Origin of the sequence: Schaalia radingae, assembly GCF_900106055.1 — a bacterium.
Lineage (GTDB): Bacteria > Actinomycetota > Actinomycetes > Actinomycetales > Actinomycetaceae > Pauljensenia > Pauljensenia radingae_A.
Genome location: NZ_LT629792.1, coordinates 2,191,517 through 2,248,717 on the forward strand (window position 1 = coordinate 2,191,517; position 57,201 = coordinate 2,248,717).

Consider the following 57,201-nt stretch of genomic DNA (forward strand, 5'->3'; position numbering starts at 1 on the left):
TCCAGGTCCCACACCAGTGAGCCGTCACGTCGGATCGCTTCATGTGAGAACCGATGCACCTCGTGGATCTCAATATGGTCGCCTTCCAAGCGTCCTGCAACAACGCGGCCTGACGACGACCCTAAATCGACAGCAAGCGCAGTGGTCATGAAACGTCCTTCTTTTCTCAGTATTTTCAGTGTGATGTCAGTGGTAATTGTCCGAGGGTGACAGTGCATTCGCCCAGTGGGTGCAGTGATGGGTGGGGCGCCTTGACGCCCCACCCATCGGGCATCCTGATGTCAGCGGCGAGAGCCGGATGACTCAGCGGTACAGCGGTCCGAAGTTCTTGCAGGCACGGTAGTCCGCGCCTTCAACGTCGGCTGTTCCGAACAGTGTCCATGCGCGCGGACGGAAGATATCATCTTCCGGCACGTTATGCATGTTAACCGGGATACGGAGCATGGAGGCCAGCGTGATGAGCTGAGCGCCAATATGTCCGTATGAGATTGCACCGTGGTTGGCGCCCCAGTTATTCATCACGTCGTAGACGGAGGCAAAGGCCCCCTCGCCGGTCAGACGCGGTGCGAACCAGGTGGTCGGCCATGCCGGGTCGGTGCGCTGCTCAATGGTTGTGGCGACTTCGTCGGGCAGATCAATGGTCCAGCCTTCAGCGATCTGCAGAACCGGGCCCTGTCCGTAGACAAGGTTGATACGGCACATCGTCACGGGCATTTCGCCGCTGGTGCGGAAGTGGGTTGACCACCCACCACCGGGGAAGTATTCGTACCCTGAGGGGTGGAAGGTTGTTGCCTCAAGGGCTGCCTTCTGGTCCTCTTCGGTTACTTCCCACCACGGCTTGATGACAGGCTTGCCGTCACGGGTGGCCTTGCCGGCACCATCCAGTGTGGTCGAGCCGGAGTTGCGCAGATCCAGGAAGCCGTCCTTTGCGTGTCCTTCCAGCTCATAGCCGGTGACTCGCTTGACCGATTCCGGGCTCCAGTAGGTGCGCACGTCGGAGAAGATCTGCGGGGTGTTGGTCAGCAGATATCCGAACAGCATGGATGCACCGTTCAGGGAGTCATTTTCGGTTGCGACAACTCCGACTGGCTGACGTGCGCCGTTCCAGTCAAAGTTGGTGTTGAGGACAGTTTCCATGACGTCGCCGTTGGGCATGCCGTCTGTCCACTGACGCTGTCCCTGGAATCCGGCTGCGATTGCACCATGGCCGCCGGCTTCTTCGGCCCATCCCTTTTCTGCCAGCTTGGGGTTGCCTTTCATCAGGTCGTGGCCGATCAGCACCATCTTGGCACAGGTTTCCCACCAATCTTCATGGCGCTCGGGATGCTGGTTCTTTTCCGGGTTGTAGTCCTTTCCGATGGTGAAGTTTTCCTTCATCCACTTCAGGGCCTTTTCGTACTCTTCTTCGTCGTAGATCTTCTCGTTGATACGGCGGTAGAACTCGGACATATCGATGTACTCATTGCGCATGCCAAGGTAGGGGCCGAAGAATTCGTCCTTGACCGTTGATCCGGCAATGCCCATGGCAACCGAGCCCATCGACAGGTATGCTTCACCGCGCATCTGTGCCACAGCCAGACCTGCCTTCGCAAAGTCGAGCAGACGGCCACGCACGTCATCGGGGATGGTCTCGTCGTCAGCATCCTGGACCTGCTTACCGTAGATGCCGAATGCCGGGAAGCCGAGTTGTGCGTGTCCTGCCAGTGCAGCGGCAAGGTAGACGGCGCCTGGACGCTCTGTGCCGTTGAAGCCCCAGATTGCGTGCGGGGTACGGGTGTCCATCTGCAGGGTTTCTGTGCCGTAGCACCAGCACGGGGTCACCGAGACAGTCAGACCAACGTTTTCAGTGTCGAATTTCTTCTGGCATGCGATGGCTTCGGAAACGCCACCAATGGTGGTGTCAGCGATGATGCATTTCACAGGTTCACCATCGATGTAGTGTAGTTCGTCCGTGTACAGCTTCGCCAGACGCTGAGCCATGCCCATTGTCTGATCTTCGAGGCTTTCACGCACTCCCCTGCGACGTCCATCGATAATTGGTCGGATGCCGATCTTGGGGTGTTCAGCCATGTTTCCTCATTCCTTCATTGGTTTCGTTTGTCTTAGTTGGTCCCCTGCGTGGCAGTAAGGACGGTGACGTTCGGCCGAAGCGTCACGTCACTATTATGTCCCGTTGGTCAGGAGGTGGTGGAGGGGGATCAACGGGTTCTCCCCCTCCACCTGGGCTATTATCCGGTGGGATGTGAAATCACTCGTAGAGGTTGGCCTTAATGTCAGGATCGTCCATATTGGTCTTGTCATACCAGGCGAAACCGGAGTCAATGATCTTGGGCAGTTCTTCACCCTTGATGGCTGCAATTGCAGCCTTGACAGTTTCGTATCCCATCTTGACTGGAGCCTGAGTCACAGCGCCGGCCTGCACGCCGCTGCGAACGGATTCGAGCTGTGCCTTACCGGAGTCGATACCAACCATCTGAACCTTGCCGGCGTTGCCGGATTCGGTCACACCCTGCATCGTGCCGATGGCTGATGCTTCGTTCGTTGCGCCAATACCTACAACATCCGGGTTGGCAGTCAGAATGCTCTTGGCAACGTCAGCTGCCACACCGACCTCGCCGCCGATCTGGGGATCGAGCAGTTCGATGTCAGGTTCATTCTCAGCCATGTATTCCTGGTATCCGGCGCAGCGGTCCTTACCGGTCTGGGAGGTGTCATCGTGGCAGACCAGAGCAACCTTGCCCTTGTGGCCCACGAGTTCCGCCAGGTGCTTGGCGGCTTCAGCGGCAGCGGCCTTGTTGTCCGTCTGAACGGTTGTCACCGGAATGTCGGACTCAACGCCGGAGTCGAATGCGACCACCGGAATGTTGGCGGCCTTGATCTGCTCGAGGATCGGGGCGGCAGCTTCTGAATCCAGTGCTGCAAATCCGATTGCAGCAGGCTTGGTGTCCAGTGCGGTCTGGAGCTGCTGGAGCTGCTCAGTGATGGCTTGCTCGTTGGCGGGTCCGATGAATTCAACCTTGTAGCCGAATTCTTCACCTGCCTGCATTGCGCCTTCCTTCACTGCCTGCCAGAAGCGGTGCTGGAAGCCTTTCGAGACGAGGTAGATGGTTTCACCGCTGGCAGCACCGCCGGCGCTTTCACCGCTCTGTGTTGCACCGGCGTCGCCGGAAGCGGCGTTTGTGTCGCCGCCGCCTGATGAGCAAGCGGTCATTCCCAATGCCATTGCCCCAGCGGCAATGAGGCTCACGATACGTCCAATTGGGCGCATTGCTGTTCCTTTCTTTCGGGCGAAGGTCTTTCTTCGCCGTTGTGGTGGTTGGACGGTTGTCCGATTCAAGTAATGCTTACACTGCCTGAGCACGGGCTCGGCGGACGTTATCGATAAAGACTGCCAGCAGGATGACCAGGCCGGTCACCACGAGCTGCCATTCCTTTGCAACACCCATCATCTGCAGACCTGTCGTCAGAGTGTTCATCAGCAGCGCACCAATGAACGTACCGATGATTGTGGCGCGACCACCGGCAAGTGAGGTACCGCCGATGACGACCGCTGCGATTGCCTGCAACTCGAGTCCGAGACCTTCAGCAGGTTGTGCGAATCCGAATCGTGCTGAGTACAGAATGCCGCCGATGGCCGTGAAGATACCGGCTGCGATGTACACCATCAAGGTCCAGAAGCGCACGTTCACGCCTGACAGGCGTGTGGCTTCGATGTTCGATCCCATCGACAGCGCGTAGCGGCCCAGGACCGTGCGCGTCAGCAGGATCGATGCGATGACAGTCAAGATAATGAAGATCAACGCTGCGTTGGGCAGGGAGCCGATCAGTTTGCCGTTCGACAGGTTGTAGTAGAACGGCGAGGGGATCTTGATCGAGCTCTTACCCGACAGAATCAGTGACAGACCGTTGGCTGCCATCATCATGGCCAGTGTGGCGATGAAGGGAGGAATACCCAGGAACGCCACGTTAAACCCGTTGACCAGTCCGATCACTGCGCCGACCACCAGGACGAGCAGCAAGCCGATACCGACGGGCAGCCCGAGGTATCCGGATTCGGGTGAGCCCATCAGCAGACCTGCCGACACTGCTGTCAGCGTCATGCCGGTGCCCACTGACAGGTCGATGCCGCCGGTGGCGATGATGAACGTTGCACCCAGCGCCATGACGCCGATTGCAGAAGCTGCCATCAGGACGTTCATGAACACGCCAATGGATGCGAAGTTCGGGGCTGCGAACAGGAAGTAAATGTAAATCAGGATCAGTGCAGCGAATGCGAAAAGCTGCTGAATTGATGACTTCAGGAAAGTCACGACTTTGCTGTTGGACTTTTCTGACGCTTGGTCTTTCGTTTCAACCTCGGTGCTCACGCGTCCACTCCCATTGCTTGCTCTTGGCCAACGGTGGCCAGTTCCATGATCTTTTCTTGGGTGGCTTCCTCGTTATCGAGGATGCCGATAATGCGGCCCTGTGCCATCACTGCGATGCGGTTCGACAGGCGCAGTACTTCGGGCAGTTCCGATGAAATCACAACGATTGCCTTGCCTTGCGCCGCGAGGTTTTCCAGCAGTTGATAGATCTCTTCTTTTGCGCCCACGTCGATACCGCGTGTTGGCTCATCGAAGATCAAGACATCACTGTCTCGAACCAACCACTTGGCAATAACAACTTTCTGCTGGTTACCACCAGACAGGTTCAACAGGGTCTGATTGATTGAAGGGGTGCGAATCCGCAATTTGTCCACATAGTCGAGTGCGGTCCTGCGGATCTTGCGATCGTCGACAAAGCCCGCTTTCGCATAGTCCTTCATGTCGGCCAGCGTGACGTTGGCTTTCACGTCAGCATCCAGCAGGATTCCGAAGCGTTTACGGTCTTCGGACAGGTAGCCGATACCGTTCGTCACCCCGTCTTTGGCGTTCGTAATCCTGACCTTCTTGCCGTGCACGTAAATGTCACCTTCGGTGCGCGGATCAGCACCGAAGACGCATCGCGCCACTTCGGTGCGACCTGCACCCATCAGACCGGCGAATCCGAAAATCTCACCCTTCTTCACGTCGAAGCTCACGTTCTTGATGAGATTCTTCGTGGACAGGTTCTTGACTTCCAGAACAGTTTCGTCTGTCTGCGGCTTCGTGACGGGACGGACGTCAGACTTCAGTTTGCGTCCCACCATCATGGAGATGATTTCCTGCATCTCCACTTCAGCCGTGTTCACCGTGCCGACGTATTCACCGTCGCGCAGAACGACCACGCGGTCCGTAATCTGCTTGATTTCAGGCATACGGTGCGAGATGTATATCAGACCGGTTGACGGCGTGACGAAGTCGTGGATCAGGTCAAACAGTGCGTCCGTTTCTTCGATCGTCAACGCCGCAGTCGGCTCATCCATAATGAGAATGTCTGCGTTATACGACAGCGCTCGGGCGATTTCCACCATCTGGAGGCGCGCCACTGACAGGTCGCGACAGTAAGCCTTGGGGTTGATATCCATCTTCAGATGATCGAAAAGCTCCTGAGCATCCTTGTTCAGTTTCTTGTCATTGACGATCCCGGCTCTAGTGGAGCCTGGGCGCCCCAGGTACAGATTCTGGGCAACCGTCAGGTCGGGAACGATGTTGAGTTCCTGGTGAATGATGGCCAGGCCAAGGTCACGTGCGTGGTTGATGCCCGTCACGTGGACCTTTTCGCCCTTGATCCAAATCTCGCCGCCTGGATCAGGCTGATAAATACCGGTCAGGACCTTCATCAGCGTCGACTTTCCGGCACCGTTTTCACCGCAAAGCCCCAGCACTTCTCCTGCTCGAAGATCCAAATTGACATTCGATAGTGCTTTGACGCCCGGAAAGGTCTTCGACATACCTTTCAAGTCGAGCAAATGTGTCACGTCTCACCCCTTCGTGCGTGGTACATAACGCCTGCGACAAATAAGACCTAGACCGTTAGCGCTAACGACTCCAGTGTCACATTTGTACGACAACGTGCTTGACAGTGTAGCTTGGTTCGTGCAAAACGACAAATAAAGTGTTAAATCTGCCAAAAACGATATAAAAACGTAATTTTTCGTCCTCGTATCAGCACGACCGCTGCGCGACGCCGACCGTTTACGTGATCGTTAACGATTGAAGGGTCACAGCGTGCCTTTGTCGTGATTCATCAGGCAAAACCAGGATTGAGCGACGCTCTGCCGCCTCGGGTTAAACGTTTTTCACCGTGAATCTTCCCGGATTAGGGGACTTCCTCGTGTTAGTCGTCTCGCTCACTGTTTCAGCGTGTCACGCCTGACCGGCCCTGCGCGTGCCCTCGCGCGAATATCCACACTGATCCCCGCAACAAGCACTCTCTGGCTCACCGTCACATAGGTGTCATCTCCGCGCACCTCGCAGCCGGCGTGAGCCCCATTGCGCTCGACGACCTCACTGGCCACCGTGCAGGCATTCATCCCACCTCCGGTCCACTGTGCAACCGCCGACCGATGCCCACCGGCCAGGGCTGCAACGTCAGCCACTGCCTGAAGACGGGTCTGATGCCCGTACACACTCCCTGCACCAGCAATCACCACACACATCATCACGGTGCATGCGATGACCGCCAGCGCGGAGATGGTGCCTGATCCTTCCTCGTTCCCCCTGTCGCCGTATACCATCAGGGCACCAGCTCGGAAATGGTGGTGATCGTGCACGATGCTGTAGCACCGACCCATCCTGCCGGCGCAGCCACACTGGCGTGCCCGGTGACCGTCATCCATCGCCCTGATTTGTTCGTTGTGACAGTAACGGGCCTGCCGTACGCCTGGGAAACACTGAGAGCTGGATCCTGGCCACCTATGGCTGCTTCATGTGCACCTTGACGAACCGCCGAACACAGTTCAATGCGCGTGTGAGCAATGCTGACGACGCCAAGAACGAACGCCACCACGATCATCACGGCGAAAAGTGAGAGCGCATGTTCGACTGTCACCATGCCGTCCTCGCTATGCCCGCCCGTTTCGCTGCCACCAGCGGGGTGGTCCCGTAAGCACTCCCTGGCACTTACGGGACCACGTGTCGCATGCCTGTTCACAGTGAAAGCGCCTGCTGGATAATGCCCTGAAGCAGGGATTTCACTGCGCCTGACTTGAGAACGACGAGCAGAAGTCCGGCGAAGCCGGCTGCTGCGACCGCCCCGATCGCGTATTCCACGGTTGTGGATCCTTCTTCCGGATCGGCATCATGATCCTCGACATGGTGAGCACGTTGGATCATTGCGTCGTATTGACACCACGTGTCACACGCTGCCTTCGTCGCTGCATCTTCGATGCGTTGGGTGATTGCCATGTTTGTCCTTTCGATCAATAGTGACTGTCCGCCGTTTGACGGTGTGACCACCTTCCGTGACACGCACTGCGATCTCCATCGACTGTGCGCAAATTGTGGAGCAAGAAGCACCTGGAAGGGCAGCTGTGGATTCAACGCATCTGTAGATGCGCGGTGTGGATAACCAGGGGCTGTCAGGTGCCGACCCGTCAGCTACCACAACCCGCCAAAAGTGTTCGTGCCAATATGCAGCAGGATTGGCACGACGCCCAGGGCGATGAAGGACGGCAGCAGTAACGCCCCCAGCGGGATGACAAGGCGCACCGCCAGGCGTTCAGCCTCACTTTTTGCATGTGCGATGCGCCGTGCCCTGACCTGGCGCGCAGCACGCGTGAGCAACGGCACCGGCGACGTGCCATCGCTCCATGCCGGCTCGAGGACATCAGCCAGCAGCGCGGCGTTGGCTGGATGGGGATTCCACGCATCACCCCACCGTGCCCCCAGGACCAGTTCGCTACCGATCCGTTCCAGTTCCGCGTCATTACCGACGCGGCCCAGCGTGCGCACAATGGAGGGCACTGAGGCACCCGCATTCATTCCCGCGATCGTCAGATCGCACATAGTGGCCGGATCGACGCTCTCGCTTATGTCAATGGTTCGGGTGATCATGCGAGTGGAGACGAGCCGACCAACGATCAGGCACACCGTTCCGATGATGGCGCTGATGGTGCCGATCCCACCGTCACAGAAGCGCTCAAGAGGGTTCGCCCCAATCAGCTGGCCCAGCGCAATACCCGCCACAGGCAATGCGGTGAGAATACGTGCCGAGGTCAAGGGGCCAGACCGTGCGATGGCGCGCGCATCTTCGGCGGCTGCAGCTTCATCGATACTGTCAGCCACAATATCCAGTACCTCAGCAAGCGGCGTTCCCAGTTCCTGCGTCAGGCGGCATGCGACACTCAAGGTATGAGCTGAGCGCCGACTGACCCGTTCGCTCACTGTGCTGCGTCGCCGCAGCCGCCCACACGAGGACACTAGGTGGCGCCACGACAACGCGTCTCGCTGCCGCACCAAACCCAGCACATCACGCCGCACATCGCGCCACGAGGGAGCGCGCGCCAGCCTCGCCACGGATCGGGGAACACCGTCCTCGGCAATCCCCTCCCATGAACCCAGGTGCGCAGAGCCAACTCTGTCCCACGCACGCATCCACGCCTCGGCAGTCGGCATACCGGCACGCAGCCGGGCTGCCACCTCGGCCACCAACATCGACAACTGGGAGCTGCTGTCCTGCCCGGCCGGCACGACATTTGACGAGGGAGGCACTGGCTTCTGTGCGCGAACTGCCTTCAATGATTCGTCGAATCTCCAGGCCACGATCACAGCCTGAGCGCGCCAATGTTTGGCGGCCGATATGCCAATCGCCGCGACCAAACAGGCACTCATCAAGCACAGTAGCGCCATCATGGAGCAGCACTTTTCGCGTCCAGATCGATGTGCAGCCGTTCAGCCAGCAGTGGCCAGGCGCGATCAGGGTAGAGCCGGCCATCACGCTCTCTCAGCGCGCATTCACATTCACAGGCAACGCCACCTGCTGTCCGGGTCAGAACACCAATCTGGCTGACCTGCCTTCCATGCGCATCGCGCCTCATCTGAATCACCGCGTCAAATGCGGCCACCGCCTGCGCTGACAGCGCGGCATCCGACAGGCCGGCCAGCGATCCGAGGGCAGCCAGACGTGCCGGGACATCTTCCACCGCGTTGGCGTGGATGGTAGCCATTCCCCCGTCGTGTCCGGTGTTGAGCGCCGTCAACACGTCACGCACTTCGGCGCCTCGACACTCACCGAGAATCAGTCGGTCGGGCCGCATTCGCATCGCAGCGCGCACCAGATCCGACAGGCTCACCGCTCCCGCGCCCTGAACATTGGCCTGCCTTTCCTGCAAGTGGATAACATGCGGGTGACAGGGACGCAATTCCCGTACCTCCTCGATACACACGATCCGTTCGTCATGCGGCACGCTGGACAGCATGGTCGACAGCAATGTGGTCTTACCCGACCCGGTCGCCCCGGATATCAAAATGTTGGCCCGCAGTGCCACCAACTGGGCCATCACGCTCGCGATGGAACCGTCCATCAAAGACTTGCGCACCATCTGCTCCAGCGTCATGGAGTGAGCGCGCGAGGTCCGCAGGGAAATCACCGTTCCTTCATCAGAAACTGGTGAGAGCACCGCGTGCAGGCGCACGCCGCCGGGCAGCGTTCCATCCACAATCGGACTGGCCTCATCCAGTCGTCGTCCGCACGCAGCTGCCATGTGGACCGCGAGCGCCCGAACCTGACTTTCCGACCCCAGCTGCACGTCAACACGCTCCACCCCCTGCCCGCGATCGATCCAGACACTGGTGGAGTTGACGAGCACATCTGTCACATCGGGGTCCGCCACAAGAGGAGCAAGGTCCGGTCCGAGTCCGCCGGCGCGCGCCACCAGATCGTCAAAATCGGTGGCCAGTTCTCTCACTCCTGCACCCTCGCGAGCATTGTCACGCACCGCCCGGACAGCTGAGTGCCCCTGAGCGAGCGCGCGCCTCATGGTGTGACGGCTCATCGCGCACGCTCCATGCCCGACCTGAGCGCGGCATACATTCGCTTGACGGCAAAACCCCTGGGCATCCCACCTCGAAAAGGACACTGCATGGCCTGAATCGACTGGAAGCCGCACTCGCGGATACTGCCCAACAGTTGCGTCGTCGTCCCGTGCGTCGTGGCAATCACGACGGGCACAGCAGGTGGCGCATAGCGGGATATGCCGGCCATCAGCGTACACACCCCGTCCAGGTCGGCGCGTCCGACCAGGCACAGCGCATCGATTCCACATTGGGAGGCGGTGCGCATTGCGTATTCATCCCACCGTCCCAGATCGACCACAACATGCGCGCGGGAGCTCACGCTGGTGAGCACCCGCACCAGCCTCGTATCTGAACGTGCCGGCCCACCACGGCAGTCAGCCGCGAGGATTTTCACGCCGTCATGCACGGGCAGAGCGTCAATGAGCGTGCCAGTCCATCCGGTCTCGTCTGCGCTCAGGTCACCCCAGTGGATACCGTCAGCGGCCACGTCCTGCGCCGCGCCCACGCCTGGCCCATACTCGGCGGTGTCCACGATGATCACGGGCGGAGGGGGAGCCTGAGGCAGAACCGGCAGCGGGTGCGACCGGATCTGCTGAGCCAGCGCCCGCGCGATTGCCGTCACCCCCACCCCACCTTGCCATCCGGCGCAACCGATGCGTATCAGGTCAGGGGAAAATACCGGTGACGGTTCACATGAGGCGACAATGTCGGCCAGCATCATCTCATCGCCGGGCAGGCGCAGCGATCCGGCAGGACCGACAACAATGACCGGCACCTGTGCAGACGCACGGACTGACGAGGGTGGCCCATCCGGATCCGAGGTCAGCCACATGTCGCAGGGCAGTCCGTCGCTGGCAACCGTTCCGCCTGCAAGCTCGATGATTTCACATGCGCTGCGCCTGGCACCCTCGTCCAGTCGATCCAGTCCGACGCGCACGTTCCACTGTGTACTCATGCCGTCACTTCATCTCACGTGGCTTCCCTCGTCCACCTCGCTCAGTCAACCTGTGGAAGACTGGAGAGAGACACCACCCTGTGGATAACGCGCGCAGTTTTTCGACTCGACGATCAGGAGACCCGCATGAAGCGATCACAGCCACGCTCAAGGTCCGCTGCCTTTTTCGACCTCGACAAGACAATCCTGGCCACGTCAACCTCCGTGGCGCTGCGCGCTCCCCTGCGTGAGGCCGGCCTTCTGACCCGGCGCGGCGCACTGCTGGGTCTGCTCATCCAACTGCCCTACCTGATCAAGGGCGCTGACGAGCAGGCGACAGAGAAAATGCGCGAATCACTGGGTGAAATCGCTGCCGGATGGGACGGAGTCTACCTGGAGTCCACCGTGAAGGATGCGTTGAGCAGGTCAATTGACCCGGTGTGCTTCGTGGAGGCGCTGGAAGAAATCGCCATTCACCGCGCGGCTGGTCGGCGCATTGTCATCGCCTCAGCCTCGATTGAAGAAATGGTGCGCCCGGTTGCTCACATGCTGGGTGCTGACGCGTCGATCGGTTCCTACGCGCAGCGCAATGAGGACGGGACGTTCACCGGCGTGATTTCGCGTTTCAACTACGCCGATGAGAAGGCGCGCGCCTGCATCGACATGGCACAGCGCAACGGGTGGGATCTGAGGGAGTGCTTCGCGTATTCAGATTCCATCACTGATGTGCCGTTACTGGAGGCAGTGGGGCACCCCGTCGTCATCAACCCTGACCGTCAGCTGCGTGAAATCGCTCAGGAACGCGACTGGCCGATTCGCAGTTTCACGCACACGGTTCAGGTCCGCACCTCGCCGGCTCGACTCATTGTGCCGGGCATGATTGCCGCTTGCTCTGCTGCAGGCGCGGCGTGGTCGTTTTACCGCGCGTATACCAGTTTGCGCGGCAAGTAGCCCGCCCTCATTCCCTATTGCCGAGGGTGGCCCGCCTGAACACTGAGCGCAATATCCAGGGCATCGTCGACACCGGCGATCAGTGATGACAGGAAGAATGCGAGCACGTCGTGCGCGTAGGAGTGATCGGGCGCTGCCCAGCCGGACACAATGCGCGCAACGCGCTGAGGGTCTGTGGCGCTCAGCTTGCTCACAGTCACGACCCCTGTCGGGTCCGTGCCGCGCACGGTCAGAATCCATCGCGCCACAGCCGCCCCCACGGAGCGTGAACCTGGTTCGAACAGTGGATGAGCTGCACAGTCGGCCCATACTGCGGCTGCACTCACCACAGCAGGCACATCACAGGTGACATGCGACAAAACGTGAGCGAGACGCCGAGGCGAGGCAGGAACGGCAATTCGGGAACGTTCAACGTGGCCTGAGGTAGCAAGAAGTGACGTGATGTCGCGGTGCAGTCCGGCGACCAGGTTCGGCAAAGCGGGCTGCGATGCAGGCCTGGTGGTGGGCGTGCGGTTCAGGGGCGGCATGAGCGTCATGACGTGCCATTGGCTGCGCCAGATCCCCAGCGCGAACTGTTCACCTGTGGTCAGGGTGCCGGCTTCGTGTGGCCCCTCGCGCATCGTGAGGTCACGCAGATCGCTGGTGCTGATCGGTGAGCCTTCCCAGCGAGAAAGATAGGCAGCTTCATAGATGTTGGTCAGGGCGCGTACTTCCTGCCACCGGCGGCGCAAACTATGATGGAAACGGACGCGCGTCAATGCGCTGTCACATTGTTCGCGCAGCGCGCAGATATCTGGGGTCTGCCACGCTTGAAGCAGGAGGCGCATGCGCACAATGTGATCGGATTCTTCCACGTGGTGAGCTTATCGGGTGAGGTGAACGTGAGCGAGACGAAAGTGGCACAGACTGGGGTCAGGTCGATCCCTCGGGCCACGCTGTCACAGCACCTGCGTTCAGCGGTTTTCTCAGCGGTTTTTTCACCTGTCGCGCTGATCATCATGGGATTTGCGGTCGCTGACACTCAGGCCGCCACCGCGCAGGGACAGCCATTGTCATCGTCCGAGGGCACCGTCGGTATCGTCATTACGACCCTGTTGCTGGCACTCGTGGCTGCCAACTCTGATGAGTCCTCAGCCGGCCTTGCCGTCACCACTGTCAGTGCGGTAATTGTCGGAGTGGGCCAGCTGACCGGCGCGTTGCGCGCTCCCCTGTGGATGGGAATCGCTATGAGCGAGGCGGACTCACTGACATCGATGCGGTGGAGTCTGTATCCAATATGCGTGGTCTTCATCTGCCTGGGGGCGACGGTGGCAACCATTGCCACGCGGCGGTGGACGGTTCACGCCACGCTGAGGGAACTGGAGCAGGCCAGTGCCGAGAGTTCTCAGGGAGGGTCCTCCCGCGTGCGTCCCTTCAACGGGCAATTCCACAATGCGCGCAACCGGACGTGGGTCGCGGTCTTTTCCTGTGTTGCCCTGATTCTCGGGTGCATCATGATGATGGTTGCCGCGCCCGAGGAATCACTGCGCGTAGCGTCACAGGGGTTGGAGGGGCTGATGGCAGAAAACACGTTCCGACCAGTTCCGGCGCTGATCTGCGCCTTGTGTTTCGGCCTGGTGGCGTGGATTTCGCAGTGGTCAACGTCCGGACCCATTGTGGCGTCCTCAGTTCTGGTGGTCATACCGTTTTCGTTCCTCATCCCATTGTGGTCAAGCCTTACCGGCGCGGTGGTCACACCGCATTCCCCCGCCACGACGCAGATTTCTCTGGCTGCGCCGGTGCTGTCCGCGCTGGGGTTACTGCTTCCCGCACTGGTCATGGGTCCGCTGCTGACGCGCCGCCATGTTCGCGCACAGGTGTTGCGGGCAACCGGGCACCGCCACGGTTTTGTGGATGAGATGTAACACGATCAGAATCGGCCGTTTCGGCACGCCCATCGCAAGATCGGGCAGTTCTCACGCTACATTAAAGGTCTAAGGAGGTAGCACCATGTCTGATCAGGAACTCCACGACCGCCGCCCGGAAGGTGAAGTGGGAGACGATGAACTCATCGTCGATGAGAGCCCGACTTTCGAGGGCGCAAGCGGATCAACGGCTGCGCCGATGGCACCGCGCCCCGAAGAAACTGACGAAATCGCTGAATCAGCTGCCAGCGATGAGATTCTCACGGGCGAAGAAGTGACCTTGAGCAGGCATGAGGGCGACACGGAAAACATCATTGGAGCGCCTGGCAGTGCTGCCGATGACACCTCGGCCGTCGATCCTGTGCCCTCCACTTCCGAACCACGCATCCCTTCCCCCGTCGATCCTGTTGATGACGAGGGCGACGCACCTGACCTGGATGAGGATGAACCTCGCGATCGCATCTCCCCGCCTGAGCGTGATGATTTGCCGGCACCAGCTCCGCGCGACGTCCTCGAGAATCGCCATGACCGCGATGAGGACGAAACAGCCACAGATGAAGATGAGCTGGAGCGCACCGCAGTGCACCGCCGTTCCCTCGTCTCTCCGCCGGAGGAAGCAGATCCGGCAGATGAGAACGAGGCAAACTGGCATCCTCGCGCTGAACCGGTTCCGGTGCACGTGGAAGGCACCCCGAGTTCCCTCGATGACGCCATCTTTGAAGGCACGACACTGTCGCCCGAGATTCCGTCTCGCGCTGGATCGCACTGGTGGAGCTTCTTCGCATTCTTGATCTTCCTGCCCATCGCATGGTTCCTCGCAGCTGATGCCGGGGCGCGCATGACACTTGCTGACGGGTCTGCGTTCTCGACGGGGGCAGTGAACCTGGCAGCTATTGCCGAACTGGTGGGCGCTCTGGTGATTGTTGTCCTGCTGGGGGTGACGGTTGCGCGCTCCTCGCTGGGTGGCTTCGTCATGGGTATCCTCACCTTCCTGTCCGGACTTGTTCCGATCGTCATTCCGGGGATTTTCTCGCAGCTCATTCAGCCTGCTGTTCAGTGGCTGAACTCGTGGAACGCATTCGGCATGAATCTTGCTCACCACTTCCAGGCCTCCGCATTTTCCGGACGCTTCGCACTCCTGGGCCTGATCGTGCTGGTAGGCGCGTGGGTCTCTCACTGGGTACGTCGCCGTGGCCGCTCGGAGGAAGCTCTGCGCGCTGAGGTGGAAAAGATCAATCCTGAAGGTGCCTTCTTCTCATGGCGAGCCCGCCGCCGCGCGGCCAAGGCTCGCGATGAGGGCCGCTGAATCACATGGATGCAGATCTTTCTCTTCGGGAGGTTCTGGAAGAGCCCGGTCCGTGGCAGCATCGCCACGTCAACGCTGGCGGCGCGACCTTCCACGTTGTCGATGCCGGCCCGTTGGAATGTGACCACGCCGTTGTTCTGCTGCACGAATTTCCTTTGTTCTGGCGTTCCTGGCGGCATGTTATTCCCTCCCTGGCTGAGCAGGGGCATCGTGTGATCGCAGTTGATCAGCGCGGTTTCGGCGCCTCCGACCTGCAGGCCGACAAGGTGGATCTGCTGCAACTGTCCCATGACGTCACCGCCATCATGTCAGCAATGGGTATTTCCCACTTCACAGTGGTCGGCGCAGGCATGGGCGGTGCTGTTGCATGGATGCTGGGAGCTACCAATCCGGTTGCGTTGCGCGCGGTGATGACGCTGGCGGCGCCGCACCCACTGGAACGTACCCTGTGGCCCACACTGCTTCCTCTGTGGCGCGGGCGTCTGCTCGCCCTGCGCATGGATATTCCCTGGCGGCGCGTCACCTTGCTCAAATCCGGCAAACTCATCGATTCAATGATCCGTTCGTGGGCGGCGCCCTCACATCGCGAACAGATGCTGGCCGACGCACAACCCTATCGACGCGCAATGGCTCGCGCGTTCGCCGCCTCCGCGACCACTGACTCATTTTCCAGCACGCGATTCCTGTCCATCGCCTCGCGCAAGGCGCTGGCCGACCCCGTGCAGGTTCCGACTCTGAGCGTGCACTGCGCAGAAGATTCATCACTGTCGGCTACAGATTTTGCGCGCGATTCACACCATGTGACCTATCCGCTGCACACCACAATGCTGCCCGCAGTGGGGCACTTCGCCCCCGAAGAAGCACCCGAGCGTGTCACGACCCTGATCAGCGATTTCCTGGCTTCACTGCCCACCACCTGATCAGGGCACTACACCGACTTTCGGGCAGCGATCCACCACCGGACACTCATCGCATCGGGGCCCCTGGGCAGTGCACACTGAGCGACCATGTGCGATCAGAACATGTGACAGTTTCGTCCAGTTCACGCCTGCCAGCAGTGTTGTCACGTCCTTTTCGACGCGCGTCACGCTGGTCGCTCTCGTCCATCCCAAACGGCGAGACAGGCGGCCGACATGTGTATCAACTGTCAGTGCGCGCGCTCCGAAACACACTCCCATCACGACGTTGGCCGTCTTATGCCCGACCCCGGGGAGTTTTTCCAACTCCTTGTTGGACTGCGGAACCTCACCACCGAATTCAGTGCACAGTGCCTGAGCGGTCGCAATGATCTGCCCGGATCGTCGGTGCTGGAAACCCAACGGCCGCACGATCTGCTCGACCGTATCGCGCCGCGCCTGAGCAAGGTCCAGAGCTGTTGGAAATTCCCCGAAGAGCGCCGGCGTGATGCGGTTGACCCGCTCATCGGTTGTCTGCGCCGACAGCATTGTCGCAATGAGCAGCTGGAACGGCGTCGAACAATCTAATGTGCATGTGGCGTCCGGATAGGCGTTCATCAGCTGACGCGCAAGTGCCTCGGCAGCTTCAGAACCCGCATCGACAAGCCCAGATGTGTCGTGTTCTGTTGGAATCGTCACGTATGAATAATAATATTGACTGTTGTTGCCATACACTCCGGCCAAAACGCCGTGGTGATTGTCACGATTACGACACAATGGAAGATGAAACGCTGCGAGCAGCCTCGCGCGATTCGACATAGACGACAGGAACGGAGTTTGGTCTCACATGTTTGTTGATGACATTATCAATCAGGTTCCCCTCTTCGACGGGCTCGACGAGGCGCAGAAGAACTTCTTGCAGTCCAAGATGGGACGCACCGCATTGCGTCGCGGCGAAACTCTCTTTGACGAGGGCGACCTTGGCGATCGCCTCTACATCATCACCGAAGGCAAGATCAAGCTGGGTCACACCAGCAACGACGGGCGCGAATCACTGCTCGCCGTGCTCGGACCGGGCGAAATTATCGGTGAACTGACGCTCTTCGATCCAGGCCCGCGCTCCACGGACGCTACCGCAGTATCCCCGGCGACCCTGCTCTACCTTGAGCACGAAGACCTCATGGAAATCCTTGACACGAACCCGACGCTGGCCAAGCACATGCTCAAGGCACTTGCCCAGCGTCTGCGCCGCACGAACGAGTCCATGTCTGACCTGGTCTTCTCAGATGTTCCAGGCCGTGTCGCCAAGGCGCTGCTTGACCTGGCCGACCGTTTCGGCGCGCCCACCGACGAAGGCGTTCACGTGCCTCATGACCTGACTCAGGAAGAGCTTGCTCAGCTGGTTGGCGCGTCGCGCGAAACCGTCAACAAGTCACTGGCTGACTTCGTCTCCCGCGGCTGGATCCGCCTTGAGGGTCGCGCAGTGACGCTGCTGGATGTTGACCGTCTGGCTCGTCGCGCACGCTGAAGACGTCAAAAAAGTGGGGCGGTCGCTGACCGCCCCACTTTTTTATGCCTGTTTTTCTATCGGCCGCTTCAGGTAGGCGACCAGATTATCGGAACCCGTCGGCCCGGGGATGACGGTGACAAGTTCCCACCCGTCAGCACCCCATTGATCCAGGATTGCTTTTGTGGCATGTGTAAGCAACGGAATCGTTGCGTATTCCCATGTGGTCATGTCACTAGCCTAACTGTTTGATACCGATGCTTCCTAGCGGCGCACGTGGGCCAGAACTTTCGGGATCCGCGGTGTACGTAGTTCACACGCCAACGCGTCCTGAGATTCGTTGAGCCACTGCCACCAATCCTCCACGTCGTCGTAGTGACGCAGCATGGCTCGCCGTTCACGTTCAGTCAGTCCACCCCACACGCCGAAGTTAGCTTCCGACTGCAACGCATCTGCCAGACATTCCAGGCGCACTTCGCATGCCATGCATTTGACTCGTACCTGGCGTTGGGAAGCTCCCTGCACAAACAGTGCGTCCGGTTCTTCCGTCGCACACAGCGCGCGGGCGGCCCATGTCTGATCCTGATCGATACTGCTCATTCCTTGTTCTCCAGTCCATGATCATCCTTGACCATCACTACTGTGACCATACACACATCTGACTCATTCAAGCAACACGAGATCATCAATAGTGTGAAATATACTCCTCACAGGATGCATAACAGGCGCCCGCGGCCTCCCTCGTCAATCATCGACGAGGGTGACGCCAGCAGCCTCAATTTGACGAATTCCTCATACCTCAGGCACTTCCCCTCCCCTAATGCACGTGGACACACGTATCCTTAACCTATGTCGAAGCCACAGACTCGAACTCGTTCAGTCACGCCAGTCCAGCTGGTGGCGCTCCTGCTCGCCTTCATCTGCATCTCTGCACTGCTGGGCGTCCTGGGTGCCGGTATCGCGGTGCCTGCCGTGGGATCACTGGGGGTGGCCGCCAAAGCCTCACCATCGATTCTCGAGGGGCTGCCCGAAGATATCGAGATCGTTGCACCGGCTGAAGAGTCGACGATGCTCGACGCCAACAATCAGACGATCGCCAAGTTCTACGACAAGCGCCGTATCGTCGTGCCGTCCGACAAGATTTCCGAAGAGATGAAGCAGGCGATTGTCGCTATTGAGGACAAGCGATTCTTCACCCATCACGGCGTGGACCCGGACGGCATTATGCGCGCCGTTGTGCGTAACTTCTCCGACGATGACGGCATGCAGGGTGCATCGACCATCACGCAGCAGTACGTGCGTAACTCGCTGGTGGAGAAAGGCCTTCTGGAAGGCGACCCTGAACAGATTCACGATGCGACGGTGAGTACACCTGAGCGCAAGCTGCGTGAAATGAAGTACGCGATGAGTCTGGAGCGCCAGATGTCCAAGGATGACATCCTGACCGGCTACCTGAATATCGCACCATTCGGCCCCACCACCTATGGCGTTGAAGCCGCTGCTGACCTGTACTTTTCCTCCCACGCATCCGAGTTGACCATGCCGCAGTCGGCGTTGCTGGCGGGCCTGGTGCAGTCCCCGGTCTCCTACAATCCGCTGGTTCACCCCGATGCCGCTCAGGAACGACGTGACATCGTCCTTTCCGTCATGCTCGATCAGGGCATCATTACTCAGCAGGAACACGACGAGGCGGTGGCCACACCTGTTCCCGACATGCTCAACCCGAACGAGCGCCCCCAGGGCTGTGCCGGCGCGGCGACGGGTATGGAGTACTTCTGCGAGTTCGCCAAGCAGCAGTTCCTCGACGATGCAATATTCGGTGAGACCCGCATCGAACGTGAACGCCTGCTGAAGACCGGCGGTATCACGATTCGCACCACGATTGACGCGAATAAGCAGAAAGCTGCGCTGGACGTTGTCAACGGAGCATTGCCACCGGGTAACGGAGTCGACGCCGCGATCGCGTCGGTGGAGCCGTCCAACGGCCACATCGTCGCGATGGCTCAAAATACGCACTTCGGCGCACCCAACGAATCTGATCCAGCAATGACGCAGGTGAACTATTCGGCGGACTCAAACTTTGACGTCGGATCAACCTTCAAGGTATTCACTCTGATTCAGTGGTTCAAGGAAGGTCACGGCGCTTATGAAAGTGTTGGCCGGGGTAACCGCACTTACACGCCGGGTGATTTCCATTGCAACGGCGCCGCGATCGGTGGCTTCGAGCCGTGGACGGTGGGCGACCTGCCCGGCAAGGACGGCTCCCACACGGTCTTGCGCGCCACAGAGATGTCTGTCAACCAGGCATTTGTTAACATGGCGAGCCGCCTCGATTTGTGTGAGATTTTCCAGCGCGCAGCTGACCTGGGCATTAAGGACCCCAATACGGGTGAAGCGCCGGCCGCCCTCCCGTCCAACATCATTGGTTCGACCGGCGCATCGCCACTCGCGATGGCTTCGGCGTACGGCACGCTGGCCAACGGTGGCTCGCAGTGCCCACCGACGGCGCTCCTGTCCGTTTCTGACCGCTCAGAGAATGTCCTGAAGGAATTCAAGCCGTCGTGTCATCAGGTCTTGGATCAGGAAGTGGCTGATAAGGTTGCGACGCTTCTGGGCAAGTCAGCTGCTGAATGGTACGGCCCGCAGGAAGGTATTTACCTGGAGGGTGGCCGCCCGTTTGCCGCAAAGACCGGTACGACTGACTCGAACTCGAACACATGGACCGTTGGCTTCACACCGCAGCTCGCCACCGCCGCGTGGATGGGTCATGCGAACGCATCATCCCAGCAGGTCTCCGATGTGACGGTGGCCGGACGCTACTACTCGGTTCCTTATGGTTCCACGGTTGGCCTGCACCTGTGGATGCCGTACATGAACCTTGCTCTTCAGGGTGCGGAAGTCCAGCCCCTGCCGAACGCCAACCTGAATGGCACACGTCAGGTTCAGAACAACGCCAACTCGAACAACCAGAACCAGAATCGCGACAGGAACGCAGGTAACAACGCGAACTCCTCGTCCACTAGTTTGTCCACCGACGGCCAGGTTGACCTCAGTAATATTGATCTTGACAGTTTGAATCTGAAGCCCGGCGAAAGCATCGAGCTTCCTGACGGCACGATTATTGAGCGAGAGAGATAACGATGAGTGAGTTCAACGCGCGCCAGTCGTTGGCTGCGACGGATCCTCGCATCTTGCTCAATGCGTCCCGTCAGCCATCGGTTCTGCCACCCCGCCTGATCGCAGCGGGCCGCGCGTTGGGCCTGGCCACTGCGACGGTGGCGGGTCTGGGGGTCGCTTCGCTTGCCTGGGGTCAGTGCGAGCGACGATGCCCGACGGTGCGGCACTTCTCGATTCCAGTGCCTGCACTGCGCCAGGGCGAAGAGCTGCGCATCCTGCACATCTCCGACCTCCACCTGTATTCCGGTCAGGACTTCCTCGTCGATTTTCTTGACCACGTGGCCCGAACCGAGGATTTCGACATGGTGATGTCGACGGGCGACAACTTCGGCAATGCGACGGGAGCTTCGCTTCTGCGTGAGGCCTACCGGCCGCTGTTGGCTTACCCCGGAGTGTTCGTGCTGGGTTCCAATGACTATTACACGTCGTCGACGTTCCGCCCCTGGACGCACTATCTGCGCCGCGATGCGCACGCCACTCGCGACACGTCTCACCTGGCGCGTCTGCCGTGGCGCGATTTCGTTCAGGGATTGACGAGGGCGTCCTGGGTTGACCTGTCGAATCGGTGCGATCAGCTGACGGTGCGCCTGTCGCACGGCGACCGGTCGGTGGCGGTCAATCTGGCAGGTGTTGACGATCCGCACCTTGAGCGCGACCGCATGCCGGAGCTGCCGGAGAATTGGGATGATTCGGACACCATCCGCATCGGTGTCACTCACGCGCCGTATCGCAGGGTCCTCGATGCGTTCGTTGATCGAGGTGTGGATCTGATCTGCGCGGGACATACTCACGGCGGACAGATCGGGCTGCCCGTGTGGGGGGCGTTGGTGACGAACTGCGACCTGCCGCCGCGCTACGCCAAGGGTGTGCACACGTGGAGGCATGAGGGCGCGTCTGCTCCCCTGCATGTCAGTGCCGGACTGGGTACCTCACCATGGGCGCCGGTTCGTATCGCCACGCGCCCCGAGGTGTCGATTCTGCGTCTGGTCAGCGCAAACTGAGATCGTTTGACATCACCTTGAGCCGCATTATGTGTGGGGGGGACTTAGATCCTTATTCCTTTTGTTTTAATTTTGTTTCTTGCAATAAATTAACTCTTTATTTTGGTTAATACCGAAACAGTAGAAGAAAAGTAATTCTTTCGAGTAGCGTAGTCGGCGACAATGTTGTCACACTATTAGGAGATCACGTGAGAAAGCTACATTTTCTTGCATCTTCAGCGTTAACTCTGGGCCTCATAACTTCTATGACAGGTCTAGCCTTCGCTGAACCGTCTGCCGATCTGGCACCCGCGAACCCATCCCCCGTGGTAGGCGTGGATGCAGCAATTCCCTACACTGAATCGGAGCGCGCCCAAAACTGGGAAAAGCTGAAGTTCGGAATGTTTATCCACTGGGGCGTTTATTCGAACTTCGGTGGATATTACAAAGGTCAACGCCAGCCCCTAGGGTATCCGGAACAGATTAAAGCCTGGTCGAAAATCAGCGACGAAGATTATCTTGCTGAAGCAGCACAAATGAATGCGCCTGAATTTGATGCCCATGAATGGTGTCAAAATGCTAAAGACGCTGGAATGAAATATCTGGTTATCACATCAAAGCACCATGATGGTTTTGCAATGTGGGATACCGCAACAACTGACTATAACGTCATTGATAAGACCGATATGGGTCTCGACCCTCTGGAAGAACTGTCGACTGCTTGCGCCGATGTCGGTTTGAAGTTCGGCGTGTACTTCTCCATTATCGACTGGACTAAGCACGAAGCTGAGCCCTACTCGAACATGAACAAGATCCCCGAAAGCATGATGCCCTACATCAAGTCTCAGCTCACTGAGCTGATGACGAAGTACGGCGAAATCGCAGAGGTCTGGTTCGATATGGGCGCTCCCACTGCCGACCAGTCAGAGCGAATGGCCAACTGGGTGCATGAACTGCAGCCTAACGCCATGGTCAGCTCACGCGTGTGGAACAACAAGGGTGACTTCGAAGTCGGTGGCGATAACGCGGTCTTCAGCCAGAAACGCCAGGCACCGTGGGAAGCTGCCCGTTCAACGTTCCCCACGTGCTGGGGATACTGCAAGTGGCCTGAAATAGAAAACAAGCGGCAGAATCCCGCTCAGCTGACCTACCAGATTCAGCACGAAGTCAACAACCTGTTCACAACAGTCGCCAACGGTGGCCAGTACCTTCTGAATATTGGCCCCAAGGGCACCGGCGAAATGGATCCATTCGAGGTCAACATCCTCAAGGGTGTGGGCGAATGGAACAAGGCTCACCCCGCCATTCTCAACGGCTCACGCTACGCCCGTTTCCCACAGGAAAACTGGGGATATGCGGTCGTCAACGACAATGCGGTGTACCTGGGTGTCACCGACGGCTGGGCTCCTGACAAGACCATCCAGTTGCGCGGCCTTTCCTCCACGGTCAAGTCTGTGACAATTGACGGAACGGATACGGAACTTCCGTTCACGCATGAGGGAACCACACTGACAGTCACACTCAAGGGCAATTCCCCTGACGCGAACCTGCCGGTGATCAAGGTTGAAACAGAAGGCAAGCCACTGTACCTGTCGGAGAAGACTGTCACGTCAGATAACGGCACCTTCACCGCAACCGAAGAGAACGCAGAAAGCATGCCGAGCACCCTTGGATACTCAGGGGACGTGTCCCACACCGTGTACCTGACTGCCAAGGACAATGCGGTGATGGATGCCACGGCAACTGTCACGTCCAATGCCCTGAAAGACCAGACGATGTACGCCCTCACTGTCGGGGACACGCGGATGGAAGTGACAGGCGCGCAGCTCAAAGCTGGCGTGGAGATTGGAGCTCTGGCGGCCAATACCGCAACGCCGGTCATGCTGTCACTTGCCAATCCTCCTTACTACGCCACACCGCTGGGAATCGACACATTCCAGATGGACGTGAAAGGCACTGTCACCAAAGTCGTGACCCCCGAGGCGCCAACAGTGGTTCCCGCCGACAAGTGCGGCGTTGAGCAAACGGTGAAGCTTCCAACCCAGGAAGGCGTCACCTACACCACGGAAAAGACCAACTCAACGGTTCACGTCACAGCTTCAGTGGCCAAGGACTACATGGTTAAAGACGGCGCAACCGTGGAATGGGACCTGTCGGTGGCTGCGCAGCCATGCCCTGTCACCCCAGCCAAGCCGGTCACTCCAGGCAAAGTCGAACAGTCCAAGAAGAGCGCGGACGGTAAGTACATCGTCGCCAAGGGAATTGCTCGCACCGGCGCGAACAACCTGACTGGCCTCATTGCGCTCAGCTTCATCGTCGGCGCAACCGCACTCACGGTTGTGTCCCGGAAACGGAGGTGACCTGAACTAACTGCCATCCCTCGCGGGTGAGGTTTCCAGCCGTGTCAACAGCCAGAAGCCTCACCCGCTTCTCCCTTTCATCAGCGCCACGCAACGGGTGTGACCGAAACTGCAGCGTATTTGCTCTCTTATTTTTGTGTACTCAGCATCGGCATCGCTATACTTGAACGGTCGCACGGGGTGTGGCGCAGCTTGGTAGCGCGCTTCGTTCGGGACGAAGAGGTCGTGGGTTCAAATCCCGCCACCCCGACCATTGTGATGTGTCGGGACATCGTTGACATTGTGTTGGCGGTGTCCCGATCTTTCTGTATACGGCCGCCTTTCAGTACACTGCCGGCGTTTCCACATCTTGCTGGCCTTTCTGCATCTCACCGCCTTTTTGGGGTTAATGCCCGAAATGTGTGTATGGGGTGGGCGTGTCGCGGGGTGTTTAGTGTCCGGCCCAGCCTTTTTGGGTGTGTCCTGACCGCAAATCCTTCGGGCGGGGATGCCACTGCTGTCCTGCCGCGCGCACCAACACGTGCACATACCCCTAGATTTAAACCCTCCACGTGCACATACCCCTAAAAAGTCTTGTAAAAATGCACAATCCCCTAGATTTAACGCGTGAGGCTCGAGGCCGCAGGAAGCTACTGACGGCTGACCTGCGGAAATAGGTTTTGTCCTTTTGGGGTGCCGACTTTAGCTAGGGGTATGTGCAATTCGAGCGTTAAATCTAGGGGAATGTGCACCAAAGCAGGGAAGATTTAGGGGTATGCGCAACGCAGGTAGCCAGCACGTATTTCAATCAAGTCGGCGCTTTGTTCCGCGACGAGGCATCAACGAAACAGAGGAGGAAGCCTCTGGCACGTGGAGGTGAGTGAGCACCGCGGCGTGGCACAATGGAGCTTTCAGAACTTCTGTTCACTGATCGGAGTGTTATGGACGGCATCACCCAGTATCTTGACTATGTTTTTGATCAGGTTGCCGACAGGGACACCCCTCAGGTCCAGGCTACCCGCACACAGATCCACGATCAGATGAGCGAACGGGTACAGGCACTGGTTGACTCCGGCGTTGACGAGGATTCCGCACTGTCAACTGTGATCAGCCAGTTCGGCACGCCAGATGAGCTCGCAGCCTCATTCGGGCTTGAAGCGCTGTCACCCTCGACACCGAAACGCGACGTGGTTCCCGAAGAATTCACCGTGGTGGATCTGCAGTGTGCCCAGCGTGTGCTGGACTATCGCCGCGAACGAGGCCAGCGCATTGCCCTGGCGTCAGCTCTGTGTGTCATCGCATTCATCCCGATCATCGTGCTTGAACTGCTCGCAGGCCAGGACGGTGCCGTGACCGTGACACTCGCGTTGAGCATCGGCGGTGCCGTCGTGCTTGTGTGCTTCGCCGTTGCGGCATACCTGTTCATTGCGGATCCGCATCGCCGTGAGTTCTCAGAGTGGAAACGGACCCGCTGGATCGCTGATGCCGAGGCTCGTGCGCATGTTCGTGAGCAGCGCGACCGCTTCACCCCTTCTTTCAGCACGATGACAGTCAGTGGAGCAACGGGGTGTGTCATCGCCACAGTCCTCATCGTATTGACAGGGTTCATTGACCCCGCCCGACTGCCCTACGCTCTGCCGATCTGTTTTGGCGTGGCAGGTGTGATCCTGACGGTTTCCATCTACGTTCTGGTGCGGGCGCAGTCATTCAGGAATGCGCTCAACCTGATCGTCCCGGACGAAACCTAGACGTCAGAGCGCGTATGCGGCAGGTACTCCCACTGCACGTCGATCACGTCCGCAAACCTTTCAATCATCGCCCAGATCGCGTCGGTGCACATTTCGACCGAATCGATCGCATCCTGACCACCTGAACAGATCGCGATCTGAACAGGCTCGTCAGCGCTTCCTGCACCGAAACGCAGCATGGAGGCTCCGCCTCCGTAGGCACCGAACCCCTCGGGCACGCCCTCAGCGGGAGTTTTGTGCGCGAATCCCTCTCTCAATGCGCGCCGCAGGTCGGCGCACACCGTCTCATCACCGTCCGTGACGGTAATGCGGACAAGCATGTTGAGCAGCTGGTTTTCATTTTCCCGGCCATAACCCCAGTCATAGTCGGGTGTCCACGGTTGAGCTGTCATGACGTGTCCTTTCCGGATGGGGTCGCCCTCGTCGATGCTTGTCTAGTCTACGTCGCCAAGGCTGCGGCGGCGGAAGAAAGCGGCGAGGATTCCGCCGGACAGATTGTGCCATACGGAGAAGACGGCTGCCGGCAAAGCGGATTCGGGAGTGAAGAACTGGGAAGCGAGGCCTGCGGCCAGACCGGAATTCTGCATGCCCACCTCAATGCAGGTGGTGCGGGCAACACGCTCTCCGCCTCCGGTGGCTCGTCCAGCGAAATATCCCAGCAGGTGTCCGAGGACGTTATGCAGCATCACGACGAACAGCACAAACAGGCCAGCGTGCACAATGCGATCAGCTGACTTGCCGACAACAGCAATCAGCACGTAGGAAATACCGAGGACAGACACCCACGGCAGGAACGGCAGCACTTTCTGCACGGAGCTTTCTGCCAGGCGTCGAATAATCAGGCCGGCCAGAATCGGCACAAGGACGATCTGCACAATCGTCTTCGCCATCGACCACGCGTCAACAGGCAGGTATTGGCCGGCCAGCCACTGCGTGAGCAGCGGAGTCATGATCGGGGCAAGCAGAGTCGACACGGATGTCATGGCGACGGACAATGCAACATCACCTTTGGCCAGATAGGAAATCACGTTCGACGCAGTGCCGCCCGGCGCGCATCCCACCAGGATGACGCCCACGGCAAGTTCGGGCGGAAGGCTGAATACCTTCGTCAAGACGACGGCCAGTGTGGGCATAATGACGAACTGTGCAATCACACCGACGATGATGGGGAGCGGACGCTTGACGACCAGGACAAAATCGGATGCCGTCAGCGTCAGGCCCATGCCGAACATGATGACGGCGAGCGCAATGTTGACGCCTCCTGCCAGGCGCGCCGCTGGCCCGGGAATCAGCAGTCCCACGATGAAGGCGATAATGATGATGAGCGGGAAAACGGTCGCTGCGCGGCGAGCCGAGCGGTCCTCCGGATTCAGACGTGCCGATGAGTGATCCTGCTGGGAGTCGAGCACGTTGGTCGTGCTCTCATTATTGTGTTCATGGGACATAGATGTACAGTGCTCCACCGCATGCCACAGATGATTCGGCATCTCACCTTTTGGCCGAAGTGTCCATATGGCGACCACGTGCGCCACTTCCGTACACTGATCGTCATGACGAGCCGCCCGACTGACCATCCGCGCATCCGACGCCCGCGTTCTTCTTCGCGCGTGCGCGCACTCATGCGCACCGGCTGGCTGCCTGACCAGCATGGCTCGTGGATGATGGCGCTGCTGCCTTTCCTGGTCGGTGCCACGCGCGGAGGCTGGCGCCCTCTTCACCTGCTGGTTCTGGCTGCGTGGATGGTGGCGTTCATGTTGTTTTCTGCGGGAAGCTGGTGGATCCGCTCCCCCAAGCGTCAGCGTTTCGCAGCGGCCACAGGCACGTGGGCCGTAAGCACCGTCCTCCTGGGCGGAGCGTCGGTCCTGTGCGCCCCGAAACTGCTGTCGTGGGCACCGATTTTCGCACCCCTCATCGCGATCGCGCTGGTGCAGAGTCTGCGGCGGCGCCAACGGTCCATACTCGCGCGACTGTCGCAGGTATTTGCTTCTGTGTTCATGTGTCCTGTTGCGGTGGATATCTCGACCGCTTTCCGGCGCACACACTGGTTCCCCTGGCAAGGCGGCGAGCTGTGGCCTCAGGCCTGGTGCGCGTGGGCAGCGTTGGCCGGAGTGCTGGTCGGGTCCGTTCTGCATGTGCGCTGCCTGATCCGCGAGCGCGGAAACCCCACTTGGATTGTCGCCTCAGTGATCTGGCATGCTCTGACTGTCATCGGGACTGCGTGGGCAGCTGAGGCCGGGCAGCTTCATTGGCTCGTACCCTGTGCCTTCGCGCTCGCATTCACGAGGGCGACTTTCATGCCGTGGAAGCATCAGCGCACCACGATCGCCGTGAAATACATCGGGCTGGCCGAACTGGTCGTCATGGTGGCTGTGGGAGCTTCCCTCATGGTGGCGCCTTAGCGGTGGTCTGGCGGCAGGCATCATGAGACCATGTACCTATGAGGTTTCTTGTACGTTCCCTTGCCAATCTGGTCGGAATCTGGGTGTCCACCCTGATCATCAGCTCCGTGAATTTTGCTCCCGAAGCGTCGGTGTGGAAATCTCTGGGCACGATGATTCTGGTGGCTTTGATTTTCACGGCGGTGAACTCACTGGTTCGCCCACTGGTCAAGGTTGTCACCTTCCCGCTGTATATCCTCACCTTCGGCTTGTTCGCACTGGTCACAAACGCGTTGATGTTCATGCTGACAGGATGGCTCAGTGAGCAGGCGAATCTTGGTTTCACGGTTGGAGGCTTCTGGCCGGCAGTGGGTGCGGGTCTGATCACGGCTGTTATTTCCGCTCTTGTTGTCGCCGCGCTGCCACGCAGGTCAGAGTCGTAGCTATTCATCTGCAAAGATGCGGCGAGTGTTGAACAGCTGCGAGGTTGTCACAGTCTGATCGCTCAGGTGCAGTGACTGTTCGCGATGCCTGGACCATTCGCGTACTTCCGGGGGCGCCGCATACGCTGACGGATCATTCAAGGCGTCGAAGGCTTTGGTATACGGTTCCAGGCCGTGCGGCGTGATGTCCAGCCCCTCCCCGTCCAGCGGTCCGACCAGGTCGCCGTCAAAGGAAACAGTCACCGCATCGTTGACATCCATGTTGGGGGAGCCGTCAAGAGGCGGGACGATGTCGCGCGTATTCTCCATGAACAGGGTGTGGACGCCCTCGGGCATGACGTAATTTCCTGTCGGAGACCCGGCGGTCAGACTGGAGACGACGGTGTACTTGCGCGTCGTGTCCGGGTCGGCAATGAGCTGCGTATTTGTGATACCCGACTGGGAGTGTCCGACGAATTCAACGGGCTCGTCGGGTGCGATCCCCGCCATGTCCATCGCTTCGAGGGTTGCAGCACTCAGGTCGTTATTATCATGGCCGACCGCCTGCAAGTTGCTGAGCATGTCCTGCGGGTTGGTCTGCCCGGGTGTCCACTTTTGCGTACCGCGCACGACGACTGACCATGATCGCTTTGTCGACCCGTCGGGCTGCGGCGTTTCATGTTTGAGGATCTCAAGCTGGCCGAACGTGTCGCTGCCGCTTTCAAGCTGACTGACGCGGTCCAACAGTTCACTACCACTGCGAGGCGTCGGTACGGTGCGGGGCAGGCGGGGAGTTGGCGCATACCTGTTGGATACGCTCACGCCGCTGGCTCGACTCGACGCATTCACCGCACTTCGCGCCGTCAACCACAGCGGCGGCACACCCGCCAATGCAGCCACACCTGTTTTCGGGATGCTCGGATCAACGACACGGATCTGCGAGGATCGCTGGGGACGCCCCGATCCTCCCGCGTCACTGATTTGCGAGGTGGTGATTTGCAGGCCTGCCAGCGGTCCCGTCGCGCGCTGCCCGACCGTGAAGAAGAGCTGACTGGCAACGCGTGCGGCGTCAACGGTTTGAGTGCGCGGACTGCCCCACCATGCCTGCTGACCGGCATCGGGACGGAAACCGTACAGATCCCTTCTGGTGGACAGGGAATTCACTGTCGTCCCCAACGTCGCAATGTCGAATTCGACACGGTATCCCAAGGTAGGGTCGCTGTGCATCTTGCCGCTGAATTCATTCGCATACCCGTAGACTTGCCCCGCTGTCAGCCCTGTTGTCAGTGGCGAAAGCGGTGTCCACGACACTCGTCCGTCCACCAGCAGCATGCGTGCGGTGACAAAACGCTGGGCATCGCCTTCTGCACTGAGATACTTCATTGCCGCTGCGGTCAGGCGGTTACTCAAAGATTCCAGACGCACAACGAGCGCACTCACAGCAGTCATCGCATCCTCCACCGCGCCGATGAGGCGGCCGGAGTCGACCCCCAGCATGGCGGCCGAGGACGCCATGAGCTGAATAACCATCAGACTCGCATAACAGTTCTGCGCCGTCTCTTTCGCCATCATCACGCCGAGTGCCGCCCCGATCAGCTCATCTGTGTCAACACTGGTGTGTGCGCTGGTGGTGACAACGGAGTCATAGAAACCTGGGTCTACGCTCTGCTCACTCACGCGTTCCTCCTATCCCCCAACCGGACACATCAATACGGAGTTGCGTGCCGCATCGCCCACAACCTGCTGCGCCCACATCGCATCCGTCACAACGGCGTTGAATTCCCGGCGCGCCAGGTCCGCAGTGGGTCCTTGCCAACTGGGGCATTCGATGGCGCTGAGAGTTGCAACCAGCCCATCCATGTCCTCGCTCACGCTCCACAAGCTCCTCAGTACCGCGTCGATTTCGCCGCTCATATGCTGCCTCCTTCACATCAATGACGGTGTCACGGTAGCCAGCCTCATCGCCTCGCGCGCATGCCGTGCGGCCGCCTGTGGATTGGCGAGGGGAGGCGCGCGAACCTGTGGAAAACCTCTCCGCTCCACCATTCGCACTTGACCGAGTGATTGAATACAGTGTGATCACCCCACGCGCATGACTTTTCTTCGGGAGATGACCGGATGTACGTCGATCCCACATCCAACACCAAGGCTTCGAACCTCAGGTGGATTGTGCCCTACTGCCGCCCCGACGTTCCGCGCGTCTTTGCCGCACTGGTGCTGTTCGTCGTCGACAAGATCCTGATCATGCTGGTCCCGATCCTTGCGGGAATGATCGTGGATCTCGTCATCGTTGACCGCCACCTCGATCAGCTCCTGCCCCTGTGCGGCGCGATGGTGGGTGCGACGCTTGTACGCACCTGCGCCCGCTACGGCTACCAGATGCTGATGGAACGCTTCGGACAGAACTCGATTTACCGCCTGGTGTCCGACCAGTACGAAAAACTGCATTCGCTGGATTTCACGTACTTCAACCACACGCGCACCGGCGACATCATGAACCGCCTGACCGCAGACACCGACGCGATCCGGCACTTCCTGTCGTGGGTGACCTACAACGTGGTCGACTGCGTGTGCCTGTTCATCGGCTCACTGGCCGTCATGTTCACGATCGAATGGCGCCTCGCGCTGGCCCTGCTGGCCATCACCCCGTTCCTGGCCTATTGTGCCCGCCAGCTGGCCAAACATGCACGCCCCCTCTTCCTGTCGATGCGTGAATCCCTGGCTCGTCTCAATTCGATGGTGGAGGAAAACATCGAAGGCAACCGCGTGGTCCAAGCCTTCGTGCGGGAACCTTACGAGATCCGCAAACTCGATGAGCACAACGCTGCCGTCGACCCACATGTGTGCCTGGTAGTCGACTGCTCCACAGTTGAGGATCACACGCTGCCCGGACCCGCGCACCGCGCTGATCTCAGCGTCCGTCAGCGCGCGGTAGTACCAGCAGATCGGGTGAAATGACGGGTCATTGATGCCGGAGGCTTCAGATTCGGGCGGGTACGGCACGGTGATTGTGCGATCGAAGATCTCAGCCGGATTGTCACGAGGGCGCTCTCAATGCTCGCTCAGGCCGCGATCCTCATCATCGTATGCGAAGAGCCACTGACCGGTGAGGTCGAGCCACTCCTGGCGGCATAGCTGTGGGTGCTGTTGCGCCACAGTGCGCTCCTCGAAAAACAGATGAACCGAGTCTCGTTCTGATTGTACGGTAAGGATATGGGTACTTTTCGCAAGAGTGATCAGCGACCAGGCAGGATCCTGTACGAGGTGGCCGGTCTCAAGTGGCTTGCTGACACGCCACCCCAGGCTGCGCCCGTTGTGCCGGTGAGCGATTACGGCACGACATGGCTGGAGGAACCCGACCTGGAAACGACGCGACCAACCAGGCAGACTGCCGAGGATTTTGGTCGCGCACTGGCCCACACACATGCGGCTGGCGCACCGAATCTGGGTGCGCCGCCCCCGGCTGACGAGGACGCTCAGGGGTGGATGGGGCTGACTCGCCTGCCGCTCCTGTCCGAAGTCGAAGCACCCACGTCATGGGGCAAGTTTTACGCCGAATATCGAATCCGCCCGTACCTCAAAGCCAAAGCCTTCACCGCAGATGAGCGCGCCACACTCGAAGCTTTGTGCACCAGGCTTGAAAGCGGCGCCCTCGACCATGATCAACCGCGACTGGTCACAACGCCTGCGGCCCGCACGCACGGGGACCTGTGGTCGGGCAACGTGATGTGGACCCCGAACGGTGCGACGCTGATCGACCCGGCTGCTCAGGGCGGTCATGCGGAGGAAGACTTGGCGGCACTTGCCGTATTCGGCGCGCCCTTCGTGGAGCGGATCTGGGCGGCTTACGACGAGGAATCGCCCCTTGCTGACGGCTGGCGCGAACGCATTTCACTGCATCAGCTACATATGCTCGTCGTACACTGCGAGCTGTTCGGGCGCTCCTACGTGCCTGAAACCCTCGCGATCGCGCGGCACTGGGTGGGTTAAGCCGTCAATCCGTCCAGAGCGGCATCAAACTCGGCGTCGATCTCATCGTTGCGCCGATAGGTTGCCATCGACACTGCGACGCTGACCAGAAGGTTGAACACGAATCCGGGGACGATTTCGTACAGGTCGAAGATGCCGCCTGACAGGTTGCCCCACACGGCCACGGTCACGGCTCCGACGATGATGCCGGCGCATGCGCCTTGCCAGGTGAGTTTGCGCCAGTACAGGCACAGAATCACGATCGGTCCGAATGATGCACCGAAACCTGCCCACGCGAAGGCCACCAGGCCGAGGATCGTGTCCGAGGGACTCCACGCCAGCACCGCTGCCAGTACGGACACGGCGGCCACGGCCAGGCGTCCCAGTAGTACGCCGTTGGTTTCCGACAGGTCTCGTTTGGACAATGCTTTGTAGATATCCTCCACGATTGCCGAGGATGTGACCAGCAGCTGCGATGAAATCGTTGACATGATTGCCGCCAGAATGGCGGCCAGCATGAACCCGGCGATCAGGGGGTGGAACATCAGCTGTCCCAGCGTGATGAAGACGGATTCGGGATTCGGCAGCTGTGATTCGTCGTGCTGGTAGTAGGCGACGCCTGCCAGAGCAGTCATACCTGCGCCGATGACTGCCAGAGCCATCCAGCCGATGCCGATGCGACGCGCAGCCTTTGCTTGCGCGGCTGAGCGCAGCGCCATGAAACGCACGATGATGTGGGGTTGACCGAAGTAGCCCAACCCCCATGCCAGTGCGGAGATAATGCCTATCGCGGCCGTCGCGCTCAGCGTCCCGCCCGATGGATGCAAAATGGTGGGATCCACGCGCTTGATGGTCTGCACCATCGGACTGAAGCCGCCGACGTGAATAATCGCCACGGTCGGCACCAGAATGAGCGCACCCACCATCATGAGGCCCTGAACAACGTCCGTCCACGATACTGCAAGGAAGCCGCCCACCAGGGTGTAGAGCACGACGATCCCGGCCACCAGTGTCATGCCCAGGCGGTAATCCATACCGAAGGATGATTCAAAAAACGAGCCGCCGGCTACCATGCCTGATGACACGTAGAAGGTGAAGAACACCATGATGACCAGGCCGGCGACGATGCGGATCACGTTGTGAGGGTCTTTGAGGCGCGAGGACACGAACGACGGCACAGTGATCGAGTTGGAGGAAACCTGACTGTATGACCTGAGCCGAGGAGCTGTGTACTTCCAGTTCAGCCATGCGCCGATAGTCAGGCCAACCGCGATCCAGCCGTTGATCAGACCTGTCGCGTAGATTGCGCCGGGCAAACCCATCAGCAGCCAGCCCGACATGTCGGATGCGCCGGCCGACAACGCTGCCACACCTGGGGACAGCGACCTGCCACCCAGTATGTAGTCGTCAAGATTGCTCGTCCGGTTGTAGGCCAGCAGGCCGAGCATAATCATGGCGACGAAATACACAATCATCGCGATAGCCTGATACGTCATTTCACTCATTATGGCCCCCTTCGGTCTCGAGGGAAAAGAACAGGATCAGGCTACGTGATGATGTGAGGTAGTCGTCTCCTAGAAGGCTCCCAGTGGGATGGCGATAACGATGACGCACAGCAGCGCGACCACCGACAGGATCGTTTCCATCAGCGACCACGTTTTGAACGTCTCACCCACCGTCATGCCGAAGTATTCCTTGACCAGCCAGAACCCAGCGTCGTTGACGTGTGAGAGGAACACGGATCCGGCGCCGATGGCGAGCACCAGCAGTGCAGCGGCAACGGGTGAAATGTCGGCTGCCATAGGTGCCATGATGCCGCCAGCGGTGATCGTGGCAACTGTGGCCGAACCCGTAGCCAGACGCACGGCGACTGCCACCAGCCAGCCGGCGATCAGGATCGGCATTCCCATCTGCTCAATCCACTGGGCGATGACCTCGGCAATACCGGATTCGACCAGCGTTTCCTTGAAACCGCCGCCGGCACCGACAATGAGGAGGATGGATGCGACCGGGGCCAGCGAGGAGCCCACGATGTTGGTGACTTCCTGTGTGGTGCGGCCGCTCATGCGCCCCAGAACGACAATCGCATACAGCACGGTCAGCAGCAGCGCCACGATCGGTTCACCGACGAATGTCAGCAGTTTGAAGATGATGGAGTCCTCGTGCCCCATCATCACCATTTCGACCACGGTGCGCAGCAGCATCAAGATCACGGGCATCAAAACTACGGAGATTGCCACACCGAATGATGGGCGGTGCCCTTCGCGCTTTTCGGTTTCAGAGGCATCGCCCAGGACACTGGTGGCTTCGCGCGGCACCCACTTGACCATCACCTTCGCCGCCAGCGGGCCGGAAATGATGACTGTGGGCACAGCGACGAGGAGGCCCAGGCCGAGTGTGATGCCGATATTCGCATTCAGTGCGTCAATCGCGATGAGTGGCCCGGGGTGCGGAGGCACGAGTCCGTGCAGTGCCGACAAGCCAGCCAGTGCAGGAATCCCGACCGCTACGACCGGCAGTTTGGCGCGGCGCGCAACGAGCATGACCACTGGGATCAGCAGCACGATGCCGACTTCAAAGAACAGCGGGATACCGACGACGAAGGCGACCAGTGCCATAGCCCACGGCAAGCGGTGCGGAGCTGTCTTTTCAAGGACAGTGTCAACGATCTGGTCAGCGCCGCCTGAGTCGATCAGGAGCTTGCCGATGATGGCGCCGAATGCGATCAGGACGCCCACGCCACCGACGGTGGATCCGACGCCCTTGGTAAATGCGGTGAACGTGTCGGTCAGCGGGATGCCTGCAATCAATGCGAGGACAGCGGATCCGAGTGTCAGCGCGAGGAATGGGTGCATTTTGCGCCAGACGATCAGCACGATGATCGTGGCGATACCGGCCAGTGCCGCTACCAGCAGCTGCGCCACACTGTCCGTGTGTTGCACACCGTCCGCGGCTCCTGCCATGGGGATGAGAATCTGATTCATCGGTTTGGCCCCTTAATCAATCAGACCCTGCTCACGCAGGGCATTCACTGTGGCATTGAAAGTCTCGTCGATATCTCCCAGCGCTGAGATCACTACGCCGTCCTCGTCACTTTCGAGGTCTTCGAGCGTGGCAAACTGTGAAGGCAGCATATTGGGCTTCATGAAGTGGTCACGGGTCGCCATGCGCTCTCGGATGACATCTTCCGGCACGGTCAGATGCACGAAAAAAACGCGTCCTTGCGATTCGCGCAGCAGGTCACGATAGCTGCGTTTCAACGCGGAGCAGGTGACGATCGTTGATTGGCCATTTCTGGCGTGATCGCTCATCCAGTCGCGTATCGAACGCAGCCACGGCCAACGGTCCTCATCGGTGAGCGGTGTGCCCGCACTCATCTTGTCGATATTCGCCTGGGGGTGGAAATCATCCGCCTCGGCTGCTGGCCATTTCAGGAAGTCGGCCATCTGCTGAGCTGCAGTGGTCTTTCCGCATCCGGCAACTCCCATGAACACCAGGTGCACTGCCTCGTTACTCATCTTCCTCCACCCCATTGTCTGTGAACAATCGTTCAGAACTAGCCTACTGATTCTACTGTTCTTGCAACGATTAAACGTGTGAATTGCGGGCAATACGTCGATTCGGTGCGATTGCGTAGAATAAGGCCATGAGCGATACGTGGTCAACTCTTTTCAATCCGGAATCCGGCTATACCGACCTTGCGATGGACACACCCCTGTCCCCTCTGGATGGGCGCTACCGCGCAGCCGTCGCCCCTCTGGCAAACACGCTGTCTGAGGCAGCGTTGAACCGTGCGCGCGTCCATGTGGAAGTTGAATGGCTCATCTACCTGATGGACCACGAGGTTCTGCCCGGCGCTCCCACACTGACCGATGCGGAACGCGCCTATCTGCGCCGCCTGGCCGTCGATTTTGGACCGGAAGACATTCATCGTCTCGCCCGCATCGAAGCTGAAACGCGCCACGATGTCAAAGCGGTCGAATACCTGATCAAAGAGCACTTGGATCAGGCGCCAGACGAGCTGGGAGATTCCACCTGCCTGCCGGACCTGCACGAAGTGGTCCACATTTTCTGCACCTCCGAAGACATCAACAACCTCGCGTACGCGCTGACTGTCGCCGCGGCTGTCACACACACGTGGCTACCGGCAGCCCGCCAGCTCATTGAGTCACTGCGTGCCATTGCGCGCGACGGTGCCGACGCGCCGATGCTGGCACACACCCACGGTCAGCCCGCCACTCCCGTGACAATGGGCAAGGAAATGGCGGTCTTCATTCACCGCCTGAACCGTCAGATCGACCGCATTGAGAAAGCCGAATACCTCGGGAAGATCAATGGTGCGACCGGCACGTGGGCGGCACACATGGTGGCCGTTCCCGGTGCCGACTGGCCGGCGCTCGCTCAGGGATTCGTCGAGTTCCTCGGCTTGACATGGAACCCGCTGACCACGCAGATCGAATCACACGACTGGCAGGCCGAGCTGTACTCGGACGTCGCCCGTTTCAACCGCATCGCGCACAACCTGGCGACGGATTGCTGGTCGTACATTTCGATGGGCTACTTCCACCAGAACCTTGCTGCCCAGGGGTCTACCGGCTCGTCCACCATGCCCCACAAGGTCAACCCGATCCGATTTGAAAACGCCGAAGCGAACCTGGAAATTTCGTGCGCGCTCTTCGACACGTTGGCGGCCACACTGGTGACATCGCGCATGCAGCGCGACCTGACGGATTCAACCACGCAGCGCAATATCGGTGTCGCTTTCGGACATTCGCTGCTGGCACTGGATAATCTGGTGCGCGGCCTGGCCGGACTGGACATCAACCGTGAGCGCATGGCTGCTGACCTGGATCAGAACTGGGCTGTGCTGGGTGAAGCCGTCCAGCAGGCGATGCGCGCTGCTTCCATTGCGGGCGCAACCGGCATGGCCAACCCGTATGAGCGCCTCAAGGAGCTCACCCGCGGGCACACAGTCGGCGCCGACGAAATGCGCACATTCATCGCCGGCCTGGGATTGCCGGGTGAGGTCGAACATCGCCTCCTGGACCTGACCCCCGCCACCTACATTGGCCAGTCCGAAAAGATGGCGGGCTGGGAGTAGTCCGTCCACGGTTTACGGCCGCCAGGCCGGGTCAGCGTCGGGTGCGCCGAAACGCGCATACAGAGCCGAGGGTGTCGCGGTTTCCTCGCTGAATCCAACACTGGTGACGTCGCATCGCACTTCGCCTGCTGAATCCGTGACGCAGGCGCGCACCGCCACGGGAGCCAGCTCCGGGTTGTCCCATGCGCACCGCACCGCATCCTCGAGCTGTTGGCGTGCCTGATCTTCACTGTCGTCATCACACACGATGCGCATGTCAATCAGAGGTGAACGGCCAAACCCTTCGTGCACACGCACATCCAACGACAGGTGCGCTCCCATCATGTCCGGCATGCGCTCAGTCAGCCACTGCTGCACGCGGTGCCCGCGACCCGCCCGTTTCGGCGGTTTAAGAACATCCAGCGCGGCGCTGACCCCCCGCGCTCCGGCGGTGAGCACACTGATCAGCACGGGGTTGTCGATCTGTGGCAGACGGCCGCGTCGCCCTCGTCCATGCCCCTTATTGACGGGGGTGGGTGAGCCTTTTCCCTTACGCCTGCGCATGTGTCCTCCTCAACGCTGAAAAGTCGATCAATGGGTTGGGCTGCCACTGCCAGTCACTGCCCACCAGGTCAGATTCGGGTGCGTCGAGCACGACGTACTGGTCCCACGTCGGCTCTTCGACGGTTTCGAGTACGTCCTGCCACACCTCATGGAATGTGGTGTGCACGGATTCCCCCTCGCGCGGCAGGAATTCCTGCAGGCGGTCCACGCATTCCGAGGGGTATCCGTGTCGGACGACGCTGGCTCGCCGCTCCAGCAGACGCACCGTGTCGGTGTAGATCGTCGATGAATGCGCGTAGTACAGCGGCGACTGACGCGGCCGCACCAGGTTTCGGTGGATCGTCACCCGCTGGTCGGGGGTCAGTGCGGGTGTGCCGTCCAGGGCTGGAATCACGTCCTGGTCGTGAGCAATCGACACCATCGTCACATCGGGGCGAATTTTGATGCGCCGGCATGGTGATCCCATCGTCATCACGCCGCTCACGCGCATACCCGCCTCATCCGGGTCCATCGACGCCAGGGCTGCTGCCACCATGCCGCCCTGAGAGTGGCCGCAGATCAAGACGCGTTCGGCCGGCCAGTCATCCTGGTCCACACCGCTGCGTCGCATCGCTTCATGCACCGCCTTGACCGCTCCGATCCGCACGGCTGAAGGCAGGAAGAGGACTTCGCGGATATTCGATTCCGTGTCGGCAGGGTTCGGAGTCGATGTCGGGTCAAGGTGCATGGTGCCGGGGATGGCCACGATCCAGCGTCGCGCGTCGCTCTCGCCCACGCGCACCACCTTGACCATCTGCCCCATCGATCCGCAGTAGTACATGTCGTCGATGTCGGCGGCGATGTCACCCAGTGACGAGGGTGGCTGCGTTCTACGCAGTTGCGGTGTGGGGTGGCCGGGCGGAACGGTCGGCGTACCGTCGTCACTATCGAGGATCACCGCAGTGTGAACCGCTCCGCCACGAAAATATCCGGTCGCTGTGCCAACAGTCAGTGCGATCACCATCAACGCTTCATATCCGCGACGCGGAACCAATGGCAGCATGGCGCGCGCTCGGCCGTCGCAGTCGGTGTGCGTGGCGATCCGCGCCTTCAGATACAGTCGGCCAGCGTCGGCCACGCGGCGCGCAGCAGCGGCTCCTGCCCGCACCAAAAGCGTGTCCAGGCCCGGTTCATCGAAGAAGATCCGCTGGAAGCGTTCAAGTATTTCCGACCCCATGCGCTCGGAGGCGACCCTCAGCACTTTCTGTGCATCCTTCGGCACGAAGCGCGCATCGGAGAGCAAGTCGGCACCGGCTGCCAGAGCAATGGCCGGAATCATCGGCACGAGTTTCATGCGCACGTAGGTCGGCGGATAAGACTGCGGCACACGTTTGAGTGGATACCACCTGTCTTCGCTGCGACCCATATGTGTAGTCTGGCACGTCCCATTTATTGATGCCTGCCGAATCGTACAATGGGGTCAGGCTACGAATTCAAGGAGAATCATGCTCATTCTGATCGATCACGCCAATATTGACCTCATTCGTGAGACTCTCGATTACCTTCCCATCGACGGCGTGACTACGAACCCCACCATTCTGGCGAACGAGGGAGGCGACCCGCTGGAGGTTCTCCGTAAAATCCACTCGGTTTTGCCGGAAGGCTCGCAACTGCACGTGCAGGTCGTGTCCCATGATCGCGAATCCATGGTGGCCGAGGGGCGCGCGCTGCGTGCGGAGTTCGGCAAGCACCTGCATGTCAAGATTCCGGTCACCCATGAAGGCTTCGCCGCGATCAACATGCTGGCCTCGGAGGGTATCCCGGTCACGGCAACGGGCGTCCACTCCACCCTGCAGGGCTTCATGGCCGCTCAGGCCGGTGCGCGCTATGTTGCGCCGTATGTGAACAGGATGGATAACTTCGGTATCAACGGTGTGCGTGTAGCAACCGAAATTCATCAGATCCTGCGCACCCATCACCTGCATGCGGATGTGCTGGCCGCTTCCTTCAAGAACTCCGATCAGGTGCTGCGCCTGGTTGAGGCCGGTATCGGCGCGATCACTGCCGCTCCGTCCGTGCTGGCTGCGTTGGTGGCCAACCCGATCACGGATGTGGCGATCGCCGCTCAGGATGCTGATTTTGCCCGCCAGGTCGGCGGCGAGGAGACCTTCAGTGATCTGATTGCTCTGGCTCACCAGCGTGACCAGCAGTCGCTCAAGGTCGCGCAGCCTGAGCTGTAACCTTTTTCCTTCACGCGCGCCGTGACCGTCAGTGGTCGTGGCGCGCGTTTTACTATCGGCGCACCCCTTGACACTAATACCCCCTAGGGGTATTGTCGTGCTGGTAGACCTGAGAGGAGACCTCAATGCGCGGATACTCAGCATCAACCCAGCAGTACCTCACCCGGCTTCGCCGTATCGAAGGTCAGGTGCGCGGCGTCCAGCGCATGGTCGAGGAGCAGGACTACTGCATTGACGTACTCACGCAGATATCTGCCATTCAAAGCGCCCTTGATTCAGTCGCCCTCGGCCTCGTTCACGACCATCTGGGCCACTGTGTCCTCGACGCCGCCAAGCACTCTCACGAAGCTGGCGAAGAAAAAATCACCGAAGCGATCAACGCGATCGCACGGCTCGTCAAATCCTGAAAGGACTCATCATGGCACTCGATCGAACTGTTGAACTCTATGTCGACGGCATGACCTGTTCCCACTGCGTCGCATCCGTCACCGAAGAACTCAAAGAGGTCGAAGGCGTATCCAACGTGGAGGTCATTCTCAAGGCCAACAAGACCTCACTGGTCACCGTCCACACGCAGACCGGCGTAGATGACGACGCCCTCAAAGATGCCATCAGCGAGGCCGGATACACACTGACTGAAATCAAGCGAGACTTCTAAGGAGCTATATGCACAGCGCGCTGGATCGCGCACAAGACCTCAGGCGCCGCCTCATCGTCACCGCGCCGCCCACACTGGTCGTTGCCACCGTTTCGATGTTCCACAGCCTGCATTTTCCGGGCTGGCAATGGGTGGTGGCCATCCTGTCACTACCTGTCGTCACATGGGGCGCGTGGCCCTTCCACCGCTCAGCCATCCAGGGTCTACGCCACGGCACAACAACAATGGACACACTGGTGTCCCTGGGCGTGACCGCTTCAACTGCGTGGAGCCTGTGGGCACTGCTGTGGGGCGGCGAATCCGCGATGCTCTATTTCGAGGGCGCCTGCGTGATCGTCCTGTTCCTGCTGATCGGGCGCTATGCGGAGGCGCGCACCAAGCATCGGGCCGGCGACGCGCTGCGCTCACTGCTCTCAATGGGCACCACCACAGCGCACCGCATTCTGCCTGACGGGACGCGCGAGGACGTCGACAGCGCTGACCTGCAGGTCGGAGACATGTTCGAGGTTCGTCCCGGCGAATCCATCGCAACAGATGGGCGCATCATCTCAGGCGAATCCGCCATTGACACGTCGATGCTGACCGGCGAGTCCGTTCCACGCGATGTTGCTCCCGGTGACGATGTAGCAGGTGCCACGATCAACACGTGGGGCGCTCTGGAAGTGGAAGCCCGCCGAGTTGGATCCGACACCGCGTTGGCCAAGATCGGCCGCATGGTCAGCGAAGCTCAGGCCACGAAGGCACCGATCCAGCGCCTGGCCGACACGATCAGTTCGGTTTTCGTGCCGGTCGTGCTTGCGATTTCCGCGGCAACACTGATCGGCTGGCTCATCTTTTCTGGCGACGTTCAGGCCGCGGCCACCGCCGCCGTTGCCGTGCTCGTGGTGGCCTGCCCGTGTGCGCTGGGACTGGCCACACCCACCGCCCTGCTGGTCGGCTCAGGGCGCGCCTCCCAGCTGGGCATCGTGATCCGCTCAGCTGAAATCCTCGAAGAAACCCGCAAGATCGACACGATTGTGCTGGACAAGACCGGCACGGTCACAACCGGCAACCTGGCCGTCGAACACGTCGAGTCAAGCGATCCCGACGTCACGCTCGCCCTCGCAGCCGGTATCGAGGCACGCTCTGAACACCCGATGGCGCGCTCAATTGTGCGCGCCACACAGTCCCGCTCACTCACGCCCGTTGCGACTCGCCGCTTCGTCAACCATTCCGGCATGGGTGTCTCAGCTCTGATCGACGGCGGTTTGGCTCTGGTGGGCAGGCCCGAGTGGTTCACGGGGCTGGGTATCAGTATTCCCGAGGACATCGTGCGCACTGCCCGATCGCGTTGCGCAACGCCCATCGTGGTGGCCAGCGTTCCAGGGTGGGATGAGTCGCCCTCGACAATCCACGCCGACGAAAGCGACGCTGAGAGCCCGGTCCGTGTTGACATGGCGGTGGGCGGAATGACGTGCGCGTCGTGTGTGAATCGTGTGGAACGCAAGCTGGGCAAACTTGATGGAGTCGAGGCGCACGTCAACCTGGCGACCGAAAGCGCATCGATTCTGCTCACCCGCGACCACGGTGACGATGAGTTGGTGCACGTTGTGGAAGCTGCCGGGTACCAGGCGCGTGTGCGCTCGCGCACCAGTGAGACTGCCGAGCCGTCTGCACCAAGTATTGGCCGCCAGCTGGACGCACCACTGACCGGGGCGCAGGTGCATGGTGTGATCGTATTGCGCGACCAGGTGAAGGACTCGTCAGCTGAGGCAATCGGCCTGTTCCGCAACTTGGATATTGAGCCGATCCTGCTGACCGGCGACAATCAGGGTGCTGCTGACGTGGTAGCCGACCAGGTCGGCATTTCCCACGTGATCGCTGATGTGTTGCCGGATGACAAGCGCGATGTCGTGAAGCGCCTGCAGGATGAGGGACGCGTTGTGGCGATGGTGGGTGATGGCGTCAACGACGCTGCGGCGCTCGCTCAGGCGGGACATCGCGGGCTGGGTATGGCGATGGGATCCGGAACGGATGTGGCGATCCAGGTTGCTGACATCACGTTGGTGTCCTCGGATCTGCGCGCAGCCGCCACCGCAATCGACCTGTCACGGCGGACACTGCGCGTCATCCGGCAGAACCTGGTGTGGGCGTTCGGCTATAACGTGGCTGCCATTCCGCTGGCTGTCGCAGGACTGCTCAACCCGATGATCGCAGCCGGCGCGATGGCGTTGTCATCGGTGTGCGTGGTGACTAATTCTCTTCGTCTGCGTCGGATTCGCGCCCTGGGGTCTCGTCAGCCCGATGCGGATACGGGTCACCCAGCTTAAACGCGCGGCTCTCGGAGCGCCTCAAAGGCGAACGCGTCAGCACGCGTGGCCCGCGTTCGGTCAGCGCCACCAGCGTATCGATCAGCTGCTGTGGTTTGTTGAGTTCACCGAGGGTGCGATCTCCACCCAAGTGGACGAATGCGCACGGCAGCTCCACCATGGTGAACCCTTGCATCAGCAGGTCGATCGTCATCGCGGGTTCCAGCCCGTACCCGTTGGCGAAAGGCATGATGGCTGTCAGCGCTTCGCGCGTGATGCAGCGATTTTCGGACATGGGCGATTCAGGTGCCCACCCTGTTGCGCGCCGGATGGCTCGACGCGCTATCCGTGCGGCGGGCAGGCGGCGACTGGATTTCTCACTGGCGCAGGCACAGTCCGCCATCCCGGTCATCACTGCTTCGACCAGCACGGCGGCTTCGACGGCTGATTCGCCCAGGTCGGATGAGAGGAAGAGCAGGAGGCGTGGTGGCCAGTCGGCGCGGTCACGCATCGCTGCGACTTTCACGCCTGTCTCCATCGCGGATGCGCGTCCACGCGGCACTGAGTGTCGAACAACGACGGCACCTGCCATTCGCGCGTGCGCGCCTGTTTCGTCAGTGGAGCCGTCATCGACGACTATGAGCAAATCGACTGCGGGAATGGCGCGGCAGGATCGGACTGTGGAGGCAATGTCATGAGCATCGTCGTGCGCCCAGATGATCGCGGCAACGCGTTGGGGTCCCGAATCGTTCACGCCCACAACTTTACTCCGACTTTGCCTCTTCTTGTACCTCTACCGGATGGTGACTTGTCGAGAAACAAGCCCCTGTTTGGCTCGACGCTCGTCATGTGTCAGAGCTTCGGTCGCATTGAGCGCGTCCTCAAGCTTGCTGATGAAGTTCTGCGCAGGCTTGGACACGTCATCAGAGCTGACTCCTTCTGCCAGTTCGAACACGGGGATGGCCAGCCCGCAGGCGCGGAAGGCTCCGACAAAGCGGGAACCCTCCCCCACGTGGGCATCTCCGGCCACCTGCATACGTGCCAGCGCGGTAAAGAGCTTGTTTTCGTCCTCATCGGTCACGTAGCGCACGAAGTTGCGGTTCATTTCGCACCAATACATGCCGGGCGCTCCCGGGACTTCCTGCGTGGGGATCAGTTCGTTGCGTGTCTGCTCCATCGTGGAGCGGATGTCCTCGGACATTTCTTCGGTCGGGTCGAACCAGAATGAGAAATCGTCGCACAGTTCCATCGGTTCGGCGCTTTCCAGCAGTTCCTGCAACCTGGGTGCGGGGTCACGCACGTCAAAGGCAACGATACCTTCGTCTTTCGCGTCGAGGGCGGCTTGCAACGCGCCACCCACATCGTGAGACAGGTCGCCGGAATGGAATCGCGTTTGCATGCCCACCATGATTCGGCCGTCACCGCGCACCATGGCACCCTGCCCGTCTGGCAGCAGTGAGACTATGTCGAATTCGACGCCGTCCGTCGTGCGGGCACTCATGCGCGCACACGGAATGATTTCCCTCATGGCGACCAGGTCGCTTTCGCATGGAAGCCCGTCAAAGGGTCGTTCCACGAAGCGGATCGGCGGACGGTACGTGCTGCGTCCGGGTTGTACTTTTTTACGACGGCTTGCTTTACCCATACGCACAACAATACTGGCTAACAGTGTGCGAGCGCATGTGCCATTGCATCGTGTTCCGCTCTGGTCACCGTGAGTTTCCACTTGGCTTTCACCGCGATCTGCCGCGTCACGTATTCGCAGCGGAAACTGCGGTCAGGTGGCAGCCACTGATCAGCTGAAGCAGCCATCTTGTCCTGGTTGGCCTGTCCGTCAACTGCCAGGAGATTGTCCGGGTCGTTGGCGAAGGCCTGCCTGCGGGCTGTGTCCCATTGCCAGGCTCCCGATCTCCATGCGTCGGCAAGCGCCACGACGTGATCGATCTGCACCAGTGTCGACGTGTCCTGACCTCGCTGAAATTCGATGACCTTGCCCGTGTAGGGTTCTGCCAGTGTTCCGCTGAGCACCACACAGTCGCGAGTATTCGGCTTGAACGTTGGCCGCGCGAGGTCACGGGCCAGAATGTCGTTACGAGTGTCGCACCCGTTATGGTCCTCATCGGCCCACTTCTGACCAAACTGGTCCCGGTTGTAGTCAGGGGCGCCCTCGTCACTGCGTACGATCAGTGTGCGAAGCTGGTCACCGGCGGGACCGGCGGGAGCTTCGACTCGTGGGGCGGGTATGAACAGCCACAACACCCACGCCAGCAGCACAATGACTGCCAGCGCGATGATGAAATCGCCGATGCTGAATCGCCCACGCACCTACTCATTATGAGCATCACGTCGGCACCTGCCCGACTTATCCACAGGGCTAGCGCCGCGCCAGTTTTTCGCGGATCCAGTAGATCCCCATGATGATCAGCATCAAGCCGAGCATCGAGATCAGCTGCGGGCGCGCAGAGGGGCTCAGAGCCATGAGCACACCCATCACGGCCAGGCCAGCCAGAGCCAGATACCCCGTCCACGGCCAGCCGGGCATGCGGATCGGCAGGTCATGATTTTCACGCAGGATTGGGCGCAGACGAATCTGCGAAATGATGATGAAGACCCACGCAATGAGCAGCACCATGCCGATCGCGTTGATCAGGATCCCCAGAATCGCCTCCGGCAGCCACCAGTTCAGACCGACCGACACCAGGGCGAGGATGACTGACAGGCTGACGGCTCGGCGCGGGGTTCGCCCTCGTGCAATATCACCGACTGCAGTCTCTTCCGCCATGACGGCCTCAAGATCACGCTTTGAATCGCCGGTGACCACATGGGCGAGTGCGTCCGGCGAATCCGATGCAGTTGCCGACCCGCCCAGCAGCCACGGTGAGCCCATGCCGCGAGCGCACAGCGAGTAGGCCATACGCGACGACGAGTAGACGTTGGCTGAAAAAGCGCTGACGAGGGCCACGAACACGATGATTTCCATGATGCGGCCGACAGCTGGGATACCCGCCATGTTCAGCACCGTTGCGAACGGGTTGAGCACCATGTCAGGCGAGTTCCACGGCAGCAGGCAGATCAGCAGTATCACCGAGCCGACGTAGAACACCAGGATGCGCCACAGTACTGAGCGAATCGCCTTGCTCATGGCGCGCTGCGGGTCTTCCGCTTCGGCGGCCGCAATCGTCACAATCTCAATGCCGCCGAACGATGTGATGATGGCGAGCAGGCCGGTTGCGATGCCCGCCATGCCCAACGGTGCGAACCCACCGTTGCCAAGGACGGTTTCCATCACCGGGGCGGTCTTGCCGGGAATGAAGCCGATCAGCAAACCGACGCCGATCAGCAGGAACATAATGATGGCTGCGACTTTGATTCCGGCCAGCCACGCTTCGACCTCACCGAAGTCACCGGCTGCCATCAGGTTGACTCCGCCGAGCACCACCACAATGACGAGGGCGACGATCCACTGCGGGACCGCAGGGAACCACTGCACGAAGATCTGTGCGGCACCTGTGATTTCCATGCCGAGCACCATGATCAGCATGAACCAGTACATCCATCCGACCGTGAACCCGGCCCACCGTCCGATGCCGGCTTCGGCATATGTGGAGAACGATCCGGTCGACGGCAGCGCGGCTGACAGTTCCGCCAGCGAGTACATCACAGTGATCGCGATGAGCGCTGCAATCAGGTACGACACAAGAACGGCCGGTCCGGCCGATGCAATGGCCTGCCCGGTCCCCAGAAAGAACCCAGCACCGATCGCTGAGCCAAGAGCAATCATTGACAGGTGGCGCGTTTTGAACCGGCGCGGTTTTCTGGTTTCAGTCATAGTCATGATTCTCACACTTTCCGTTCGTGCGCTGTCATGCGCGCTCAAGTGGTGAGATCAGCGACGGGTCGTTATTCTTCACCGACCCGACTTCCCGGCCCACGCGGCGCGGCAACAGGTGTGGCTCGGGAACAGCGTCAATCAGTGAGCGCACCTCATCCGGACGGTCCAGGTGCGGGTCGAGCCATGCTCCCCACAATTCCCTGGGCACGATCAGCGGCGTGCGGTCATGAATAGTGCCGAGGGCGTCCGGCGCGCTGCGTGTCAGGATCGCACATGTCCAGCTGTCGCAGATGCCTGCAAAGGCCATGAGGGGGTCGCCCTCGTCGGCGGACAAAAACCAGGGCTGCTTGCCTTGCCACTCGTAGTATCCGTTCGCGGGAACGAGGCAGCGGTGGTGCCGGACGGGGCCGCGGAAGGACGGCTTTTCCGTGACTGTTTCGGCGCGCGCGTTGATCATGGGGCGAAAACCGGGTTTGGCCCAACTTGGCACAAGCCCCCATGTCGCATCGGTCATCACGCGGACAAGGCGGTCGGCGTAGTGTTCCATGATGACGCGGATTGGCTGAGTGGGCGCAATGTTGTAGGACGGAACGGTAAGCCCCAGCAGCTGGTCGAGTTCGAAGAGGTCCTGCATGTCGTCGTCGTTACCGAACAGGACGAACCGTCCGCACATTATTGCTCCTTATCGAGTTCTTCACGGATCTGGTTGAGCGCGTCGGTCGCTGCCTGAGCTGCAGCTTCAGCGGTCACAGCGGCGGTTTCCACGCGGTTACGGCCCCACAGGTGTGCAAGTGACCATTCCGAGTTGCGCGGCAGCTGCCAGGAGCGCTGGAAAGCAAGGAATGTGAATGCTGACCCGACTATGATTGCGGTCGCCATTCCGATGGTGTCGAGGTGCCAGTTCCAGAAGGCCACCATGATCGCGGAGGACACCAGTGCAGGCGTGGCGTACAGGTTGTTTCCTCCGAACACCATCGGCGTGTTTCCCGCTGCGATGTCCCGGATCATGCCGCCGCCGATTGCGGTGGTCATCCCGAGGATCAGTGCCGGCATGATGCCGAACCCTGCTTCGAGTGTTTTCGCGGCTCCGGTTGCTGCCCAGCAGCCCAGTACCGTCCCGTCAGCAAAGGCGAGGGCGATCTGCCAGCGCCGTGAATCAAACGTGAACATGTAGGCGATGATGGCTCCGACCAGCGCCGCTGCCAGGTAGAACGGATCGGTGAGTGCTGCCGGCGGGCCAACCTGCAGCATGACGTCACGCAGAATACCGCCGGCCAGCGCAGACATCACGGCGAGGACGCCGAATCCGACGATGTCGAACCTTTTCATGCGTGCCAGGCGGCCACCCAGAACGCCGTTGAGCACCACGCCGATCAGGTCGATGGCGCGAAAAATGTCGGGAAGCGCATCGTTGAGCGAATGGAGCACAGAAGTCACATCGTCGATTTTAAAGTGCTGTTGTACCGAACAACCAGCCCAGAGCGTATGTCACGGCGGCTGCTCCAAATCCGATTGCCAACTGTCTGAATGCGCGAGGCATGGGGTCCTGACCAGAAAGCACACCCACCATTCCGCCGGTCAGCAGCAGCGAAATTCCCACCAGCACGGCGGCAATAACGACGGCGAGCAGGCCATCGGCCGCGAAAATATACGGAATCAGCGGGATGAACGCGCCAGCGGCAAAGAAGATGAAAGAGCTGATTGCCGCGCGCCACGGGGTCCCCACTTCTTCACCGGCACCGCCAGAGTCGTTGCCACTGAGCGCTGTGCGCACGGCGATCGGTCCGGATTGGCCTGATGGATGGGCGGCGACTTGCTGGAAGACGCGGTGCGCGTGTTCGGCTGCATCTTCAGGCGTTTCGCCGCGAGCGCGGAACACCAGCGCCAGTTCGTTCGCATCCACGTCGAGGGCGGGCACTGACTGGTGGGCCTGTGAGTCGGGCCGGGATGCGTCGAGCAGTTCACGCTGACTGGACACGCTGACCCATTCCCCTGCTGCCATTGAGAGGGCGCCGGCGAGCAGGCCGGAGATGCCGGTGACGAGGACAATCCTGGAGCTCACGCCGGTTGCCGCAATGCCCAGGATCAACGCCAGATTGGACACGAGGCCGTCGTTGGCACCGAACACTGCCGCGCGGAACGTGCCGGCCAGAGACTGGCGCGATCGTGCGGTCAGGCCTCGGATCACTTCGCCATGTATGTGTTCGTCGGCTGCCATCTGCGCGGTCGCGTCGTCGTCCTGGTCGTACGCCGTGCGTTGTTCGGATCGTTGAGCCATCGCGAGAACGAAGATTGTTCCGAACATGCGTGCGAGAAATGCGCGTGCCCGGGCGCGAAACGAAGGCCTGGGTTCAGGGTAGGCATGAGGGCCAAGCAGGTCGAGCCAGTGTTTTTCGTGACGTTCTTCCGCGTCTGCCAGTGCGTTCAGCACCTGGCTGTCGCCGTCTTTTCGGCGAGCGGCGAGATGGCGGTAGGTCGCCTGTTCCATGCGTTCTTCAGCCAGGTACCTGCGCCACCGGCGTATCTGTTCGCGGGTCGGAGTGTGTTCAGACGTCACGGTGACTACAGTGGCACTCCCACCGCCGCGTTGTCCACGAGCGTCGTCGAAAGAGGACGTTCGGGCGTCCGGAATTATTCTTCTTCCACCTCGACGTCGACATATTCGTAGGTGCTGGTCGGTGTGCCGAAAAGGCGTTCCTTCACAGCATCGGCAACTTTGTCGGTTACACGTTCGCCGCCGGTGCGCACCGCTTCGGATACCCGCTGGCCGGCATTGTCGAGGGGACGCGACACGAAGGGCTGTTCACGAAGCTTGTGCGCTGCGGCTTTGATCTTCTCGTAGCGTTCACGTCCGGCTCGTGTTCCGAGGACGTACCCCACTCCCAGTCCGAGGGCGAGTCCAATTTTCATTCCCATTGACGATCTCCTCTCGCGTCGACACCCAGTGTATTTTCCTTAGGGCGAATTGTCTCACGCTTTTGCCACAGAACTGACAAAAATAGCTAGGTTGGAAGGTATGAGTGAGGTCTTGATTGAAACACCCCGCGGGCTCAGCCTGTCGGGTTCGTTCGTCAACCCTGTGGACAGCACTGACTGTGCCGTGCTGTTTTCTCACTCGTTCCTGTCCGATCGTCACTCCGGCGGGCACTTCGATCGCCTCGCCGGGCACTACCGCACGGCGGGGTATGCGACGCTGGCATTTGACTATTCGGGACATGGGCTGTCTGACGATGACATCATCACTCTTGACTCTCACGCGGAGGATCTGCGTGCCGCATCAGGCTGGCTGGCTGACCAGGGTTTCCATCGCCAGCTGATCCACGCGCACTCCTACGGCGCCACCGTCGCCATGAACGCTGCTCCACCTGCAGCGACAACTATGGTGCTGTCCGGGGCGGTACTGGGTCCCGTGTCGTATGACTGGCAGGCTATTTTTTCTTCCGAGCAGCTTGATGAACTGGAGCGTCACGGCGTCACAACCATCCCTGACGATTCACCCGGCCCTCGCCAGAACTTCACGATTTCCAGGCAGACTCTGGTGGATCTGTCGCTGGTCGACACGAAAGCGACAGTGGATCACCTGACCATGCCGGTTCTGATCATTCACGATGCCGACGATGAGGAGATCGGCCTGGTGGAAATGACTGAGGAAGTCATGCCGGAGCTGCCGCTGGGAAGTTCCGTCCAGGTCATTCACGGCTCGCATTTCGGCGCAGGTGAAGACGCTCAAACGCTTATGGATCTGTCGCTTGAGTGGTCACGCACGCACGTTCCGATTCGTCGATAGTCGGCAGGCCTATTCGCGCTGAGGTCGGCGGTGTCCGCGGTATCGAGTCTTGCCGTGGGTGACGCTGTAGCGGTACCCCAGTGGAGATGTCCACTCGTATATTCCCGGTCGGTGCTGAGTCAGGTGCCAGCGTGAATGCGTCTTGGCGCGGTGCACGGTACGTGAGAGCGGACCGAGATTGCCCAGGCAGGTCTGCCCCTTTGGCCCGTGCGGGTCATACGGAACGGTATGGTCAAGGTCGCATGCCGAGGAGCGCATCGTGGAGTACGGGAAGACTTCGACGGGCTCGCGAATATGCATCGCATGGCGCATCAATGGCGGTGGGTCATGTCGGTCGACCGCACGGTTGCTGTTGAGGTCAAGGACGGGACGCACTGTGACGTGGCAGTGAGCCAGCAGGTCGGAAAGAGCCTGCGCCGGGATCGTGCCGCACCTGTCACCGTGTACCAGTCGCGGCGACGCAGCGTTGATATGCAGGTGAAGCGTGGCAGGCGGGCGGGTGCGATCAAGCGCCTTACCAGTGGCGCCTTCCAGGCGCGCAAGCGCATAGGCGGGCGTCGCCAGAATTCCCAGGGCGCGGGACTTGCGCTCGTCCAGAGATTCGTCGGGGTGTTCGCTCACGAGCGTGCGCGCCAAAGCGTTGACCGTTCCTTCCAGAAGCTGCGCGTCGGTCACGCTCAAGGTGGCATCGAGATACACCAGATCCGTCGAGCTCTCACGGTCGAAGGCGACTCGGCGGTGCGACTTCTTCAAGTCGAAGCATCGTTCGATGCGTTCGGTGTCAACCTCGGCAATCAGCTCGTTGATGTGCTCAATGGTGCGCTCTTTGCTCCACGTGCCGATGTCGCCGATTCGGCGATCAACTTCCCTGCACACGTCCAGCGACAAACTGGTGGTGCGCATCGTGATAGCGCGCGCCTTCCACACGGGCACGTCCAGATCCAGTATGCGCTGCCACAGGCGCGGCATGCGGAAACGCAGGTCAAGCAGGTCTGAAATAAGGTTCAGCGTCACGTGCGGGGAGCATCCCAGAGCAGCTGCCACCTCCAGGTGAGCGAACTCGGCAATCAGGGGTGTACCCGCGCCACTGCGAATGACACGCTCTTCATCTGCAGGAGCTGCGCGGCTGACAGCCAGGACAGAGTCGACGACAAGACGGGCACGATCAGCTTCGGCCTGTTTCCAGCGCGTGTCCGCCTCACGCAGGGCATCGATGCGAGCTATGGCATCGTCCTGCGCGAGCTGCGGAACACGTGTTTTGTCGAACATGTGTTCTATTGTGGCAGCACCCACTGGCATCTGCGTTCCACACACAGCCAACAACCATCCTGATTTAAGTGATGTGTGTCACACTATCGACCGGCGTCACGATCGCCACCACTACCAGTTACCAGCTACCAGCGATCGACCACGCGAATATCGCGCTCCTCCAGTGCTTCCAGCCATTGTGAGTCAACGACGAGCCGCGCCTCCCACTGCCGCTTTTGATCATCGACACCGGGATGCACAAACACTTCACTGACCCCGACAGGCACAGCATCCAGCATTGCAATATAACTGTCCCGTAGCTGCTCGTAGCTGGCGACGTCTTGATACGGCGTCGTATTGGTGAGCATCACGTCCGGCAGAGCCACCCCCATCGCATCAGCCGCCTCAACGGCTTGAGCATGCAGAGAACGCATCGACGAGTCGCCCTCGGCAAAAAACTGTGTGGGGAAGGTGCGCGGCATGCGAAGAGCCAACGAAAAGTGGGTGCAGAATTCGAGTGCGGCGGGGAGCGCCTCGGGCGTATACAACGCGCCGCAATGCGAATCAAGCCGTATGACGTCCATCCCGCAGTCAGTCAAGCGCGAATGCTGTTCGCGCAGCTCATCGGCGATCTCACCTCCGGTTGCTTCGTGATGCAGGCCGACGCTGCTCAGTCCGGCGTCTCGCAGCATGTTCAGCTGCGCGGGCAGGTCGTCAGAATTGGCGAGGGCGGTCACGGCACTGACACGGCCGCTGGCGACAAGGTCGCACACGATGCGCGAGGACGCGGGGTTCATGCCAAAGTCATCAGCGGTAATGACGATGCGACGCTCGGCACTCATGCTTCGTCGGCTTCCGGAAGGCGAATGAAGCGCGAGATCAGCGTGCCGATCAGCATGAATACCAGCGGATAGATGGCCATGTAGACGCGCCACGCCATCGCCGGGTCAGGGCCGGGCACCTCCCCGGAACGATATCCGAAGAACCAGCCCAGCGACAGCAACGCAATGGAGGTCGGGATCGCATTGAGACGGCCGAGCACGCCGAATGCCGACAGGAAGATCCCTTCGCGATGGATGCCAGTCTTGCGGGCATCCTCGTCAAGAACGCGGGCGAAGATCAGGTCGTTGGTGGCGAGCATACCGGACCAGCCGAACGCCACGCAGATTCCGCACAGGATGCCGGTGATGAGGTTGTGGGCAAAGAACAGTGGCACAAAGGTCAGTGCGCATACCGGCAGGGCCAGGCGCCATGTCCACGCCGCGCCGCGTCTGCGCACGATCGAGGTCCAGATGGCGAGTGATCCCAGTGACGTGAAGATGACGACACCTTGCATGATGGTGGCTTCCAGCGCGCCGCCACCCAGCGCGTAGTCCACGTAAAACTGCAGACCACCCATGAGCATCGCCATCGACGCGCCATACAGTGCTGAGACCACGCCGATCGTCCAGAAGTAGCGGTTGGTGACGATGTCGCGGATGGATCGCAGGAACGTCGGGCGTTTTTCTTCGACGTCGCCGTGGCGTTCGTGGATCCCCAGCGCCATGAAGATGATGACTGCAGCGGCGATAACACCGTAGATGACGGCGAGGCGCTCGTATCCCACGGTCGGATCAGCACACGCTGCATCCCTGACGTCACATCCCAGGATGTTGCGGGCCAGCAGTGGGGTAAGGCCGAGGGAGAAGATCATGGCGACCAACTGGAATCCCTGTCGCAGCGAATTGGCGAGGGCGCGTCGCTTTTCCTGCGGGAACAGTTCCGGCAGCAGCGACCCGTAGGCCGCGTTGATCATGGAATCGGCCGCTTCGGACAAGATGGCGAACGTGGCGAACCAGGCGACCAGCGATGTTGTCTTCGCCGCGACGACGGCGTCAGGCACCCAGAACAGTGCGATCATGCCGATCAGCAGCACCAGTGCACCGACGATGAGGTAAGGACGGCGCCTGCCCCAACGGGAGCGCGTGCGGTCCGAGAAGTACCCGAAGATCGGGTTGTCGATGGCGTCAATAATCCCGTAGACCGTGTAGACGGCGGCGTAGATGGCAGCATCCATACCGAGGACCGACACGTAGAAATACAGCATCGACCCTTTGATGACATTGATGGGAATCGATGTGCCAAACATGCCGATGGCGAAACGCCACGGCGGCGTCTGTCGACGCTCAGGTGAGATGGCGGTCACAGCAGCATCGTAGCACGCCTCATTATGCATACATTTTACGTTTGAGGATGATTCATGATCCATCCCCTCTTCAAATACATCAATAATGATGGATAATAGAGAGGAACACATCACAATTCGAGCCAAAGGAGCCTCATGTTCGATGAAAGTTCACGCACCCGCCGCCAGGTGTCACGCGTACTGCGCGACTGGCTCACCCCGGGTGTCACGATCGAACGAGCAGATCTGACCCTTACCGCATGGGAAGTGCCCGACGAACCCGTCCCCTTCGACGAGGCAGTCACACAGGAATACTCCGACATCAGCCTGCCCTACGCATGGTCGCACCCCTGGGGCACGACATGGTTCCACGTCAGCGGACGCGTACCACAGGAATGGAACCAGGCCTCCGATCAGCGCCGCCACGAAATCATCGTTGACCTGGGATTTTCCGACGCCGGCCCCGGTTTCCAGGCAGAAGGCGCAGCATATCGGCCAGACGGCACGATGATTAAGGCGCTCGAACCACTCAACCGTTACATTCCGATCGAGGCAGCGCCCGGTGAAGAATTCGAGCTCTTCATCGAAGCGGCCGCCAACCCGAATGTCATCGAAGGTGACTGGGTGACACCACCGACGATGGGCTCGAAAGAAACAGCCGGCACAGAGTCGATCTACACAATGACTACGTGCGAACTGCGCGCCATCGACACCACGGTTGAAGCACTCCAGGCTGACCTGACCGTGCTGAATGACCTCGTGACCGTCGTCGACTCACCCAGGCGCGAACAGATCATCCGCGGACTTGACCGCGCGTTGGACGCCCTCGACTATGACGATCTTTCGGGCAGCGCACACGAGGCGAGGCAGATGCTCAGCGATGTTTTGAGCGCTCCGGCCTCCGCGTCAGCGACCACCGCATACGCGATCGGACATGCGCATATCGATTCGGCGTGGCTGTGGCCGCTGCGAGAGACGCGACGCAAAGTGGCGCGCACGTGGTCGAATGTCCTGCACCTGATGGACGTCGACCCCGACGTCATGTTCGCCGCCTCCTCAGCCCAGCAGTATCAGTGGCTGCGTGACGAGCACCCTGACGTGTTCGCGCGCCTGCGTCAGCGCGTTGCCGAAGGCAGGTGGGTAGTCGTCGGAGGCCAGTGGATCGAATCCGACCCGTACATGATCGGCGGGGAGGCAATGGTTCGACAGTTCCTGGAAGGCCAGCGATTCTTCCAGCGCGAATTCGGCGTCATGCCCGAACACGTGTGGCTGCCGGACTCCTTCGGATACTCGGCAGCACTGCCGACCATCGCACGGCACATGGGTATGAAATGGATGCTCACGCAGAAGCTGTCGTGGAATGAGACGAACACGTTCCCGCATCACACCCTGTGGTGGGAAGGAATCGACGGGTCGCGTATCTTCACGCACTTTCCACCCGTTGACACCTACAACTCCACGCTCAGCCCGACCGAACTGCATCACGCTGAAAGCACATTCCGCGACAACGGCGGAGCATCCAAGACGCTGGTGCCGTTCGGCTACGGTGACGGCGGCGGCGGCCCGACCAGGGAAATGCTGGCCAACGCGCACAGGCAAAAAGACCTGGAAGGCTCCCCGCGCGTGCGCATCGCCTCACCGACCGACTTTTTTGTCGACGCGCAGGCCGAATATCCCGATGCGCCGACGTGGGTGGGCGAACTGTACCTGGAGAACCATCGCGGCGTGCTCACCTCGCAGGCGCGCACCAAGCGTGGGAACCGACGCTGCGAGCATCTGCTGCGCGAGGCCGAATACTGGTGGACGCAGGCAGCGGTGCGCACCGGTGCCGACTACCCCTACGATGAGCTGCACGAGATCTGGCAGGAAGTCCTCCTGCTGCAATTCCATGACATCCTGCCCGGATCCTCAATCGCGTGGGTCCACCGCGAAGCTGAAGAAACCTTCGAGCGCCTCATGGAGCGCCTGAACACCCTGATCAATGACGCGCTCAGCATTGTTGCCGGCAACGGTGAGACCCCGCTCACCGCGAACGCCTCGTCCGCCGAGCAGCGTGGCGTGAGTGCTGGAGTGATCGGACGCGTCAGCGCGCAGGCTCCCTCGTCCATCACCGTTGACGAGGGCGACGACGGCTGGCAGATCTCGAACGGCGTGCTGAACGTACATGTCACGCGGGACGGTTTGATTGACTCGTTGGTGGATGCGCGCCGTAATCGTGAGGTTGTGCCGGCAGGACAGGTGCTCGGCAGACTCAACGCGTACCGCGACATTCCGGTGGACTGGGATGCGTGGAATATCGACGGTGATTACCGTCGCCACCCGAACCCGATTGACTCGGTGGACGCTCTGGATGTGCGTGAAGAAGACGGTGCTGCCGTCGTGACGTGTGAGCGGTCCTGGGGCACGTCGACGTTCGTTCAGACGATGCGCATCGCGCCCGATTCTGCGACGGTTGATTTCACGACTGAAGTCGAGTGGCATGAGCGCCGACGGATGCTCAAACTGGAGTTGCCGGTGGACGTGCTGACCACAACCGCCCAATCCGAAATTCAGTGCGGACATATCACGCGCCCCATTCACGAGAACACGTCGTGGGAGCACGCGCGCTTTGAAACTGTGGGACTGCGGTGGGTGCGCGTGGCAGAAGATGACTTCGGCGTGGCCGTGGCCAACGACCGCACCTATGGGCACTCGTTCGTACGCATGCGCAGTGACGAGGGCAGGCCGTTCGTACAGATCGGTGAGTCACTGCTGCGCGCGCCGATGGCTCCGGATCCGGATGCCGATCAGGGCCACCACGTCCTGCGCACCTCCCTGACCGTCGGAGCTGAGATTGACGATGCGATCGCGCAAGGACAGCGCATGAACCTGCCGGTGCGCGAAGTGCGAGGCGACCATGACGTGCCGGCACTGGTGACACTGGACAGCGG

The 57,201-nt window shown here is 60.3% G+C and carries 55 protein-coding genes and 1 tRNA gene (2 of these 56 only partly in view); 21 read left to right on the plus strand and 35 right to left on the minus strand.

Features of this window, described 5'->3' with window-relative positions; genetic code table 11:
* From BLT69_RS09635 to BLT69_RS09680, 11 genes are all read right to left on the minus strand, one after another.
* Positions 1-149, minus strand: partial view of a rhamnulokinase gene (locus tag BLT69_RS09635; RefSeq protein WP_058237466.1) — the beginning only. 1,258 nt of this gene lie to the left of the window's left edge; 149 of the gene's 1,407 nt are visible here — the first part of the coding sequence; it begins with the start codon at positions 147-149; its stop codon lies beyond the left edge, outside the window.
* A gap of 154 nt (positions 150-303) precedes the next feature.
* Positions 304-2,070, minus strand: a complete 1,767-nt coding sequence (locus BLT69_RS09640; RefSeq protein ID WP_092648915.1) for an L-fucose isomerase — start codon at positions 2,068-2,070, stop codon at positions 304-306.
* A 178-nt stretch (positions 2,071-2,248) separates the two neighbouring features.
* On the minus strand, positions 2,249-3,268 hold the full coding sequence (locus tag BLT69_RS09645) for an ABC transporter substrate-binding protein (RefSeq protein WP_058237468.1): 1,020 nt from the start codon (positions 3,266-3,268) through the stop codon (positions 2,249-2,251).
* A gap of 76 nt (positions 3,269-3,344) precedes the next feature.
* Positions 3,345-4,367: an ABC transporter permease gene (locus tag BLT69_RS09650; protein WP_058237469.1), complete on the minus strand. Its 1,023-nt coding sequence runs from the start codon at positions 4,365-4,367 to the stop codon at positions 3,345-3,347.
* Positions 4,364-5,881 (minus strand): sugar ABC transporter ATP-binding protein, encoded by a 1,518-nt coding sequence (locus BLT69_RS09655; RefSeq protein WP_058237470.1) that lies wholly within the window; start codon positions 5,879-5,881, stop codon positions 4,364-4,366. Before BLT69_RS09655 ends, BLT69_RS09650 begins: the two co-directional genes overlap by 4 nt.
* 372 nt (positions 5,882-6,253) lie before the next feature.
* Positions 6,254-6,640 carry an Rv3654c family TadE-like protein gene (locus tag BLT69_RS09660; RefSeq protein WP_058237471.1) on the minus strand — a complete coding sequence of 129 codons (387 nt, stop codon included), beginning with the start codon at positions 6,638-6,640 and terminating at the stop codon, positions 6,254-6,256.
* A complete protein-coding gene (locus BLT69_RS10860; protein ID WP_070725288.1) occupies positions 6,640-6,957 on the minus strand; it encodes a hypothetical protein in 318 nt (105 codons plus the stop codon). Before BLT69_RS10860 ends, BLT69_RS09660 begins: the two co-directional genes overlap by 1 nt.
* Positions 6,958-7,052: 95 nt before the next feature.
* A complete protein-coding gene (locus BLT69_RS09665) occupies positions 7,053-7,238 on the minus strand; it encodes a DUF4244 domain-containing protein (RefSeq protein WP_058237916.1) in 186 nt (61 codons plus the stop codon).
* Positions 7,239-7,502: 264 nt separating this feature from the next.
* Entirely contained in the window at positions 7,503-8,666 is a 1,164-nt protein-coding gene (locus tag BLT69_RS09670) for a type II secretion system F family protein (RefSeq protein WP_157886401.1), read from the minus strand.
* A gap of 86 nt (positions 8,667-8,752) precedes the next feature.
* Positions 8,753-9,898, minus strand: a complete 1,146-nt coding sequence (locus BLT69_RS09675) for a TadA family conjugal transfer-associated ATPase (RefSeq protein ID WP_092648918.1) — start codon at positions 9,896-9,898, stop codon at positions 8,753-8,755.
* On the minus strand, positions 9,895-10,875 hold the full coding sequence (locus BLT69_RS09680; RefSeq protein ID WP_092648919.1) for a hypothetical protein: 981 nt from the start codon (positions 10,873-10,875) through the stop codon (positions 9,895-9,897). Before BLT69_RS09680 ends, BLT69_RS09675 begins: the two co-directional genes overlap by 4 nt.
* A 126-nt stretch (positions 10,876-11,001) precedes the next feature.
* Between BLT69_RS09680 and BLT69_RS09685 the strand changes: the two genes are divergently transcribed.
* Positions 11,002-11,805, plus strand: a complete 804-nt coding sequence (locus BLT69_RS09685; RefSeq protein WP_092648920.1) for an HAD family hydrolase — start codon at positions 11,002-11,004, stop codon at positions 11,803-11,805.
* Between the two features lie 14 nt (positions 11,806-11,819).
* Here the strand turns inward: BLT69_RS09685 and BLT69_RS09690 are convergent, their stop codons facing one another.
* A complete protein-coding gene (locus tag BLT69_RS09690) occupies positions 11,820-12,536 on the minus strand; it encodes a hypothetical protein (RefSeq protein ID WP_157886402.1) in 717 nt (238 codons plus the stop codon).
* A 3-nt stretch (positions 12,537-12,539) separates the two neighbouring features.
* Here BLT69_RS09690 and BLT69_RS09695 point away from each other — a divergent pair, with 3 nt between their 5' ends.
* From BLT69_RS09695 to BLT69_RS09705, 3 genes are all read left to right on the plus strand, one after another.
* On the plus strand, positions 12,540-13,709 hold the full coding sequence (locus BLT69_RS09695) for a hypothetical protein (RefSeq protein ID WP_157886403.1): 1,170 nt from the start codon (positions 12,540-12,542) through the stop codon (positions 13,707-13,709).
* A gap of 85 nt (positions 13,710-13,794) precedes the next feature.
* The gene (locus BLT69_RS09700) at positions 13,795-15,015 is read left to right on the plus strand and encodes a Yip1 family protein (protein ID WP_058237478.1); all 1,221 of its coding nucleotides are present in this window, start codon (positions 13,795-13,797) and stop codon (positions 15,013-15,015) included.
* 5 nt (positions 15,016-15,020) lie between these two features.
* A complete protein-coding gene (locus tag BLT69_RS09705) occupies positions 15,021-15,935 on the plus strand; it encodes an alpha/beta fold hydrolase (RefSeq protein WP_058237479.1) in 915 nt (304 codons plus the stop codon).
* Here the strand turns inward: BLT69_RS09705 and nth are convergent, their stop codons facing one another.
* Positions 15,936-16,610 carry an endonuclease III gene (gene nth, locus BLT69_RS09710; protein WP_257590321.1) on the minus strand — a complete coding sequence of 225 codons (675 nt, stop codon included), beginning with the start codon at positions 16,608-16,610 and terminating at the stop codon, positions 15,936-15,938.
* Positions 16,611-16,758: 148 nt separating this feature from the next.
* Here nth and BLT69_RS09715 point away from each other — a divergent pair, with 148 nt between their 5' ends.
* Positions 16,759-17,439 (plus strand): Crp/Fnr family transcriptional regulator, encoded by a 681-nt coding sequence (locus BLT69_RS09715; protein ID WP_058237481.1) that lies wholly within the window; start codon positions 16,759-16,761, stop codon positions 17,437-17,439.
* Between the two features lie 42 nt (positions 17,440-17,481).
* Here the strand turns inward: BLT69_RS09715 and sp36 are convergent, their stop codons facing one another.
* Both sp36 and BLT69_RS09725 read right to left on the minus strand, forming a co-directional pair.
* On the minus strand, positions 17,482-17,649 hold the full coding sequence (sp36, locus tag BLT69_RS09720) for a Sp36 family protein (protein ID WP_074026219.1): 168 nt from the start codon (positions 17,647-17,649) through the stop codon (positions 17,482-17,484).
* A 33-nt stretch (positions 17,650-17,682) separates the two neighbouring features.
* On the minus strand, positions 17,683-18,018 hold the full coding sequence (locus BLT69_RS09725) for a WhiB family transcriptional regulator (protein WP_058237482.1): 336 nt from the start codon (positions 18,016-18,018) through the stop codon (positions 17,683-17,685).
* A gap of 249 nt (positions 18,019-18,267) precedes the next feature.
* Between BLT69_RS09725 and BLT69_RS09730 the strand changes: the two genes are divergently transcribed.
* The 5 genes from BLT69_RS09730 (at position 18,268) to BLT69_RS09750 (ending at position 25,662) form a co-directional block, all read left to right on the plus strand.
* Positions 18,268-20,556, plus strand: a complete 2,289-nt coding sequence (locus BLT69_RS09730) for a transglycosylase domain-containing protein (RefSeq protein WP_070725301.1) — start codon at positions 18,268-18,270, stop codon at positions 20,554-20,556.
* Positions 20,557-20,558: 2 nt separating this feature from the next.
* Positions 20,559-21,596, plus strand: a complete 1,038-nt coding sequence (locus BLT69_RS09735) for a metallophosphoesterase (protein ID WP_082628610.1) — start codon at positions 20,559-20,561, stop codon at positions 21,594-21,596.
* 245 nt (positions 21,597-21,841) lie between these two features.
* Positions 21,842-23,935, plus strand: coding sequence for an alpha-L-fucosidase (locus BLT69_RS09740; RefSeq protein ID WP_058237483.1), 2,094 nt, complete (start codon positions 21,842-21,844; stop codon positions 23,933-23,935).
* Positions 23,936-24,111: 176 nt separating this feature from the next.
* A tRNA-Pro gene (locus BLT69_RS09745) sits at positions 24,112-24,188 on the plus strand.
* 628 nt (positions 24,189-24,816) lie between these two features.
* On the plus strand, positions 24,817-25,662 hold the full coding sequence (locus BLT69_RS09750; RefSeq protein WP_092648924.1) for a hypothetical protein: 846 nt from the start codon (positions 24,817-24,819) through the stop codon (positions 25,660-25,662).
* On the opposite strand, the gene BLT69_RS09755 is transcribed toward BLT69_RS09750, so the two are convergent.
* Together BLT69_RS09755 and BLT69_RS09760 are read right to left on the minus strand one after the other, a co-directional pair.
* Entirely contained in the window at positions 25,659-26,054 is a 396-nt protein-coding gene (locus BLT69_RS09755; protein ID WP_092648925.1) for a hypothetical protein, read from the minus strand. The two genes, BLT69_RS09750 and BLT69_RS09755, sit on opposite strands and share 4 nt — an antisense overlap.
* Positions 26,055-26,096: 42 nt before the next feature.
* The gene (locus BLT69_RS09760; RefSeq protein WP_092648926.1) at positions 26,097-27,107 is read right to left on the minus strand and encodes a bile acid:sodium symporter family protein; all 1,011 of its coding nucleotides are present in this window, start codon (positions 27,105-27,107) and stop codon (positions 26,097-26,099) included.
* Positions 27,108-27,212: 105 nt separating this feature from the next.
* Between BLT69_RS09760 and BLT69_RS09765 the strand changes: the two genes are divergently transcribed.
* Positions 27,213-28,061 (plus strand): YwiC-like family protein, encoded by an 849-nt coding sequence (locus BLT69_RS09765; RefSeq protein ID WP_157886404.1) that lies wholly within the window; start codon positions 27,213-27,215, stop codon positions 28,059-28,061.
* A 38-nt stretch (positions 28,062-28,099) separates the two neighbouring features.
* Entirely contained in the window at positions 28,100-28,483 is a 384-nt protein-coding gene (locus BLT69_RS09770) for a phage holin family protein (protein ID WP_092648928.1), read from the plus strand.
* Here the strand turns inward: BLT69_RS09770 and BLT69_RS09775 are convergent, their stop codons facing one another.
* On the minus strand, positions 28,484-30,139 hold the full coding sequence (locus BLT69_RS09775; protein WP_092648929.1) for a hypothetical protein: 1,656 nt from the start codon (positions 30,137-30,139) through the stop codon (positions 28,484-28,486).
* A 9-nt stretch (positions 30,140-30,148) separates the two neighbouring features.
* On the minus strand, positions 30,149-30,376 hold the full coding sequence (locus BLT69_RS09780) for a hypothetical protein (protein WP_058237490.1): 228 nt from the start codon (positions 30,374-30,376) through the stop codon (positions 30,149-30,151).
* Positions 30,377-30,580: 204 nt separating this feature from the next.
* Between BLT69_RS09780 and BLT69_RS09785 the strand changes: the two genes are divergently transcribed.
* A complete protein-coding gene (locus BLT69_RS09785; RefSeq protein ID WP_058237491.1) occupies positions 30,581-31,420 on the plus strand; it encodes an ABC transporter ATP-binding protein in 840 nt (279 codons plus the stop codon).
* A gap of 255 nt (positions 31,421-31,675) precedes the next feature.
* On the plus strand, positions 31,676-32,452 hold the full coding sequence (locus BLT69_RS09790; protein ID WP_092648930.1) for a fructosamine kinase family protein: 777 nt from the start codon (positions 31,676-31,678) through the stop codon (positions 32,450-32,452).
* Here the strand turns inward: BLT69_RS09790 and putP are convergent.
* The 3 genes from putP to BLT69_RS09805 form a co-directional block, all read right to left on the minus strand.
* Positions 32,449-33,936, minus strand: a complete 1,488-nt coding sequence (gene putP / locus BLT69_RS09795) for a sodium/proline symporter PutP (RefSeq protein ID WP_092648931.1) — start codon at positions 33,934-33,936, stop codon at positions 32,449-32,451. The genes BLT69_RS09790 and putP overlap by 4 nt on opposite strands.
* A gap of 69 nt (positions 33,937-34,005) precedes the next feature.
* Positions 34,006-35,415, minus strand: coding sequence for a GntP family permease (locus tag BLT69_RS09800; RefSeq protein ID WP_092648932.1), 1,410 nt, complete (start codon positions 35,413-35,415; stop codon positions 34,006-34,008).
* A gap of 12 nt (positions 35,416-35,427) precedes the next feature.
* Complete coding sequence (locus BLT69_RS09805; RefSeq protein WP_058237495.1) at positions 35,428-35,949, minus strand: gluconokinase; 522 nt, start codon at positions 35,947-35,949, stop codon at positions 35,428-35,430.
* Between the two features lie 128 nt (positions 35,950-36,077).
* On the opposite strand from BLT69_RS09805, the gene purB reads away from it, so the two are divergent.
* Complete coding sequence (gene purB / locus BLT69_RS09810; protein ID WP_058237496.1) at positions 36,078-37,532, plus strand: adenylosuccinate lyase; 1,455 nt, start codon at positions 36,078-36,080, stop codon at positions 37,530-37,532.
* A gap of 12 nt (positions 37,533-37,544) precedes the next feature.
* On the opposite strand, the gene BLT69_RS09815 is transcribed toward purB, so the two are convergent.
* A complete protein-coding gene (locus BLT69_RS09815; protein ID WP_058237497.1) occupies positions 37,545-38,075 on the minus strand; it encodes a hypothetical protein in 531 nt (176 codons plus the stop codon).
* Positions 38,062-39,480 carry an alpha/beta hydrolase family protein gene (locus tag BLT69_RS09820; RefSeq protein ID WP_092648933.1) on the minus strand — a complete coding sequence of 473 codons (1,419 nt, stop codon included), beginning with the start codon at positions 39,478-39,480 and terminating at the stop codon, positions 38,062-38,064. The genes BLT69_RS09815 and BLT69_RS09820 overlap by 14 nt, the downstream gene beginning before the upstream one ends.
* 79 nt (positions 39,481-39,559) lie before the next feature.
* Between BLT69_RS09820 and BLT69_RS09825 the strand changes: the two genes are divergently transcribed.
* From BLT69_RS09825 to BLT69_RS09840, 4 genes are all read left to right on the plus strand, one after another.
* A complete protein-coding gene (locus BLT69_RS09825; protein WP_058237499.1) occupies positions 39,560-40,294 on the plus strand; it encodes a transaldolase family protein in 735 nt (244 codons plus the stop codon).
* Positions 40,295-40,419: 125 nt separating this feature from the next.
* Positions 40,420-40,701 carry a metal-sensitive transcriptional regulator gene (locus BLT69_RS09830; RefSeq protein ID WP_058237500.1) on the plus strand — a complete coding sequence of 94 codons (282 nt, stop codon included), beginning with the start codon at positions 40,420-40,422 and terminating at the stop codon, positions 40,699-40,701.
* An 11-nt stretch (positions 40,702-40,712) separates the two neighbouring features.
* A complete protein-coding gene (locus tag BLT69_RS09835) occupies positions 40,713-40,952 on the plus strand; it encodes a heavy-metal-associated domain-containing protein (RefSeq protein ID WP_058237501.1) in 240 nt (79 codons plus the stop codon).
* 8 nt (positions 40,953-40,960) lie between these two features.
* Positions 40,961-43,261, plus strand: coding sequence for a heavy metal translocating P-type ATPase (locus BLT69_RS09840; RefSeq protein ID WP_092648934.1), 2,301 nt, complete (start codon positions 40,961-40,963; stop codon positions 43,259-43,261).
* On the opposite strand, the gene BLT69_RS09845 is transcribed toward BLT69_RS09840, so the two are convergent.
* The 8 genes from BLT69_RS09845 to BLT69_RS09880 all read right to left on the minus strand — a co-directional run bounded on the left by BLT69_RS09845 (position 43,185) and on the right by BLT69_RS09880 (position 49,988).
* Positions 43,185-43,994, minus strand: a complete 810-nt coding sequence (locus tag BLT69_RS09845) for a glycosyltransferase family 2 protein (RefSeq protein WP_257525587.1) — start codon at positions 43,992-43,994, stop codon at positions 43,185-43,187. The two genes, BLT69_RS09840 and BLT69_RS09845, sit on opposite strands and share 77 nt — an antisense overlap.
* 39 nt (positions 43,995-44,033) lie before the next feature.
* Positions 44,034-44,885, minus strand: coding sequence for a DUF5926 family protein (locus BLT69_RS09850; protein ID WP_058237504.1), 852 nt, complete (start codon positions 44,883-44,885; stop codon positions 44,034-44,036).
* A gap of 17 nt (positions 44,886-44,902) precedes the next feature.
* On the minus strand, positions 44,903-45,565 hold the full coding sequence (locus BLT69_RS09855) for an HNH endonuclease family protein (protein ID WP_058237505.1): 663 nt from the start codon (positions 45,563-45,565) through the stop codon (positions 44,903-44,905).
* 49 nt (positions 45,566-45,614) lie between these two features.
* On the minus strand, positions 45,615-47,069 hold the full coding sequence (locus BLT69_RS09860; protein ID WP_257525588.1) for an amino acid permease: 1,455 nt from the start codon (positions 47,067-47,069) through the stop codon (positions 45,615-45,617).
* Between the two features lie 34 nt (positions 47,070-47,103).
* A complete protein-coding gene (locus tag BLT69_RS09865) occupies positions 47,104-47,745 on the minus strand; it encodes an SOS response-associated peptidase (protein WP_092648935.1) in 642 nt (213 codons plus the stop codon).
* The gene (locus BLT69_RS09870; protein WP_070725480.1) at positions 47,745-48,500 is read right to left on the minus strand and encodes a trimeric intracellular cation channel family protein; all 756 of its coding nucleotides are present in this window, start codon (positions 48,498-48,500) and stop codon (positions 47,745-47,747) included. The genes BLT69_RS09865 and BLT69_RS09870 overlap by 1 nt, the downstream gene beginning before the upstream one ends.
* A 19-nt stretch (positions 48,501-48,519) precedes the next feature.
* Complete coding sequence (locus BLT69_RS09875; RefSeq protein WP_092649157.1) at positions 48,520-49,560, minus strand: VIT1/CCC1 transporter family protein; 1,041 nt, start codon at positions 49,558-49,560, stop codon at positions 48,520-48,522.
* 143 nt (positions 49,561-49,703) lie between these two features.
* The gene (locus tag BLT69_RS09880) at positions 49,704-49,988 is read right to left on the minus strand and encodes a YtxH domain-containing protein (protein ID WP_058237509.1); all 285 of its coding nucleotides are present in this window, start codon (positions 49,986-49,988) and stop codon (positions 49,704-49,706) included.
* Between the two features lie 100 nt (positions 49,989-50,088).
* On the opposite strand from BLT69_RS09880, the gene BLT69_RS09885 reads away from it, so the two are divergent.
* Positions 50,089-50,859 carry an alpha/beta hydrolase gene (locus tag BLT69_RS09885; protein ID WP_092648936.1) on the plus strand — a complete coding sequence of 257 codons (771 nt, stop codon included), beginning with the start codon at positions 50,089-50,091 and terminating at the stop codon, positions 50,857-50,859.
* A 9-nt stretch (positions 50,860-50,868) separates the two neighbouring features.
* On the opposite strand, the gene BLT69_RS09890 is transcribed toward BLT69_RS09885, so the two are convergent.
* The 3 genes from BLT69_RS09890 to BLT69_RS09900 all read right to left on the minus strand — a co-directional run bounded on the left by BLT69_RS09890 (position 50,869) and on the right by BLT69_RS09900 (position 54,292).
* A complete protein-coding gene (locus BLT69_RS09890) occupies positions 50,869-52,128 on the minus strand; it encodes a hypothetical protein (protein ID WP_157886405.1) in 1,260 nt (419 codons plus the stop codon).
* 125 nt (positions 52,129-52,253) lie between these two features.
* Positions 52,254-52,949, minus strand: a complete 696-nt coding sequence (locus BLT69_RS09895; protein ID WP_092648938.1) for a ChbG/HpnK family deacetylase — start codon at positions 52,947-52,949, stop codon at positions 52,254-52,256.
* Positions 52,946-54,292: an MFS transporter gene (locus tag BLT69_RS09900; RefSeq protein WP_257590323.1), complete on the minus strand. Its 1,347-nt coding sequence runs from the start codon at positions 54,290-54,292 to the stop codon at positions 52,946-52,948. The genes BLT69_RS09895 and BLT69_RS09900 overlap by 4 nt, the downstream gene beginning before the upstream one ends.
* Before the next feature lie 135 nt (positions 54,293-54,427).
* Here BLT69_RS09900 and BLT69_RS09905 point away from each other — a divergent pair, with 135 nt between their 5' ends.
* Positions 54,428-57,201, plus strand: the 5' portion of a protein-coding gene (locus BLT69_RS09905; RefSeq protein ID WP_092648940.1) for an alpha-mannosidase. 253 nt of this gene lie beyond the right edge of the window; the window shows 2,774 of its 3,027 coding nt (coding positions 1-2,774); its start codon is at positions 54,428-54,430; its stop codon lies off the right edge, out of view.

What these genes read in the sequence shown, in the direction of transcription:
- BLT69_RS09640 (WP_092648915.1), bottom strand. Translation starts at nt 2,070, where the DNA reads ATGGCTGAACACCCCAAGATCGGCATCCGACCAATTATCGATGGACGT.
- BLT69_RS09645 (WP_058237468.1), bottom strand. Translation starts at nt 3,268, where the DNA reads ATGCGCCCAATTGGACGTATCGTGAGCCTCATTGCCGCTGGGGCAATG.
- BLT69_RS09660 (WP_058237471.1), bottom strand. Translation starts at nt 6,640, where the DNA reads ATGGTATACGGCGACAGGGGGAACGAGGAAGGATCAGGCACCATCTCC.
- BLT69_RS10860 (WP_070725288.1), bottom strand. Translation starts at nt 6,957, where the DNA reads ATGGTGACAGTCGAACATGCGCTCTCACTTTTCGCCGTGATGATCGTG.
- BLT69_RS09665 (WP_058237916.1), bottom strand. Translation starts at nt 7,238, where the DNA reads ATGATCCAACGTGCTCACCATGTCGAGGATCATGATGCCGATCCGGAA.
- BLT69_RS09675 (WP_092648918.1), bottom strand. Translation starts at nt 9,898, where the DNA reads ATGAGCCGTCACACCATGAGGCGCGCGCTCGCTCAGGGGCACTCAGCT.
- BLT69_RS09680 (WP_092648919.1), bottom strand. Translation starts at nt 10,875, where the DNA reads ATGAGTACACAGTGGAACGTGCGCGTCGGACTGGATCGACTGGACGAG.
- BLT69_RS09685 (WP_092648920.1), top strand. Translation starts at nt 11,002, where the DNA reads ATGAAGCGATCACAGCCACGCTCAAGGTCCGCTGCCTTTTTCGACCTC.
- BLT69_RS09695 (WP_157886403.1), top strand. Translation starts at nt 12,540, where the DNA reads ATGATGGAAACGGACGCGCGTCAATGCGCTGTCACATTGTTCGCGCAG.
- BLT69_RS09700 (WP_058237478.1), top strand. Translation starts at nt 13,795, where the DNA reads ATGTCTGATCAGGAACTCCACGACCGCCGCCCGGAAGGTGAAGTGGGA.
- BLT69_RS09705 (WP_058237479.1), top strand. Translation starts at nt 15,021, where the DNA reads ATGGATGCAGATCTTTCTCTTCGGGAGGTTCTGGAAGAGCCCGGTCCG.
- BLT69_RS09715 (WP_058237481.1), top strand. Translation starts at nt 16,759, where the DNA reads ATGTTTGTTGATGACATTATCAATCAGGTTCCCCTCTTCGACGGGCTC.
- sp36 (WP_074026219.1), bottom strand. Translation starts at nt 17,649, where the DNA reads ATGACCACATGGGAATACGCAACGATTCCGTTGCTTACACATGCCACA.
- BLT69_RS09725 (WP_058237482.1), bottom strand. Translation starts at nt 18,018, where the DNA reads ATGAGCAGTATCGATCAGGATCAGACATGGGCCGCCCGCGCGCTGTGT.
- BLT69_RS09730 (WP_070725301.1), top strand. Translation starts at nt 18,268, where the DNA reads ATGTCGAAGCCACAGACTCGAACTCGTTCAGTCACGCCAGTCCAGCTG.
- BLT69_RS09735 (WP_082628610.1), top strand. Translation starts at nt 20,559, where the DNA reads ATGAGTGAGTTCAACGCGCGCCAGTCGTTGGCTGCGACGGATCCTCGC.
- BLT69_RS09740 (WP_058237483.1), top strand. Translation starts at nt 21,842, where the DNA reads ATGACAGGTCTAGCCTTCGCTGAACCGTCTGCCGATCTGGCACCCGCG.
- BLT69_RS09750 (WP_092648924.1), top strand. Translation starts at nt 24,817, where the DNA reads ATGGAGCTTTCAGAACTTCTGTTCACTGATCGGAGTGTTATGGACGGC.
- BLT69_RS09755 (WP_092648925.1), bottom strand. Translation starts at nt 26,054, where the DNA reads ATGACAGCTCAACCGTGGACACCCGACTATGACTGGGGTTATGGCCGG.
- BLT69_RS09760 (WP_092648926.1), bottom strand. Translation starts at nt 27,107, where the DNA reads ATGTCCCATGAACACAATAATGAGAGCACGACCAACGTGCTCGACTCC.
- BLT69_RS09765 (WP_157886404.1), top strand. Translation starts at nt 27,213, where the DNA reads ATGACGAGCCGCCCGACTGACCATCCGCGCATCCGACGCCCGCGTTCT.
- BLT69_RS09770 (WP_092648928.1), top strand. Translation starts at nt 28,100, where the DNA reads ATGAGGTTTCTTGTACGTTCCCTTGCCAATCTGGTCGGAATCTGGGTG.
- BLT69_RS09780 (WP_058237490.1), bottom strand. Translation starts at nt 30,376, where the DNA reads ATGAGCGGCGAAATCGACGCGGTACTGAGGAGCTTGTGGAGCGTGAGC.
- BLT69_RS09785 (WP_058237491.1), top strand. Translation starts at nt 30,581, where the DNA reads ATGTACGTCGATCCCACATCCAACACCAAGGCTTCGAACCTCAGGTGG.
- BLT69_RS09790 (WP_092648930.1), top strand. Translation starts at nt 31,676, where the DNA reads ATGGGTACTTTTCGCAAGAGTGATCAGCGACCAGGCAGGATCCTGTAC.
- putP (WP_092648931.1), bottom strand. Translation starts at nt 33,936, where the DNA reads ATGAGTGAAATGACGTATCAGGCTATCGCGATGATTGTGTATTTCGTC.
- BLT69_RS09800 (WP_092648932.1), bottom strand. Translation starts at nt 35,415, where the DNA reads ATGAATCAGATTCTCATCCCCATGGCAGGAGCCGCGGACGGTGTGCAA.
- BLT69_RS09805 (WP_058237495.1), bottom strand. Translation starts at nt 35,949, where the DNA reads ATGAGTAACGAGGCAGTGCACCTGGTGTTCATGGGAGTTGCCGGATGC.
- purB (WP_058237496.1), top strand. Translation starts at nt 36,078, where the DNA reads ATGAGCGATACGTGGTCAACTCTTTTCAATCCGGAATCCGGCTATACC.
- BLT69_RS09815 (WP_058237497.1), bottom strand. Translation starts at nt 38,075, where the DNA reads ATGCGCAGGCGTAAGGGAAAAGGCTCACCCACCCCCGTCAATAAGGGG.
- BLT69_RS09820 (WP_092648933.1), bottom strand. Translation starts at nt 39,480, where the DNA reads ATGGGTCGCAGCGAAGACAGGTGGTATCCACTCAAACGTGTGCCGCAG.
- BLT69_RS09825 (WP_058237499.1), top strand. Translation starts at nt 39,560, where the DNA reads ATGCTCATTCTGATCGATCACGCCAATATTGACCTCATTCGTGAGACT.
- BLT69_RS09830 (WP_058237500.1), top strand. Translation starts at nt 40,420, where the DNA reads ATGCGCGGATACTCAGCATCAACCCAGCAGTACCTCACCCGGCTTCGC.
- BLT69_RS09835 (WP_058237501.1), top strand. Translation starts at nt 40,713, where the DNA reads ATGGCACTCGATCGAACTGTTGAACTCTATGTCGACGGCATGACCTGT.
- BLT69_RS09840 (WP_092648934.1), top strand. Translation starts at nt 40,961, where the DNA reads ATGCACAGCGCGCTGGATCGCGCACAAGACCTCAGGCGCCGCCTCATC.
- BLT69_RS09850 (WP_058237504.1), bottom strand. Translation starts at nt 44,885, where the DNA reads ATGGGTAAAGCAAGCCGTCGTAAAAAAGTACAACCCGGACGCAGCACG.
- BLT69_RS09860 (WP_257525588.1), bottom strand. Translation starts at nt 47,069, where the DNA reads ATGACTGAAACCAGAAAACCGCGCCGGTTCAAAACGCGCCACCTGTCA.
- BLT69_RS09865 (WP_092648935.1), bottom strand. Translation starts at nt 47,745, where the DNA reads ATGTGCGGACGGTTCGTCCTGTTCGGTAACGACGACGACATGCAGGAC.
- BLT69_RS09875 (WP_092649157.1), bottom strand. Translation starts at nt 49,560, where the DNA reads ATGGAACAGGCGACCTACCGCCATCTCGCCGCTCGCCGAAAAGACGGC.
- BLT69_RS09880 (WP_058237509.1), bottom strand. Translation starts at nt 49,988, where the DNA reads ATGGGAATGAAAATTGGACTCGCCCTCGGACTGGGAGTGGGGTACGTC.
- BLT69_RS09885 (WP_092648936.1), top strand. Translation starts at nt 50,089, where the DNA reads ATGAGTGAGGTCTTGATTGAAACACCCCGCGGGCTCAGCCTGTCGGGT.
- BLT69_RS09890 (WP_157886405.1), bottom strand. Translation starts at nt 52,128, where the DNA reads ATGTTCGACAAAACACGTGTTCCGCAGCTCGCGCAGGACGATGCCATA.
- BLT69_RS09895 (WP_092648938.1), bottom strand. Translation starts at nt 52,949, where the DNA reads ATGAGTGCCGAGCGTCGCATCGTCATTACCGCTGATGACTTTGGCATG.